Origin of the sequence: Streptomyces sp. NPDC059906 (assembly GCF_042730645.1) — a bacterium.
Lineage (GTDB): Bacteria > Actinomycetota > Actinomycetes > Streptomycetales > Streptomycetaceae > Streptomyces > Streptomyces rubrogriseus.
This window is the reverse complement of record NZ_JBHWKU010000004.1, coordinates 55,642-113,312: the sequence shown is the minus strand read 5'-3', so window position 1 is coordinate 113,312 and position 57,671 is coordinate 55,642. Positions and strand designations below refer to the sequence as shown.

Annotated in this window: 47 protein-coding genes and 1 riboswitch (2 of these 48 only partly in view); of the genes, 16 read left to right on the top strand and 31 right to left on the bottom strand. The window is 73.0% G+C overall.

The window, feature by feature from the left end:
* Positions 1–610: the 3' portion of an alkaline phosphatase D family protein gene (locus ACFV9J_RS08205; RefSeq protein WP_385351590.1), read on the top strand. 1,046 nt of this gene lie to the left of the window's left edge; the window shows 610 of its 1,656 coding nt (coding positions 1,047–1,656); its start codon lies beyond the left edge, outside the window; the stop codon is at positions 608–610.
* On the opposite strand, the gene ACFV9J_RS08200 is transcribed toward ACFV9J_RS08205, so the two are convergent.
* Positions 595–1,185, bottom strand: coding sequence for a dienelactone hydrolase family protein (locus ACFV9J_RS08200; RefSeq protein ID WP_361007501.1), 591 nt, complete (start codon positions 1,183–1,185; stop codon positions 595–597). The genes ACFV9J_RS08205 and ACFV9J_RS08200 overlap by 16 nt on opposite strands.
* Positions 1,186–1,290: 105 nt before the next feature.
* Here ACFV9J_RS08200 and ACFV9J_RS08195 point away from each other — a divergent pair, with 105 nt between their 5' ends.
* Positions 1,291–2,439 carry a mechanosensitive ion channel family protein gene (locus tag ACFV9J_RS08195; protein ID WP_385351587.1) on the top strand — a complete coding sequence of 383 codons (1,149 nt, stop codon included), beginning with the start codon at positions 1,291–1,293 and terminating at the stop codon, positions 2,437–2,439.
* 67 nt (positions 2,440–2,506) lie between these two features.
* Here the strand turns inward: ACFV9J_RS08195 and ACFV9J_RS08190 are convergent, their stop codons facing one another.
* The 5 genes from ACFV9J_RS08190 to ACFV9J_RS08170 form a co-directional block, all read right to left on the bottom strand.
* On the bottom strand, positions 2,507–4,093 hold the full coding sequence (locus ACFV9J_RS08190) for a Na+/H+ antiporter (protein WP_385351585.1): 1,587 nt from the start codon (positions 4,091–4,093) through the stop codon (positions 2,507–2,509).
* Positions 4,094–4,181: 88 nt separating this feature from the next.
* On the bottom strand, positions 4,182–4,667 hold the full coding sequence (locus tag ACFV9J_RS08185; RefSeq protein ID WP_385351583.1) for a GNAT family N-acetyltransferase: 486 nt from the start codon (positions 4,665–4,667) through the stop codon (positions 4,182–4,184).
* Positions 4,664–5,608, bottom strand: a complete 945-nt coding sequence (locus tag ACFV9J_RS08180; RefSeq protein ID WP_189748902.1) for an RluA family pseudouridine synthase — start codon at positions 5,606–5,608, stop codon at positions 4,664–4,666. Before ACFV9J_RS08180 ends, ACFV9J_RS08185 begins: the two co-directional genes overlap by 4 nt.
* A 108-nt stretch (positions 5,609–5,716) precedes the next feature.
* Positions 5,717–6,289: a signal peptidase II gene (gene lspA, locus ACFV9J_RS08175; RefSeq protein WP_385351581.1), complete on the bottom strand. Its 573-nt coding sequence runs from the start codon at positions 6,287–6,289 to the stop codon at positions 5,717–5,719.
* Between the two features lie 68 nt (positions 6,290–6,357).
* The gene (locus ACFV9J_RS08170) at positions 6,358–7,095 is read right to left on the bottom strand and encodes a TraR/DksA C4-type zinc finger protein (RefSeq protein ID WP_385351578.1); all 738 of its coding nucleotides are present in this window, start codon (positions 7,093–7,095) and stop codon (positions 6,358–6,360) included.
* A gap of 553 nt (positions 7,096–7,648) precedes the next feature.
* Between ACFV9J_RS08170 and ileS the strand changes: the two genes are divergently transcribed.
* Positions 7,649–10,792 carry an isoleucine--tRNA ligase gene (gene ileS / locus ACFV9J_RS08165; RefSeq protein WP_385351575.1) on the top strand — a complete coding sequence of 1,048 codons (3,144 nt, stop codon included), beginning with the start codon at positions 7,649–7,651 and terminating at the stop codon, positions 10,790–10,792.
* A gap of 236 nt (positions 10,793–11,028) precedes the next feature.
* On the opposite strand, the gene divIVA is transcribed toward ileS, so the two are convergent.
* The 16 genes from divIVA to rsmH form a co-directional block, all read right to left on the bottom strand.
* Positions 11,029–12,231 carry an apical growth/hyphal branching protein DivIVA gene (gene divIVA, locus ACFV9J_RS08160; RefSeq protein WP_385351572.1) on the bottom strand — a complete coding sequence of 401 codons (1,203 nt, stop codon included), beginning with the start codon at positions 12,229–12,231 and terminating at the stop codon, positions 11,029–11,031.
* Between the two features lie 55 nt (positions 12,232–12,286).
* The gene (locus ACFV9J_RS08155) at positions 12,287–12,571 is read right to left on the bottom strand and encodes a YggT family protein (RefSeq protein WP_007448661.1); all 285 of its coding nucleotides are present in this window, start codon (positions 12,569–12,571) and stop codon (positions 12,287–12,289) included.
* An 81-nt stretch (positions 12,572–12,652) separates the two neighbouring features.
* Positions 12,653–13,294, bottom strand: coding sequence for a cell division protein SepF (locus tag ACFV9J_RS08150; RefSeq protein WP_385351567.1), 642 nt, complete (start codon positions 13,292–13,294; stop codon positions 12,653–12,655).
* 128 nt (positions 13,295–13,422) lie between these two features.
* A complete protein-coding gene (locus ACFV9J_RS08145; protein ID WP_385351564.1) occupies positions 13,423–14,142 on the bottom strand; it encodes a YggS family pyridoxal phosphate-dependent enzyme in 720 nt (239 codons plus the stop codon).
* Positions 14,143–14,148: 6 nt separating this feature from the next.
* On the bottom strand, positions 14,149–14,877 hold the full coding sequence (pgeF, locus tag ACFV9J_RS08140) for a peptidoglycan editing factor PgeF (RefSeq protein WP_385351561.1): 729 nt from the start codon (positions 14,875–14,877) through the stop codon (positions 14,149–14,151).
* Positions 14,874–16,073, bottom strand: coding sequence for a cell division protein FtsZ (gene ftsZ, locus ACFV9J_RS08135; protein ID WP_109031829.1), 1,200 nt, complete (start codon positions 16,071–16,073; stop codon positions 14,874–14,876). The genes pgeF and ftsZ overlap by 4 nt, the downstream gene beginning before the upstream one ends.
* A gap of 288 nt (positions 16,074–16,361) precedes the next feature.
* On the bottom strand, positions 16,362–17,156 hold the full coding sequence (ftsQ, locus tag ACFV9J_RS08130) for a cell division protein FtsQ (RefSeq protein ID WP_385351559.1): 795 nt from the start codon (positions 17,154–17,156) through the stop codon (positions 16,362–16,364).
* A gap of 25 nt (positions 17,157–17,181) precedes the next feature.
* Positions 17,182–18,276 carry an undecaprenyldiphospho-muramoylpentapeptide beta-N-acetylglucosaminyltransferase gene (gene murG, locus ACFV9J_RS08125; protein ID WP_109031827.1) on the bottom strand — a complete coding sequence of 365 codons (1,095 nt, stop codon included), beginning with the start codon at positions 18,274–18,276 and terminating at the stop codon, positions 17,182–17,184.
* A 6-nt stretch (positions 18,277–18,282) separates the two neighbouring features.
* Positions 18,283–19,653, bottom strand: a complete 1,371-nt coding sequence (gene ftsW, locus ACFV9J_RS08120; protein WP_385351555.1) for a putative lipid II flippase FtsW — start codon at positions 19,651–19,653, stop codon at positions 18,283–18,285.
* Positions 19,654–19,730: 77 nt separating this feature from the next.
* Positions 19,731–21,146, bottom strand: coding sequence for a UDP-N-acetylmuramoyl-L-alanine--D-glutamate ligase (murD, locus tag ACFV9J_RS08115; RefSeq protein ID WP_385352214.1), 1,416 nt, complete (start codon positions 21,144–21,146; stop codon positions 19,731–19,733).
* An 8-nt stretch (positions 21,147–21,154) separates the two neighbouring features.
* The gene (gene mraY / locus ACFV9J_RS08110; RefSeq protein WP_385352212.1) at positions 21,155–22,246 is read right to left on the bottom strand and encodes a phospho-N-acetylmuramoyl-pentapeptide-transferase; all 1,092 of its coding nucleotides are present in this window, start codon (positions 22,244–22,246) and stop codon (positions 21,155–21,157) included.
* Positions 22,246–23,661 (bottom strand): UDP-N-acetylmuramoyl-tripeptide--D-alanyl-D-alanine ligase, encoded by a 1,416-nt coding sequence (gene murF / locus ACFV9J_RS08105; RefSeq protein ID WP_385351552.1) that lies wholly within the window; start codon positions 23,659–23,661, stop codon positions 22,246–22,248. The genes mraY and murF overlap by 1 nt, the downstream gene beginning before the upstream one ends.
* A gap of 73 nt (positions 23,662–23,734) precedes the next feature.
* Positions 23,735–25,255: a UDP-N-acetylmuramoyl-L-alanyl-D-glutamate--2,6-diaminopimelate ligase gene (locus ACFV9J_RS08100; RefSeq protein ID WP_385351549.1), complete on the bottom strand. Its 1,521-nt coding sequence runs from the start codon at positions 25,253–25,255 to the stop codon at positions 23,735–23,737.
* Between the two features lie 211 nt (positions 25,256–25,466).
* Positions 25,467–27,428, bottom strand: a complete 1,962-nt coding sequence (gene ftsI, locus ACFV9J_RS08095; protein WP_385351546.1) for a cell division protein FtsI — start codon at positions 27,426–27,428, stop codon at positions 25,467–25,469.
* Positions 27,425–27,988 (bottom strand): septum formation initiator family protein, encoded by a 564-nt coding sequence (locus ACFV9J_RS08090; RefSeq protein WP_385351543.1) that lies wholly within the window; start codon positions 27,986–27,988, stop codon positions 27,425–27,427. Before ACFV9J_RS08090 ends, ftsI begins: the two co-directional genes overlap by 4 nt.
* Positions 27,989–28,061: 73 nt before the next feature.
* Complete coding sequence (gene rsmH, locus ACFV9J_RS08085) at positions 28,062–29,018, bottom strand: 16S rRNA (cytosine(1402)-N(4))-methyltransferase RsmH (protein ID WP_385351540.1); 957 nt, start codon at positions 29,016–29,018, stop codon at positions 28,062–28,064.
* 427 nt (positions 29,019–29,445) lie between these two features.
* On the opposite strand from rsmH, the gene ACFV9J_RS08080 reads away from it, so the two are divergent.
* The 4 genes from ACFV9J_RS08080 (at position 29,446) to ACFV9J_RS08065 (ending at position 35,075) form a co-directional block, all read left to right on the top strand.
* On the top strand, positions 29,446–29,994 hold the full coding sequence (locus ACFV9J_RS08080) for a beta-class carbonic anhydrase (protein ID WP_385351537.1): 549 nt from the start codon (positions 29,446–29,448) through the stop codon (positions 29,992–29,994).
* A gap of 256 nt (positions 29,995–30,250) precedes the next feature.
* Complete coding sequence (locus ACFV9J_RS08075; protein WP_385351534.1) at positions 30,251–31,324, top strand: AAA family ATPase; 1,074 nt, start codon at positions 30,251–30,253, stop codon at positions 31,322–31,324.
* Positions 31,324–32,685 (top strand): DUF58 domain-containing protein, encoded by a 1,362-nt coding sequence (locus ACFV9J_RS08070; protein ID WP_385351531.1) that lies wholly within the window; start codon positions 31,324–31,326, stop codon positions 32,683–32,685. Before ACFV9J_RS08075 ends, ACFV9J_RS08070 begins: the two co-directional genes overlap by 1 nt.
* Positions 32,685–35,075 (top strand): DUF3488 and DUF4129 domain-containing transglutaminase family protein, encoded by a 2,391-nt coding sequence (locus ACFV9J_RS08065; RefSeq protein ID WP_385351528.1) that lies wholly within the window; start codon positions 32,685–32,687, stop codon positions 35,073–35,075. Before ACFV9J_RS08070 ends, ACFV9J_RS08065 begins: the two co-directional genes overlap by 1 nt.
* 151 nt (positions 35,076–35,226) lie before the next feature.
* On the opposite strand, the gene ACFV9J_RS08060 is transcribed toward ACFV9J_RS08065, so the two are convergent.
* The 3 genes from ACFV9J_RS08060 to ACFV9J_RS08050 all read right to left on the bottom strand — a co-directional run bounded on the left by ACFV9J_RS08060 (position 35,227) and on the right by ACFV9J_RS08050 (position 37,482).
* Complete coding sequence (locus tag ACFV9J_RS08060; RefSeq protein WP_385352210.1) at positions 35,227–35,634, bottom strand: spore wall synthesis complex protein; 408 nt, start codon at positions 35,632–35,634, stop codon at positions 35,227–35,229.
* Between the two features lie 278 nt (positions 35,635–35,912).
* Positions 35,913–36,740, bottom strand: coding sequence for a methyltransferase (locus ACFV9J_RS08055; protein ID WP_385351526.1), 828 nt, complete (start codon positions 36,738–36,740; stop codon positions 35,913–35,915).
* Positions 36,741–36,888: 148 nt separating this feature from the next.
* A complete protein-coding gene (locus tag ACFV9J_RS08050) occupies positions 36,889–37,482 on the bottom strand; it encodes an SAV_6107 family HEPN domain-containing protein (protein ID WP_385351523.1) in 594 nt (197 codons plus the stop codon).
* A gap of 183 nt (positions 37,483–37,665) precedes the next feature.
* On the opposite strand from ACFV9J_RS08050, the gene ACFV9J_RS08045 reads away from it, so the two are divergent.
* Together ACFV9J_RS08045 and ACFV9J_RS08040 are read left to right on the top strand one after the other, a co-directional pair.
* On the top strand, positions 37,666–38,295 hold the full coding sequence (locus ACFV9J_RS08045; RefSeq protein ID WP_385351520.1) for a TetR/AcrR family transcriptional regulator: 630 nt from the start codon (positions 37,666–37,668) through the stop codon (positions 38,293–38,295).
* 492 nt (positions 38,296–38,787) lie between these two features.
* Complete coding sequence (locus ACFV9J_RS08040) at positions 38,788–40,308, top strand: phytoene desaturase family protein (protein WP_385351518.1); 1,521 nt, start codon at positions 38,788–38,790, stop codon at positions 40,306–40,308.
* A 12-nt stretch (positions 40,309–40,320) separates the two neighbouring features.
* Here ACFV9J_RS08040 and ACFV9J_RS08035 read toward each other — a convergent pair whose 3' ends face one another.
* The 5 genes from ACFV9J_RS08035 to ACFV9J_RS08015 form a co-directional block, all read right to left on the bottom strand.
* On the bottom strand, positions 40,321–41,310 hold the full coding sequence (locus ACFV9J_RS08035; protein ID WP_385351515.1) for a hypothetical protein: 990 nt from the start codon (positions 41,308–41,310) through the stop codon (positions 40,321–40,323).
* 56 nt (positions 41,311–41,366) lie between these two features.
* The gene (gene metF, locus ACFV9J_RS08030) at positions 41,367–42,290 is read right to left on the bottom strand and encodes a methylenetetrahydrofolate reductase [NAD(P)H] (RefSeq protein ID WP_385351511.1); all 924 of its coding nucleotides are present in this window, start codon (positions 42,288–42,290) and stop codon (positions 41,367–41,369) included.
* 138 nt (positions 42,291–42,428) lie between these two features.
* The gene (gene thiE / locus ACFV9J_RS08025; RefSeq protein WP_385351508.1) at positions 42,429–43,100 is read right to left on the bottom strand and encodes a thiamine phosphate synthase; all 672 of its coding nucleotides are present in this window, start codon (positions 43,098–43,100) and stop codon (positions 42,429–42,431) included.
* Positions 43,101–43,256: 156 nt separating this feature from the next.
* The gene (locus tag ACFV9J_RS08020) at positions 43,257–43,622 is read right to left on the bottom strand and encodes an Rv2175c family DNA-binding protein (protein WP_087809829.1); all 366 of its coding nucleotides are present in this window, start codon (positions 43,620–43,622) and stop codon (positions 43,257–43,259) included.
* A gap of 41 nt (positions 43,623–43,663) precedes the next feature.
* Positions 43,664–44,866: an NAD(P)/FAD-dependent oxidoreductase gene (locus ACFV9J_RS08015; protein WP_385352208.1), complete on the bottom strand. Its 1,203-nt coding sequence runs from the start codon at positions 44,864–44,866 to the stop codon at positions 43,664–43,666.
* Positions 44,867–45,113: 247 nt separating this feature from the next.
* Positions 45,114–45,225: riboswitch (TPP riboswitch) on the top strand.
* Between ACFV9J_RS08015 and thiO the strand changes: the two genes are divergently transcribed.
* From thiO to fxsT, 7 genes are all read left to right on the top strand, one after another.
* On the top strand, positions 45,223–46,455 hold the full coding sequence (thiO, locus tag ACFV9J_RS08010; RefSeq protein WP_385351505.1) for a glycine oxidase ThiO: 1,233 nt from the start codon (positions 45,223–45,225) through the stop codon (positions 46,453–46,455). (Overlaps the previous riboswitch by 3 nt.)
* Positions 46,456–46,460: 5 nt before the next feature.
* Positions 46,461–46,661: a sulfur carrier protein ThiS gene (thiS, locus tag ACFV9J_RS08005; protein ID WP_385352206.1), complete on the top strand. Its 201-nt coding sequence runs from the start codon at positions 46,461–46,463 to the stop codon at positions 46,659–46,661.
* 2 nt (positions 46,662–46,663) lie between these two features.
* Complete coding sequence (locus tag ACFV9J_RS08000; RefSeq protein WP_385351503.1) at positions 46,664–47,461, top strand: thiazole synthase; 798 nt, start codon at positions 46,664–46,666, stop codon at positions 47,459–47,461.
* A gap of 196 nt (positions 47,462–47,657) precedes the next feature.
* The gene (pknB, locus tag ACFV9J_RS07995; protein ID WP_385351501.1) at positions 47,658–49,613 is read left to right on the top strand and encodes a Stk1 family PASTA domain-containing Ser/Thr kinase; all 1,956 of its coding nucleotides are present in this window, start codon (positions 47,658–47,660) and stop codon (positions 49,611–49,613) included.
* Between the two features lie 145 nt (positions 49,614–49,758).
* The gene (locus ACFV9J_RS07990) at positions 49,759–51,687 is read left to right on the top strand and encodes a hypothetical protein (RefSeq protein WP_385351497.1); all 1,929 of its coding nucleotides are present in this window, start codon (positions 49,759–49,761) and stop codon (positions 51,685–51,687) included.
* A complete protein-coding gene (locus tag ACFV9J_RS07985) occupies positions 51,684–52,700 on the top strand; it encodes an AAA family ATPase (RefSeq protein ID WP_385351494.1) in 1,017 nt (338 codons plus the stop codon). Before ACFV9J_RS07990 ends, ACFV9J_RS07985 begins: the two co-directional genes overlap by 4 nt.
* Positions 52,700–57,163: an FxSxx-COOH system tetratricopeptide repeat protein gene (gene fxsT, locus ACFV9J_RS07980; protein WP_385351491.1), complete on the top strand. Its 4,464-nt coding sequence runs from the start codon at positions 52,700–52,702 to the stop codon at positions 57,161–57,163. Before ACFV9J_RS07985 ends, fxsT begins: the two co-directional genes overlap by 1 nt.
* Here the strand turns inward: fxsT and ACFV9J_RS07975 are convergent.
* Positions 57,094–57,671 carry the 3' portion of an aKG-HExxH-type peptide beta-hydroxylase gene (locus tag ACFV9J_RS07975; protein WP_385351488.1) on the bottom strand. The gene runs 1,261 nt beyond the window's last position, so 578 of the gene's 1,839 nt are visible here — the last part of the coding sequence; the start codon falls outside the window, past its right edge — the gene reads right to left on this strand; the stop codon is at positions 57,094–57,096. The two genes, fxsT and ACFV9J_RS07975, sit on opposite strands and share 70 nt — an antisense overlap.

The window sequence follows — 57,671 nt, the reverse complement described above, 5'->3', positions numbered from 1 at the left end:
GGCGAATCTCGCCTCCTCCGACGCCGCCTGGCGGCTGGTCGGCAACCCGGTGATGATCTCTCCGTTCGCGGTCGGTTCGCTCCCCGCCTCGCTGCTCGGGCCGCTCGCCGAGCTGCTCGGGCTGCCGAAGGAGGGCATCGCCCTCAACACCGACCAGTGGGACGGCTACACCGACGACCGCCGCGAGCTGCTGGCCCACCTGCGCGCGCACGCGATCCGCGACACCGTGTTCCTGACCGGCGACATCCACATGGCCTGGGCCAACGACGTGCCGTACAACGCCGGGACCTATCCGCTGTCCGCCTCCGCGGCCACCGAGTTCGTCGTCACGTCGGTGACCTCCGACAACCTCGACGACATCGTGAAGGTCCCCGAGGGCACCGTCTCGGCGATCGCCGCACCGGTGATCCGGGCCGCGAACCGGCACGTGCGCTGGGTCGACACGGACCGGCACGGCTACGGCGTGCTGGACATCACCGCGGACCGGGCGCAGATGGACTACTACGTGGTCTCCGACCGCACCGACCCGCGGGCCGTCTCCGAGTGGACCCGCTCCTACCGCACCCGCAGGGGCACGCAGCGGGTCGAGCGCGTCTACTCCCCCGCCTGAGCCTCCTGGAGGGACTCCAGGAAGCCGAGCGCCACCCGCCAGGTGGCCTCGGCCGCCTGGGCGTCGTAGTCGTCCAGCTCCGGGTCGGTGTACAGGTGACCGGCGCCGGGATATCTGTGCACCTCGACGTCGGCGCCGATCCGGCCCATCTGCAGGTACCAGGCGCTGAGCCAGTCGTCCGTCTCGAAGGGGTCGGGTTCGGCCACGTGCAGCTGGACCGGCAGCTCGTCGACCGAGGCGTTCGGCGCGAGGTCCGAGGTGCCGTGCAGGAGCAGCAGCCCGCGCGCCCGGTGGTCGCCGAGGGCGAGGGTCTGGGCGATGGAGGCGCCGAGCGAGAACCCGGCGTAGACCAGCCCACGCTCCGAGTAGGGCGCGGCGGCCAGCACCGCCCGCTTCAGCAGCTCTTCCCTGCCGATCCCGTCCTGGTGGGCCATGCCCTCCTCGACCGTGTCGAAGGTACGGCCCTCGAAGAGGTCCGGGGTCCACACCTGGTGCCCGGCGTCGCGCAGCCGGTCGGCGGCCTGCCGCACCGCGGGCCTCGGGCCGAGGGTCGAGTGAAAGAGCACGATGTTCATGAGGCCATGGTGCCAGCCGGGTGTGCCGGGCCCGCGCCCGGCGACACCCCGGGCGGGAGATACCTCACAGGTTCACAGCACCGCGCGGCCGGTTACGTTCGAGGGATGGAGACGATACTCCGCCCGCTGATCGTGGTCGGCGGCTCGGTACTGCTGACCGTGGTCATCGGCTGGGCCACCGACCTGCTGCTGCGCAAGGCCGACGGACGCCACCCGGAGACACCGCTGTGGGGGCTGCTGCGGCGCGCCCGCCTGCCCTACCAGATCGTGCTCTGCGCCGGCCTGCTGAGAGGGTCCTACATCGAGGCCGGGGTGTTCCCCGAGCACCGGACCGGGGTCGGCCGGACGCTGACGCTGTTGCTGATCGGCTCGGCGGCCTGGCTGGTGGTCCGGATCGCCGCGGCGGTCGTCGAGACGTCCTACTCGCGTTACGCGCACGCCCACGCCGAGCGGGATCCGGCCCGGGTGCGCCGGGTGCGGACCCAGGTGTCGCTGATCATGCGGGTGGTCACGGCGGTCGTCGGCGTGGTCGCGGTGTCGTCGATGCTGCTGACCTTCCCGGCGATGCGGGCGGCGGGCGCCTCGCTGCTGGCCTCGGCCGGCATCATCGGCATCGTCGCCGGTGTGGCGGCCCAGTCCACGCTGGGCAACCTGTTCGCGGGGTTCCAGATCGCCTTCGGCGACATGGTACGCATGGGCGACACGGTCGTGGTGGACGGCGAGTGGGGCACCGTCGAGGAGATCACGCTGACGTATCTGAGCGTGCGTACCTGGGACGAGCGCCGGATCACGATGCCGGTGTCGTACTTCACGTCCAAGCCGTTCGAGAACTGGTCGCGCGGCACCCCGCAGATGACCGGGACCGTGTTCTGGCACCTCGACCACTCGGCGCCGACGGACCTGATGCGCGCGCGACTGCGCGACATCCTGCGCGAGTGCCCGGCCTGGGACGGACGCAACTACAACCTGACCGTCACGGACACCACCCCGACCACCATGGAGGTGCGGGCCCTGGCGACGGCGAAGGACGCGGACGACATCTGGACGGTACGGGTCACGGTCCGCGAGGGGATGCTCCGCTGGCTGGCCGACGAGCACCCGTACGCGCTGCCGCGGGTTAACACGGCGGACGCGGCCCTGCGCCCGCCCCACGAGGGCTTCCCGCACGCCCGGCGCTCCTCCGCCGAGGACTCCCGCCGCCCTTCCGGGACGGACTCCCGCCGCTTCCCGGGCCGGCCGGCCAAGAGCCTGTGACCGCGGGCCTGCGGACGCGGGCCCGCACCCGCGGGCCCGCGCCGGCGTGCGTCAGCGCAGGCGGGGGTCAGCGCAGGCTGCGGACGTCCAGGTGGCGCAGGACCCGGTCGACGATCTCCGGGTCGGCGCCGGGTTCGCTGCGGGCGGCCAGCACCTCGTGCCGGGCCGCGCTCAGCATCTCGCCCTGGATGCGCCGGACGCGTTTGAACCGCCGGGCCCGCTGCTCCTGCGCCTCCCGCCGCTCCTCGTCCCCGAGGTCCGGGCTGATGCGTACGCCGATGTCGAAGGCGCGCCGCAGCATCTGCTCGGACAGCTCCTCCGGCAGCTCCTCCACCGACTCGATCTCCTTGAGCCGCTGCTTGGCCGCCCGGGCCGCCCTGAGCGCCAGGTCGCGCTCGAACTCCTGCTCCCGCTCCGTGTCCGCCCGGACCCCGAGCCGGCCGACCAGCCAGGGCAGTGTCAGCCCCTGCAGCAGCAGCGTGCCCATGATCACCCCGAACGCGATGAAGACGATCTCGTCCCGGTGCGGGAAGGGCGCCCCGTCGTCCGTCCGCAGCGGGATCGCCAGGGCCAGCGCGACCGAGGCCACGCCGCGCATCCCGGCCCACCACATGACCACGGTCTCGCGCCAGCTCGTCGGGATGTCCTCGTCCTGGTCGCGTCTGGCGTGCAGCCGCTGGGTCAGCCAGGTGGCCGGCAGCAGGTACAGCAGCCGGACCAGAATGACGACGACGAGGATCGCCGCCGCCCAGCCGAGCAGTTCGGTCCACCGGCCGGAGGCGGTGCGCACGGCGTTGTGCAGCTCCAGTCCGATCAGGCCGAAGGCCACGCCGGTGACCAGGGTGTCGACCACGTCCCAGACGGTGTGGCCGCCGAGCCGGGTCATCACGTCGTCGGCGTCCGAGGCGTACTCGGCGAGGAACATGGCGGTGGTGAGCACGGCGAGCACGCCCGAGCCGTGCAGTTCGTCGGCGGCGACATAGCTCACGAACGGCACCAGCAGGGTCAGCCCGATCTGGAGCGTCGGGTCGCCCAGCACACTCATGAGCTTGTTGGAGCCCCAGCCCAGGGCGAGCCCGATCGCGACGGCGACGACGGCGGAGAGCACGAGGTCGAACCCGGCCCGCCACGGCGAGAAGGAGCCGCCGACCGCCGCGGCGATGGCCACGTGGTAAAGGACGATCGCCGTCACGTCGTTGAAGAGCCCCTCGCCCTCCAGGATGGACACCAGGCGGCGCGGCAGCCCCAGTTGCCCGGCGACGGCGGTCGCGGCGACCGGGTCGGGCGGCGCCACCAGGGCGCCCAGCGCGAAGGCGGCGGCGATCGGCAGCCCCGGCACGATCGCGGCGGCCACCGAGGCCACGCAGACCATGGTGACGAAGACCAGGGCGACGGCCAGCAGGAAGATGGGGCGCTTGTTGGCCGCGAACTGGCGCCAGGACGTGCGCCGCACGGCGGCGTACAGCAGCGGCGGCAGCAGACCGGGCAGGATCAGTTCGGGCGGGATGTCGACGTTGGGCACGAAGTCGAGCAGCGCCAGGACGATCCCGAGGAGCGTCATCAGCACCGGCGCCGGGAGCCCAAGCCGGGCACCGATCGGGACGCTCAGCAGGGCCCCGAGCAACAGCACGAACAACAGGGCCAGCTGATCCACGGTCACCGCTCCGGTGGGGTCTCGGCGTTACACGGCGGACCTCAAGCGTGCCATGCGACCGGTCTCACCAGCCCGTTCGCCGCCCCGGCTACAGGGCTCGCCGCATCGCGCGATGCGGAATACCGGCGTCCGGGAACTCGGGTCCGTAGGCCTGGTACCCCAGGCGTTCGTAAAAACCCAGGGCGTGGGTCTGCGCGTGCAGGTCCACGGCGGTGAGTCCTCGTGCGCGGGCCGCCTCCTCGACGGCCCGGACCAGCGCGGCCCCGACGCCCAGGCCGCGGGCCGCGGCGGTCACCGCGAGCCGGCCCAGGGAGCCGACGGCCGGGTCGCCGTCGCCGTTCTTCGCGGCGGCGGCCGTGCCGTGCAGCAGCCGGCCGGTGCCGAGCGGCACGCCGTCCGCCCGGATCGCGAGGACGTGCACGGCACCGGCGTCGTAGGCGTCGTACTCGATGTCCTCGGGGACCTGCTGCTCGGCGACGAAGACGTCCTTGCGCACCGCGAAGCAGGCCTCGCGGTCGGCGGGGTCCTCGGCGACGCGCACCTCGTAGGCCGGGGCCGGGCTCGGGGCGCTCATCCGTAGGTCTCCTCGCGGACCAGGTCGAGGGCCTGCTGGAGGTCCTCGGGGTAGTCGCTGGCGTACTCCACCCAGTCGCCGGTGCCGGGGTGCTCGAAGCCGAGCCGCACGGCGTGCAGCCACTGGCGGGTCAGCCGCAGTCGCTTGGCGAGGGTGGGGTCCGCGCCGTAGGTCAGGTCGCCGACGCAGGGGTGGCGGTGGGCTGCCATGTGGACGCGGATCTGGTGGGTGCGGCCGGTCTCCAGCTTCACGTCGAGCAGGGAGGCGGCGCGGAAGGCCTCGATGAGGTCGTAGTGCGTGACGGAGGGCTTGCCCTCGGCGGTGACGGCCCACTTGTAGTCGTGCTGCGGGTGGCGGCCGATGGGGGCGTCGATGGTGCCGCTGGTCGGGTCGGGGTGGCCCTGTACGAGCGTGTGGTAGCGCTTGTCGACCGTGCGCTCCTTGAACTGGCGCTTGAGCGAGGTGTAGGCGCGCTCCGACTTGGCCACCGCCATCAGGCCGGAGGTGCCGACGTCGAGGCGGTGCACGATGCCCTGGCGCTCGGCGGCGCCGGACGTCGAGATGCGGTACCCGGCGGCGGCCAGCCCGCCGATGACGGTCGGCCCGCTCCAGCCCGGGGACGGGTGCGCGGCGACGCCGACGGGCTTGACGATGACCACCACGTCCTCGTCGTCGTGCACGATCTCCATGCCCTCGACGGGCTCGGCGACCACCTGCACGGGCGCGGGCGCCTGCGGCATCTCGACCTCGAGCCAGGCGCCGCCGTGGACGCGCTCGGACTTGCCGACCACCGATCCGTCGACCTGCACCTTGCCCGCCGCGGCGAGCTCCGCGGCCTTGGTACGGGAGAAGCCGAACATGCGGGAGATGGCGGCGTCGACGCGCTCGCCCTCCAGGCCGTCCGGCACGGGCAGGGTACGGATCTCGGGAATCGTGCTCACCCGTCGAGTATGCCGGACGGACCGGACACTCCCGAACGCGCGCCCGGTCCCTGTGGACAACCGGTCCTTGTGGACAACCGGTCCCTGTGGACGGCCGGACCGGCGGGGTCAGTCCTTGTGGACGGTCCCGTCCGGGTCCAGGCCACGGAAGGAGAGGATCACGATCAGGATGCCGCCGCACACGATCGCGGAGTCGGCGAGGTTGAAGACGGCGAAGTGCTTGGGCGCGATGAAGTCCACGACCGCGCCCTCGAAGACCCCGGGAGCACGGAAGATCCGGTCGGTGAGGTTGCCGAGGGCACCGCCGAGCAGCAGGCCGAGCGCGATCGCCCAGGGCAGGCTGCGCAGCTTGCGCGCGAGGCGGGCGATCACGACGATCACGGCGGCGGCGATCACCGTGAAGATGATCGTGAACGCCTCGCCGAAGCCGAAGGCCGCGCCCGCGTTGCGGATCGCGGCGAACCGCAGCCAGTCGCCGATGATCTCGATCGGCTCGTGGTGCTCCAGCTTGGCGACCACCAGCATCTTGCTGCCCAGGTCGAGCAGGTACGCGAACAGGGCGACCGCGAACAGCACGGCGACCCGCCGCTTGCCCCGAGGGCGCTCAGGAGCCTGCTCCTGCTCCTCCCCCGCCTCGTCCGGGGTGTCCGGAGTACCGATGATGCGCTCCGCCTCTGCCACGTGAGTCCCTCAGCCTAGGTCCTTGACTGAGCACGAGGGTACGGCACACTTCCCGTCCCGGCTGCGGCTCAGTACCGGCGCTCCTGCTTCTGCTTGCACTCGACGCACAGGGTGGCCCGCGGGAAGGCCTGCATCCGCGCCTTGCCGATCGGGTTGCCGCAGTTCTCGCACAGGCCGTAGGTGCCCGCGTCCAGGCGGTCCAGGGCTCGCTCGGTCTGGGTGAGCACCTCGCGCGCGGTGGCGGCCAGCGCCAGTTCGTGCTCGCGCGTGATGTTCTTGCTGCCGGTGTCGGCCTCGTCGTCGCCCGCGCCGTCGCCGGAGTCCCGCATCATGCCCTGCAGCGACCGCTCGGAGGAGTCGATCTCGGTGCGCAGCCGGTCCGCCTCGGACTGCAGCCCGCCGCGCGCCTCCTCGACCTCCTGCGGGGTCCAGGGTTCCTCGCCGGGGCGTACCGCGAGGTCGCCGGGGTCCGCGGCGGCGGTGCCGCGGGCCTTGGGAACAGCGGTCTTGGCCGCCGTGGCCGTGCCAGGAGTCTTCTTCGCAACCACCGTCGTGGCTCCCGTCTGCTCCGCGGCCTCGGCCGCGCCCACTTTCTTGGCCGTGCTCTTCTTCGCCGTGCTCTTCTTCGCCGTGCTCTTCTTCGCCGTGCTCTTCTTCGCCGTGCTCTTCTTGGCCGCGGTCTTCTTTGCCGGGCTCTTCTTCGCCGCGGTCTTCTCTGCCGCCTTCTTCTTCGCCGGGTCCTGCTCGGCGGCGCTCTCCTCGGCGGCGCTCTGTTTCGCGGCCGTCGTCTTCTTCTTCGCCACCATGGCCGCGGCCCCTTCACATATTGTGATCTTGCGCGCGAATCGTGCTGGGACGATAAATCGACTCCGGTCCCGCGGCAACGGGGCACGCCGCCCGATTCGCCCGCCCACCGTGCGCCGCGCGGCGAGCATGCATGCGTTGTGCCCAGCTCCCCGCCCGGTAATCCGCCGGAACACCCCCGGGCCGCCCGTGCGGGGACCGCCCCCCGGACGGCGGCATTCGGGTCACGCCGAAACCGGGCGGCCGTTGTCCGCGCGGCGCCGTACACTGGGCGCAGCGAAAGGCATGGATGGGGACGAGTAGCGGCGTCAGCAGCCCAGAGCGACCCGGGGACGGTGTGAGCCCGGGGGCGAGCGCGACGTGAAGATCACCCCGGAGCCGCCGGAAGAAAGCCGTGGCAGGACAGTCGCGGCGACTAGAACCGGCTCGCGACCCCAATGAGGGGGCTCGCCGGAGCACACGACGCACCGGCCGGGCCAAGGAGGGTGGTACCGCGGGAGCACGGCTCTCGTCCCTCCGACGGAAGGCAGCACGTCCGCCGGAGGAAGCTCGCTGATGACAACGCCTCAGTACCGCCAGGTACCCGCCCAGGTCGACCTGCCCGCGCTCGAGCACGCGGTGCTCGACTTCTGGCGCGAGCAGAAGATCTTCGCCAAGAGCCTGGAGCAGTCCGAGGGCCGCCCCGAGTGGGTGTTCTACGAGGGCCCGCCCACCGCCAACGGCATGCCGGGCGCCCACCACATCGAGGCGCGCGTCTTCAAGGACGTCTTCCCCCGCTTCCGCACGATGCGCGGCTACCACGTGGGCCGCAAGGCCGGCTGGGACTGCCACGGCCTGCCGGTGGAGCTGGCGGTGGAGAAGGAGCTGGGCTTCTCCGGCAAGCAGGACATCGAGGCGTACGGCATCGCCGAGTTCAACGCGAAGTGCCGCGAGTCGGTGACCCGCCACACCGACGCCTTCGAAGAGCTCACGACCCGCATGGGCTACTGGGCCGACCTCCAGGACCCGTACCGCACGATGGACCCGGAGTACATCGAGTCCGTCTGGTGGTCGCTGAAGGAGATCTTCGACAAGGGCCTGCTGGTCCAGGACCACCGCGTCGCCCCCTGGTGCCCCCGCTGCGGCACCGGCCTGTCCGACCACGAGCTGGCCCAGGGCTACGAGACGGTCGTCGACCCGTCCGTCTACGTCCGCTTCCCGCTGACCTCAGGGCCGCTGGCCGGCGAGGCAGCGCTGGTCGTCTGGACGACGACCCCGTGGACGCTGGTCTCCAACACCGCGGTCGCGGCGCACCCCGACGTCACCTACGTCGTCGCCACGGACGGCGAGGAGAAGCTGGTCGTCGCCGAGCCGCTGGTGGAGAAGGCCCTCGGCGAGGGCTGGGAGACCACCGGCCAGTCCTTCACCGGCGCCGAGATGGAGCGCTGGACGTACCGGCGTCCCTTCGAGCTGGTGGAGTTCCCGGAGCCCGCCCACTACGTGGTGAACGCCGACTACGTCACCACCGAGGACGGCACCGGCCTCGTCCACCAGTCCCCCGCCTTCGGTGAGGACGACCTCAAGGTCTGCCGCTCCTACGGCCTGCCCGTGGTCAACCCGGTCCGCCCGGACGGCACCTTCGATGAGGACGTCCCGCTCGTCGGCGGTGTCTTCTTCAAGAAGGCCGACGAGAAGCTCACCGAGGACCTGGACGCCCGGGGCCTACTCTTCAAGCACATCCCGTACGAGCACAGCTACCCGCACTGCTGGCGCTGCCACACCGCGCTGCTCTACTACGCGCAGCCGTCCTGGTACATCCGCACCACCGCCATCAAGGACCGCCTCCTCCAGGAGAACGAGAAGACCAACTGGTACCCGGACGCGGTCAAGCACGGCCGGTACGGCGACTGGCTGAACAACAACATCGACTGGGCCCTGTCCCGCAACCGCTACTGGGGCACCCCGCTGCCGATCTGGCGCTGCGAGGAGGACCACCTCACGGTCGTCGGATCCCGCGCGGAGCTGACCGAGCTGACCGGCACCGACCAGTCGGCCCTGGACCCGCACCGTCCGTTCATCGACGACGTGACCTTCACCTGCGCCCACGAGGGCTGCTCCCTCGAAGCGGTGCGCGTGCCCGAGGTCATCGACGCCTGGTACGACTCGGGTTCGATGCCGTTCGCGCAGTGGGGCTACCCGTACAAGAACAAGGAGCTGTTCGAGAGCCGCTACCCGGCGCAGTTCATCTCCGAGGCCATCGACCAGACCCGCGGCTGGTTCTACACGCTGATGGCGATCGGCACCCTGGTCTTCGACAAGTCGTCCTACGAGAACGTGGTCTGCCTCGGCCACATCCTCGCCGAGGACGGCCGCAAGATGTCCAAGCACCTGGGCAACATCCTGCAGCCGATCCCCCTGATGGACCAGCACGGCGCCGACGCGGTCCGCTGGTTCATGGCGGCCGGCGGCTCCCCGTGGGCGGCCCGCCGGGTCGGTCACGGCACCATCCAGGAGGTCGTCCGCAAGACGCTCCTCACCTACTGGAACACGGTCGCCTTCCAGGCCCTGTACGCCCGCACCACGGGCTGGGCCCCGAGCGAGGCCGACCCGGCCCCGGCCGACCGCCCGGTCCTGGACCGCTGGCTGCTCTCCGAGCTGCACGCGCTGACCGACCAGGTGACGCAGGCGCTGGACTCCTACGACACCCAGCGGGCCGGCAAGCTGCTGTCCGCGTTCGTCGACGACCTGTCCAACTGGTACGTGCGCCGCTCCCGCCGCCGCTTCTGGCAGGGCGACAAGGCCGCGCTGCGCACCCTGCACGAGGTCGTCGAGACGGTCACCAAGCTGATGGCCCCGCTGACCCCGTTCATCACCGAGCGGGTCTGGCAGGACCTGGTCGTGCCGGTCACCCCGGGTGCCCCCGAGTCGGTCCACCTGTCCTCCTGGCCGGAGGCCGACCTGACGGCGATCGACCCGGAGCTGTCGAAGCAGATGGTCCTGGTCCGCCGCCTGGTCGAGCTGGGCCGGGCCACGCGCGCGGAGTCCGGCGTCAAGACCCGGCAGCCGCTCAGCCGGGCACTGATCGCGGTGGCGGGCTTCGGCACGCTCTCCCCACAGCTGCACACGCAGATCACGGAGGAGCTGAACGTCGAGTCCCTCGCCTCGCTGAGCGAGGTCGGCGGCTCCCTGGTCGACACGACCGCGAAGGCCAACTTCCGGGCGCTGGGCAAGCGGTTCGGCAAGCGGGTCCAGGACGTGGCGAAGGCCGTCGCGGCCGCGGACGCCGCCGCGCTGTCCCTCGCGCTGCGCGAGGGCACGGCCTCGGTGGAGGTCGACGGCGAGACGGTCACCCTCGCTCCGGACGAGGTGATCATCACGGAGACGCCGCGCGAGGGCTGGTCGGTCGCCTCCGACTCGGGCGCGACGGTGGCGCTCGACCTGGAGATCACGGAGGAGCTGCGCCGCGCGGGCCTCGCCCGGGACGCGATCCGCCTGATCCAGGAGGCCCGCAAGAACAGCGGCCTCGACGTCGCCGACCGGATCGCCCTGCGCTGGACGGCCACGGACCCGGCGACGATCGCCGCCCTGACCGACCACTCCGGCCTGATCGCCGACGAGGTCCTGGCGACGGACTTCGCGCAGGGCGAGGCGGACGACACGTACGGCACCCCGTTCACGGACGAGGGGCTGTCCCTGACGTTCCGCCTGCGCAAGCAGTAGCTGCCTGAAAGCACCGGGCCCGGCCTCCCTCACGCGAGGATTGCCGGGCCCAGTGCTGTCCGCCGGTGTGGGCCGAGGGTGGGGTTCGCTCACCGGCGCTTGCCCGGTGCCGCTGCGCCCACCCGTGCCGCCCCTGCGGCACGACTGCCCGCAGCTGGGGACACACAAGGGCGGGCCCCGGGTCAGAAACCCGGGGCCCGCCCTGAACGTTGCCGAAGGCTACGCCGTACTACGGATCAGTTGTCGTCCTCGTCGATCAGGAACCCGCGCATCGGCGAAGGCGCCTGCCCCATCGGCGACGGCCCCTGCGGCCGCACCGGTGCCATCGGCTGGGTCATCGCAGGCGACATCTGCTGCTGGCCGCCGTAGGACGGACCGGACTGGCCGGGACCGCCGCCCATCGACTGGTTGCCGCCGTAGGACGGGGCACTGGCGCCGGCCGGTGCCATCGAGGGCGCCGGGGACGGCGGCAGCGAGGCGGTCGCGGGCGTGCGCGGCGGGGCGAGCGAGTCGTCCGCCTGGGTCTCCAACTGGCGCAGCTGCGACTCCAGGTACGACTTCAGTCGCGTCCGGTACTCGCGCTCGAAGCCGCGCAGGTCCTCGACCTTGCGCTCCAGCGTGGCGCGGGCGGACTCCAGGGAGCCCATCGCGACGCGGTGCTTCTCCTGCGCGTCCCGCTCCAGGGCGTCCGCCTTGGCACGGGCGTCCCGCTCCAGACCCTCGGCACGCGAACGCGCCTCGCCGACGATCTTGTTGGCCTCGGAACGCGCCTCGGCGATCGCCTGGTCGGCGGTCTGCTGGGCCAGCGAGAGAACCCGGGCGGCGCTGTCGCCACCGGGGCCGCCCTGACCGGGCATGCCGGGGCCACCAGGACCACCGGGGCCGCCGGGACCCTGCGGACCGCCCATGGGGCCGCCCATCGGACCGGGACCCATCTGGCCCTGCATCGGACCCGGGCCCTGGCCCATCGGCCCCGGACCCTGACCCATCGGGCCGGGACCCTGCGGGCCACCCTGTCCGCCGGGGCCGGCGGGCAGCTGTGGGGCACCGCTCGGCAGCTGGGGCGGACCACCCATGGGGCCACCCATCTGCTGCTGCGGCGGGCCCGATATGCCGGCGGGCACCGGAGCGCCGGGACCTCGCATGCCCTGCTGCGGCATACCGCCCTGCGGCGGGCCCTGCTGGTGCTGCGGCGGACCCTGCTGGTGCTGCTGATCCTGCGGAGGTTCCGGAGGCTTGCGCATGTTCTGCTGGTTCTGCGCGGCCGCGCGCGTGGCCGCGGCCAGCTTGGCGCGCAGGTCCTCGTTCTCGCGGAGCAGTCGGGTCAGTTCGGCTTCGACCTCGTCGAGGAAGGCATCGACCTCGTCCTCGTCATAGCCTTCTCGGAGGCGGACGGTCGTGAACTGCTTGTTCCGCACGTCCTCGGGGGTCAACGGCATCTCTTCACCTCAACGTTGTCGTCGGCATTCGGCAAGCCCGTATCTCTCTCATCGCTCACAGCCGGCTCACGATCGAGATCAGGATGTAGACGATGATCATCAGTACGAAGAAGGACAGGTCGAGCGCCACGCCCCCGAGACGCAGCGGCGGGATGAACCGCCGCAGAAGCTTCAACGGTGGATCGGTGACAGTGTAGGTGGCCTCCAGAACGACCACCATCGCCTTGCCGGGTTGCCACGAGCGGGCGAACTGGAACACGTAGTCCATGACCAACCGGAAGATGAGCACGATGAGGAAGCACATCAGCGCGATGTAGACGACATCCAGGACCACGCTCATGACCTGTGCTTCCCTCTCCCCTGAACCATCTCTCGGACCCTGTCCCGGGCCCGTGTTCTTGCTCTGTACCGGTGGTGCGTCTCAGCTCTGGTTGAAGAACCCGCCCTCTGCGATACGGGCCTTGTCCTCCGCCGTGACATCGACGTTAGCAGGAGACAGCAGGAACACCTTCTGCGTCACCCGCTCGATACTGCCGTGAAGACCAAACACCAAACCGGCCGCAAAGTCGACAAGTCGCTTCGCATCTGTGTCATCCATCTCAGTGAGATTCATGATCACCGGCGTGCCCTCACGGAAGTGTTCCCCGATGGTACGGGCCTCGTTGTAGGTCCGGGGGTGAAGCGTGGTGATCCGGTAGGGCTCTCGTTCGGACACGACCTTGGGCATGATGACCGGTGCGCTCTTTTCCAGGCTTGCGCGTTCTTGTGTGATGGACGCCACGGGCGCGATGCGCGCCGGACGGCTCGATTCCGCCGCGAGCGAAGCGGAACGGGGCATCGGCTCGCGCTGCGCGGGCGGTTGTACGACTCGTACCTCTTCGTCCCTTTGGGGCTGATGCGCACCATGCGACTGGTGCGCCGGTTCGTGGCGCCGGTGATCCCGCTCGGGTTCCGGGTCCAGTTCGGGTTCGAAGTCGTCGTCGGGGTCGAACCCCCGGCCGTCGTACCCATCGTCCTCCACGAGGCCGAGGTAGACCGCCATCTTGCGCATCGCGCCGGCCATGCTCTGAGTCCTCCGCTCTGTGGTGGATCTGCTGACGACTCCAAGTGCCTGCGATCCACGAGGTCGTTGCGTCCGCCTTTCGGCGGTAATGACCATATTTTCTGCTGTGGTCCGACTTCTTGGCGACGTTACCCGAGCCTGGGTCGGACTCCGAGTACCGCAGTGCCGACGCGTACATGTGTCGCTCCGGCGGCCACGGCCTGTTCGAGGTCCGCACTCATCCCCGCGGAGACCATGTTCGCAGCCGGATGGGTCCGGCGCACGCGGGTCGACAAATCCATGAGGTGCTCGAACGCCGCCTGTTGGCGTCCGGCGTACTCGCCGGTGAGCGGGGCCACGGTCATCAGTCCGTCGAGGCGCAGCCCCTCCGATCCGGCGACCAGGTCGGCCAACTCTTCGATTCCGGCGGGCGCGACACCGCCGCGCTCCCCGCGCCCGCCGTCCCCCGCGTCGAGCGCCACCTGGAGGAGACAGCCCACTTCGCGTCCGGCCCGTACGGCCTCCTTCGACAGAGCCGCGACCAGCCGGGCCCGGTCGACGGACTGCACGACATCCGCGTAACCGACCACGGACCGCACCTTGTTGGTCTGCAACTGTCCGACGAAATGCCATGAAAGCGGCAGATCTGAGCAGGCGGCGGCCTTGGGCGCCGCGTCCTGGTCGCGGTTCTCCGCGACGTGGCGCACCCCGAGTTCCGAGAGAATGCGCACATCGTCCGCCGGGTAGGTCTTGGTGACCACTATGAGGGTCACGTCCTGGCGCGGGCGGCCCGCGGCCGCGCAGGCGTCGGTGATGCGCTGTTCCACTTTCGCCAGGTTCGCGGCGAGTTCGTGCTTACGGTCCGTCATGCCCCATCAGTCCAGCCACACATAGCCCGCGAGCCGCCCGGTGGTGCGGTCGCGTCGGTACGAGAAGTGGTCCGCCGACTCCCGGGTGCACACCGGCGACTGCGCCCGGTCGTGCACCCCGAGGCGCTCGAGCTGCGCGTGCACTCCGGCGCTCACGTCGAGGGCCGGAGTGCCCCAACCGGTCTCGGCGTACGCGGCCGGCTCGACGGCGGCCACCTCGGCGCGCATCTCCTCGGGCACCTCGTAGCACCGGCCGCACACGGCGGGCCCGGTGCGGGCGACGATCCTGGCGGGGTCCGCGCCGAGTTCGGCCATGGCCCGTACGGCGGCGGGGACGACCCCGGCGACCAGTCCGGGCCGGCCCGCGTGGGCCGCGGCGGCGACCCCGGAGACCGGGTCGGCGAGCAGGACCGGCACGCAGTCGGCGGTGAGGACGGCGAGGGGGAGACCGCGCTCGGCGGTGACGACGGCGTCAACCTGCGGGACCGGGCTCTCCCCCCAGGGCGCGTCGACCACGGCGACGTCGGCGCCGTGCACCTGGTTCATCCAGACCACCCGGGCCGGGTCGACGCCCAGCGACTTGGCCGCCAGCTCCCGGTTGGCCGTGACGGCGCCGGGGTCGTCGCCGACCGCGCCGCCGAGATTGAGCTGCTCGTACGGAACGGCGCTCACTCCGCCCCACCGGTCGGTGAAGCCGAAGTGCGCGCCGTTCACGGTGTCGCGCTGTCCTATCACTTCAGGAAGTCCGGCACGTCCAGTTCCTCGGCCGCGCTGTCCGAGTAGGTCCGCGACGGCGGAACCGGCGGCGGGGAGACCGGCAGGTCGGCGACCGGCTCCGGCGCGGGCGCCTGCTCCGGCTCCTCCTTGGGCTTGACGCTGCCGAGCGAGCCGAAGGACGGGCGGCTCTCGGACGGCCGGGCCGGGGTGGGCTCCTCGCGCTTGGCCGAGGAGGACCCGAGGACGTTGTCCCGCTTGGACGGCGGCTGGCCCCCGTCGAAGCCGGCCGCGATCACGGTGACCCGCACCTCGTCGCCGAGCGCGTCGTCGATGACCGCGCCGAAGATGATGTTGGCCTCGGGGTGGGCGGCCTCGCTGACCAGCTGGGCGGCCTCGTTGATCTCGAACAGGCCGAGGTCGGAGCCGCCGGAGATGGACAGCAGCACACCGCGGGCGCCGTCGATGGACGCCTCGAGCAGCGGCGAGGAGATCGCCATCTCGGCGGCGGCCACCGCGCGGTCGTCGCCGCGGGCCGAGCCGATACCCATGAGGGCCGAACCCGCCTCGGACATGACCGACTTCACGTCGGCGAAGTCCAGGTTGATCAGGCCGGGGGTGGTGATGAGGTCGGTGATGCCCTGCACACCGGACAGCAGCACCTGGTCGGCGGACTTGAACGCGTCGAGCACGCTGACCTGGCGGTCCGAGATGGACAGCAGCCGGTCGTTGGGGATGACGATGAGGGTGTCGACCTCTTCGCGGAGTTCCGCGATGCCGTCCTCGGCCTGGTTGGCCCGGCGCCGTCCCTCGAAGGTGAACGGGCGGGTGACCACGCCGATGGTGAGGGCGCCCAGCGAGCGGGCGATGTTGGCCACGACGGGCGCGCCGCCGGTGCCGGTGCCGCCGCCTTCACCGGCTGTCACGAAGACCATGTCGGCCCCCTTGAGGACCTCCTCGATCTCCTCGCGGTGGTCCTCGGCGGCCTTGCGGCCGACGGCCGGGTTGGCTCCGGCGCCGAGTCCGCGGGTGAGTTCGCGGCCGACGTCGAGCTTGACGTCGGCGTCGCTCATCAACAGCGCCTGTGCGTCGGTGTTGATGGCGATGAACTCGACGCCCTTGAGACCGACCTCGATCATCCGGTTGATGGCATTGACACCACCGCCGCCGACACCGATGACTTTGATGACTGCGAGGTAGTTCTGCGGTGCTGCCACGTCGAAGGCCTCTCGCCTCGAGTTACGTGTCGCCCGACCGCCGAAGCACTGATGCCCCCGCGACCCGACGACTGATGCCGATTGGGACGGTCCGTAGCGCCGACCCGAACCCTAACGCTGAAGTTTAGGGTTACCAGTGTGTCTGTTCCTTGGACTCTTCCGAACAGGACACTAAGTCGACAAGTGGCGCACGTTCAACGAACACGCCGAACCTCCCGTTTTTCTTTTCACCCTATGTGATCAGCCGTAGCGCTGCCCAACCAGGGTGCTGGCCTGCGCGTATACCCGTCAACTCCCGGATGACGCCGGGGCGGTGGCAACACTCACGTCGAAGTGCCGCGCGTCGGGCGTCGCTTTCATGAGCGCGGTGAGTGCGCGGGCCTTCTGCACACCCTGCTCACCGCTCCCCCACGACACGGTCCGCTCACCGTTCAACTCCAGCGAGATGTCGTCGTAGGAACGGACCTTGACGACCCGTGTGTCCCGGGCGACCTTGTCCGGGAGCCGGCCGGCCACCCGTACCGCCTCGCGCACCAGGCGGTCGTCGTCGAAGCGGCGCAGGCTCGCCGCGGCGGAGCCGGAACGGGCCGGTTCCAATTCCAGCGTGGGCACACCTTTCGGGGCCTTGGAAACCGTGGCGAAACGGACGCCTTCATCGTCCACTTCCACGAAGTTTCGGCCCTTTTGCACAATCAGAACCGGGGTACGCTCCGTCACTTTCAGTCCGATTCCGTGCGGCCAGGAACGCTCTACGACGACCTCGTCGATGCGGGGCAGTTTCCGGCGCAGCCGGGCCTCGACCGCCTCCATGTCGACCGAGACCAGCGGGTCCCCGACCGGCACGTCGGCGGCCTCGTGCACCTGCTCGGGCGTCAGGACACTCGTTCCGGAGACCGACACCCGTTCCAGACGTGTCCAGTTCGAGCCGTAGAGCACCCAGACGGTGCCGCCCGCGACGAGCACGAGGGCGACAGCGAGGATGATGATCGTACGAACACGGGGCGGGCGGAACCGGCGTGCCCGGGGCGGGCCGGACGACTCCTGCTGGCGTGCACCGCGCTCGGCGGTGGTCGGTCCGGCCACGCTCCCTGCCTTCCGTCAGACGTGTCTAGCGGCGCGCACGGGCGGCGATCGCCTCGTACACCATGCCGACGAGGAGGTCGTCGGCGTCCCGGCGGCCGAACTCGGCGGCGGCGCGGGACATCTCGTACAGCCGGTGCGGGTTGGCGAGCACGGGCAGGACGTTCTGCTGGAGCCACTCCGGCGTGAGTTCCGCGTCGTCGACCAGCAGTCCGCCGCCGGCCTTGACCACCGGCTGGGCGTTGAGCCGCTGTTCGCCGTTGCCGATGGGCAGCGGGACGTAGGCGGCCGGGAGCCCGACGGCGGAGAGTTCGGCGACGGTCATCGCGCCCGCGCGGCAGAGCATCATGTCGGCGGCGGCGTACGCGAGGTCCATCCGGTCCAGATAACTTACCGGGATGTACGGGGGCATTCCCGGCATCTGGTGGACCTGCGGCAGTTCGTTCTTGGGTCCGACCGCGTGCAGGATCTGGATCCCGGCCTGCTGCAGCCACGGCGCGACCTGCTGGATGACCTCGTTGAGGCGGCGGGCGCCCTGTGAGCCGCCGGTGACCAGCAGCGTCGGCAGGTTGGGGTCGAGACCGAACATCGCGCGGGCCTCGGGACGGGCGGCGGCCCGGTCGAGGGTGGCGATGGAGCGGCGCAGCGGGATGCCGATGTAGCGGGAGTTGCGCAGCTTGCTGTCGGGAGTGGAGACGGCGACCTGTGCGGCGTAGCGCGAGCCGATCTTGTTGGCCAGGCCGGGGCGGGCGTTGGCCTCGTGCACGACGATCGGCACGCCGAGCCGCTTGGCCGCGAGGTAGGCGGGCAGCGCCACGTAGCCGCCGAAGCCGGCCACCGCGTCCGCCTTGGTGCGCTCCAGGATCTGCTCGGTCGCCTTGATCGTCCCGCGCAGCCGGCCCGGGACGGTGATCAGCTCGGGGGTGGGCTTGCGCGGCAGCGGTACGGCCGGGATCAGCGCCAGCTCGTAACCCCGCTCGGGCACCAGGCGGGTCTCCAGGCCGCGTTCCGTGCCCAGGGCCGTGATCCCCACGGTCGGATCCTGCCTGCGCAGGGCGTCCGCGAGGGCGAGCGCGGGCTCGATGTGGCCCGCGGTTCCTCCGCCGGCGAGTACGACATGCACCGAAATTCACCGCTCTCCGGACGAGCGCGCCTTCGAGGCGCGCCGTCGCATCGTGTTCCAACTCCCAGGGCTCCGCTTGGCCGCGGGTCCCCTGGCTCCCCGCTTTCTACCAAAGCGAGGTTGCCGCAACGCAAGCGCCGCCCGCGCACCGGGTTCGTCACGCGCGAAGGCGATCAGCAGACCGATGGCGAACATGGTCGGCAGCAGGGCGGAGCCCCCGTAGGAGAACAGCGGGAGCGGGACACCGGCGATCGGCAGCAGCCCGAGGACCGCACCGATGTTGATCACGGCCTGGGCCGTGATCCAGGTGGTCACGCCTCCCGCGGCATACCTGACGAAGGGGTCCTCCGTGCGTCCGGCCACGCGGATACCCGCATAGCCTAGAGCCGCGAACAGGGCGAGCACCGACAGCGTCCCCGCCAGGCCCAGTTCCTCACCGGTGACGGCGAAGATGAAGTCGGTGTGCGCTTCGGGGAGTTGGCCCCATTTCTCCACACTGGCGCCGAGCCCGGAACCGAACAGCCCGCCGGAGGCCAGGGCGTAGATGCCGTGCACGGCCTGCCAGCAGGAGTCGCCGGGGCCCGGGTCGGTGGCACCGAGGCAGTTGAGCCGGGCCATGCGGTTCGCGCTGGTCTTGATGAGGATGAAGCCGAGCAGCAGGGCGACCGAGAGCACGCCCGCGAACAGCCGGGTGGGTGCGCCGGCCAGCCAGAGCAGGCCGAACAGGATCGCCGTGAGGATGATCGCGGTCCCCATGTCGCCGCCGATCATGATCAGCCCGAGCAGCATGAACGCGGCCGGCACCAGCGGCACCAGCATGTGCTTCCACTGGGTCAGCAGCTTCTTGTCGTGCTTGCGGGCGAGCAGGTCCGCGCCCCACAGCACCAGGGCCAGCTTGCCGAACTCGCTGGGCTGGATCTGGAAGGAGCCGCCCAGCGCGATCCAGTTCTGGTTGCCGTTGACCGCGACTCCTATCCCGGGCACCTGGACCAGGATCATCAGGAAGACGGCACCGGCGAGGATCGGATAGGCCAGCGCCCGGTGCAGCTTGACCGGCATCTTCATCGCGGCGACCAGGAGACCGGCGCCGATGAGCGCGGCGAGGGCCTGCTTGCGGAAGAAGTACGAGCCGGGCAGCGACAGCTGGAGCGCGGTGATCTGCGACGCCGAGTAGACCATCACCAGGCCGAGCACGGTGATCAGCGCGCTGCCGCCGCAGATCAGGTAGTACGCGGTCAGCGGCCGGTCCCAGGCGCGGCGCAGCCGGTGGTAGAGGCGGAGCACGCCGTTGTCGTGCGCCGGCCCGGGTGGGGCCGGCCGCTTGACGGTCCGCTGCACGGGCGGACGCCCGGTACGGCTCTGGGGACTACCGGGCATCGCGGCCTCCGCTGTACGTCGGCATGGACCGTCCCACGCGTCCTCCCGAGTTCACCCGGCGGCAGGAGGCGGCCGGGTCAGGCGCCGAGTTCGCGAACGGCCTGCGCGAACGCGTCACCGCGCTGGTTGTAGTTGGTGAACATGTCCATGGAGGCACAGGCCGGGGCCAGCAGCACCGTGTCACCGGGCCGGGCGAGCCGCCGCGCCTCCTGGACGGCCTGGAGCATCGCACCAGTGTCGGTCCGGTCGAGGTCGACCACGGGTACTTCGGGCGCGTGTCGCGCCAGGGCTTCGCGGATCAGGGCGCGGTCGGCGCCGATGAGGACGGCGCCGCGCAGCCGCTTCGCCGCGCCCACGACCAGCTCGTCGAAGGTCGCGCCCTTCGCCAGCCCGCCGGCGATCCACACGATCGACTCGTAGGCCGCCAAGGAGGCCTCGGTGGCGTGGGTGTTGGTGGCCTTGGAGTCGTCCACGTAGGCCACCCCGTCCACGTCGGCGACGTGCGCGATGCGGTGGGCGTCCGGCGTGAAGGCGCGCAACCCGTCGCGTACGGCGGCCGCGGAGACGCCGAAGGCGCGGGCGAGGCCCGCGGCGGCGAGGGCGTTGGCGATGTTGTGCGGGGCCGGCGGGTTGACGTCGCAGACCTCGGCCAGCTCCTGGGCGTTCTTCTGCCGGTCCTCGACGAAGGCGCGGTCGACCAGCAGGCCCTCCACGACGCCGAGTTGGGAGGGCCCCGGCGTGCCGAGGGTGAAGCCGACCGCCCGGCAGCCCTCCTCGACGTCGGCGCCGCGGACCAGGTCCTCGGTCGCCTTGTCGGCCACGTTGTAGACGCAGGCGACCCGATTGCCCTCGTAGACGCGGCCCTTGTCGGCGGCGTAGGCCTCCATGGAGCCGTGCCAGTCGAGGTGGTCCGGGGCGAGGTTGAGCACGACGGCGGAGTGGGCACGCAGCGAGGGCGCCCAGTGGAGCTGGTAGCTGGACAGCTCCACGGCGAGGACGTCGTACTCCTCCTCGCCCGTGACCGCGTCCAGCAGGGAGACGCCGATGTTGCCGACGGCGGCGGTGCGCAGACCGGCCGCCTTCAGGATCGACGCGAGCATCTGGACGGTGGTGGTCTTGCCGTTGGTGCCGGTGACGGCGAGCCAGGGCGCGGGCTTGCGGCCGTCCAGGCCGCGCAGCCGCCAGGCCAGTTCCACATCGCCCCAGACCGGGACACCGGCCTGTCCGGCCGCCGCGAACAGCGGCTTGGTGGGCTTCCAGCCCGGTGCGGTGACGATCAGCTCGGTGCCCTCGGGAAGCGTGTCCCCGTCCCCCAGGCGCACGGTGACGCCGAGCGACTCCAGCTCCGCCGCCTGCGTCCGGGCCCGCTCGTCGGCGCCGTCGTTGACGACGGTGACGTGCGCGCCGAGCCCGTGCAGCACCTTGGCCGCCGGGACGCCGGAGACGCCGAGCCCGGCGACGGTGACGTGCTTGCCGCTGAATTCCGAAGGCACCGAGGAGGTCACTTGTCCGTTGCCCATCCCGCGTAGAAGAGGCCGAGTCCGACGATCACACAGATGCCCTGGATGATCCAGAAGCGGACCACGACAAGGACTTCGGACCAGCCTTTGAGTTCGAAGTGGTGCTGGAGTGGCGCCATCCTGAAGACCCGCTTGCCGGTGAGGCGGAAGGAGCCGACCTGGATGACCACCGACATGGTGATCAGCACGAACAGGCCGCCGAGGATGGCCATCAGCAGTTCGGTGCGCGAGCAGATCGCCAGACCCGCGAGCACACCGCCGAGCGCGAGCGAACCGGTGTCGCCCATGAAGATCTTGGCCGGCGAGGTGTTCCACCACAGGAAGCCGAGGCAGGAACCCATCAGCGCGGAGGCGACCACCGCGAGGTCGAGCGGGTCTCTCACCTCGTAGCAGGCGCCCGGGTTGGTCAGGGTCAGCGCGTTGGCGCAGGACTCCTGGAACTGCCAGACGCCGATGAAGGTGTAGGCGCCGAAGACCAGGACGGAGGCGCCGGTGGCCAGGCCGTCCAGGCCGTCGGTGAGGTTCACGCCGTTCGACATCGCGAGGATCATGAACAGCGCCCAGACGACGAACAGCACCGGGCCGATGGTCCAGCCGAAGTCGGTGATGAACGACAGCTTCGTGGACGCCGGGGTGTTGCCCCGGTTGTCCGCGAACTGCAGCGCGAGCACGGCGAAGGCGATGCCGACGGTCAGCTGGCCGATCATCTTCGCCCTGGCCCGCAGGCCCAGCGAACGCCGTTTGACGATCTTGATGTAGTCGTCGAGGAAGCCGACCAGGCCCATGCCCACCATCAGGCCGATCACCAGCAGACCGGAGAAGGTCGGCCCCGCGTCGATGTCGGGGTCCAGGTAGCTGGTGATGCCCTTGGCGAGGAAGTACGCGGCGACCGTGGCGAAGATGAAGGCGATGCCGCCCATGGTCGGCGTACCGCGCTTGCTGGCGTGCTCGCGCGGTCCGTCGTCGCGGATGTACTGGCCGTAGCCCTTGCGGGCCAGGAGCTTGATCAGCAGCGGGGTGCCGACCAGCGTGAGGAAGAGGCCAATGACTCCTGCGAACAGGATCTGCTTCATCATCGGGCGGCAACCTCACCCTCGGCGCCGGTCTCCAGCAGCGCCGTGGCGACGCTCTCCAGACCCACCGAACGGGACGCCTTCACGAGCACGACGTCCCCTGGGCGCAACTCGCTGCGCAACAGGTCGACCGCCGCCTGTGCGTCGGACACGTGCACCGACTCCTCACCCCACGAACCCTCGTTATATGCGCCCAGTTGCAGCCATCGGGCTTCCCTGCCCCCGACCGCGACGAGCTTGCTGACGTTGAGCCGGACGGCGAGCCGTCCGACCGCGTCGTGCTCGGCGAGCGCCTCGTCCCCGAGCTCGGCCATCTTGCCGAGCACCGCCCACGTACGGCGCCCCTTTCCCATGGCGACGAGCGCACGCAGCGCGGCCTTCATGGACTCGGGGTTCGCGTTGTAGGCGTCGTTGACGACCGTCACGCCGTCCGGGCGCTCGGTGACCTCCATCCGCCAGCGGGAGAGGGAGCCCGCCTCGGAGAGCGCGGTGGCGATCTCGTCTGCGGACATGCCCAACTCGTGGGCGACGGCGGCCGCGGCGAGCGCGTTCGACACGTGGTGCTCACCGTACAGGCGCATGGTCACATCGCTTGCACCGGAGGGTGTGTGAAGGCTGAAGGAAGGCTGTCCGGTGTCCGTGAGTCGCACGTTCTCGGCGGACACGTCCGCTTCGCCGGACTCTCCGAAAAGGATCACCTTCGCCTTCGTTCGGGAGGCCATGGCCCGTACGAGCGGGTCGTCCGCGTTGAGGATCGCGGCGCCGCCCTCCGCGGCCGGCGGCAGGGCCTCGACGAGTTCGCCCTTGGCCTGGGCGATCTGCTCCCGGCCGCCGAACTCGCCGATGTGCGCGGAGCCGACGTTGAGGACCGCGCCGATCCTCGGCGGGGTCAGCTCGCACAGGTACCGGATGTGGCCGATGCCGCGGGCGCCCATCTCCAGGACGAGGAACTTCGTCTCGTCGGTGGCGGTGAGCGCGGTGAGCGGCAGCCCGACCTCGTTGTTCATGGAGCCGGGCGTGAAGACCGTGGGCGCCTTGCGGCGCAGTACCTGGGCGATCAGGTCCTTGGTGCTGGTCTTGCCGGCCGACCCGGTGAGGGCCACGAGGGTGGTGCCGAGGCGTCGCACGACGTGCCGGGCGAGGGCGCCGAGGGCGGCCTGGACGTCGTCGACGACGATCGCGGGCACGCCGACGGGCCGGGAGCCGAGGACGGCCACCGCTCCCGCTTCGACGACCTGCGCGGCGAAGTCGTGGCCGTCCACCCGTTCGCCGACGAAGGCGACGAAGAGGCTGCCGGGTCCGGCTTCCCGGGAGTCCCGGACGACCGGCCCGGTGACCTCGGCGGACGCGTCCGGTATGTCGTGCATCCGCCCGCCGACGACTTCTGCGATCTCGGCGAGTGAGAGGGTGATCACAAGTTCGTCCCCTGGATCAGGATCAGGATCGGCTGGATCATTCGGGATCTCGTCCCTTGGATCGTTCGGGATTTCATCCCCGGGTCTTCTTGATGGCTTCGCGCAGCACCTGGCGGTCGTCGAAGGGACGGACGACGCCGGCGATGTCCTGGCCCTGCTCGTGGCCCTTGCCCGCCACCAGCACCGTGTCGCCGGGCTCGGCCCGGGCGACGGCGGCGGCGATCGCGGCGGCCCGGTCCTCGAAGACCTGCACCTCGCCGCGCTCGTGCGCGGGCACGGACGCCGCGCCCTGGAGCATGGTGGCGAGGATCGCGAGGGGGTCCTCGGAGCGGGGGTTGTCGGAGGTCAGTACGGCGGTGTCGGCGAACCGGGCCACGGCGGCGCCCATCGGCTCCCGCTTGGTGGTGTCCCGGTCGCCGCCGCAGCCGAGCACGGCGTGCAGCTTGCCCTCCGTCACCTTGCGCAGGGCCCGCAGGACCGACTCGACGGCGTCGGTCTTGTGGGCGTAGTCGACCACCGCGAAGTAGGGCTGGCCCTCGTCCACGCGCTCGAGGCGGCCCGGTACGCCCGGTACGGCGGCGACGCCGTCGGCGGCGCGCTGCGGGTCGAGTCCGGCGGCGGCCAGGGCGACGATCGCGGCGAGGGTGTTCGCCACGTTGAAGGGTCCGGCCAGCGGCGACTTGGCGGCGATCCGCTCGCCCTTCGGCCCGAGCACGGTGAACGTCGAGTCCAGCGGGCCGACCTCGACCTCGTCGGCGCGCCAGTCGGCGTCCGGGTGGCCCTCGGCGGAGTAGGTGACGACCGGGACGGTGGCCTCGTTCGCGAGGCGGCGCCCGTACTCGTCGTCGACGTTGACCACGCCGAGTTTGCTGCGCTTCGGCGTGAAGAGCTGCGCCTTGGCCTGGAAGTAGTCCTCCATGCCGGAGTGGAACTCCATGTGCTCCGGGCTGAGGTTGGTGAAGACGGCGATGTCGAAGACGCAGGCGTCGACGCGGCCGAGCACCAGGGCGTGGCTGGAGACCTCCATGGCGACCGCCTCGGTGCCGCGCTCGCGCATCACCGCGAACAGGGCCTGGAGGTCGGTGGCCTCGGGCGTGGTGCGCTCGGACTTGATGCGCTCGTCGCCGATGCGCATCTCGACCGTGCCGATCAGCCCGGTGGACTTCGCCGTGCGCAGGCCGCCCTCGACGAGGTAGGCGGTGGTGGTCTTGCCGGAGGTGCCGGTGATGCCGATCTGGAGCAGGTCGCGGCCGGGGTGGCCGTAGATCGTGGCCGCCAGCTCGCCCATCCGCGCGCGCGGGTCGTCGACGACGAGCGCCGGCAGACCGGTGGCGGCGACGCGCTCCGCGCCGGCCGGGTCGGTCAGCACGGCCGCGGCGCCGAGGCCCGCGGCCTGGGTGACGAAGTCGGCGCCGTGGGCGCGGGCTCCGGGGAGGGCGGCGTACAGGTCGCCGGGGCGGACGGCGCGCGAGTCGTGGGTGATGCCCGTGACCTCGGCGGAGCCGTCCGGCGCGGAGGTACCCAGCTGATCGGCGAGTTCCGCGAGGGGTGTGGCGGAGATCCGCACCGGCCGGGGCGGTCCCGGGTATGTCACGGGGTGGCCCTTCTGGGTGGTTTGGGACTGATCAGGGTGTGGCACGGCGGTGAGCGTACCGGCAGTACCCGCCTGCGGGCGAAGCGAGGTGCGGGGGCTGTTCTGGTTCCCGGGGTCGGGGGTGATCGTCGTCACGGGTGGTTCCTGGTGGCTCGGTACTGAATCGGCGCTGGCTCGGTACGGGCTCGGTGTCGGTGGGGGGCGGTGCGGCTCAGGGCTTGAAGGTGACCGGGAGGTTCGCGGGGTCGGCCCCGGTCGGCGGGACCTGGAGGGTCTTCAGGGCGAACTCCATGACCTGCTTGTAGATGGGGCCGCAGATCTGGCCGCCGAAGTAGCTGCCCTCGGTGGCGTTCTGGATGGCGCAGTAGACGGTGACGCGGGGCTTGTCGGCGGGGGCGAACCCGGCGAAGGACGAGGTGTAGCCGTGGTACTTGCCGGTGGCCGGATCCACCCGGTTGGCCGTGCCCGTCTTGCCCGCCACCCGGTAGCCGGGGATGCGGGCCTTGGTGCCGGTGCCCTCCTCGTCGTCGACGACGGACTCCAGCATCTGCGCGAGGGTCTTCGCGGTCTTCTCGCTGGTCACGCGGGTCTTCTTGGGTTCCGGGGCCGGAGTGAAGCGACCGTCGGCGCCCTTGGTGCCGCGGACCAGCGTGGGTTCGATGCGGACGCCGCCGTTGGCGACGGTCGAGTAGATGGAGGCCGCCTGGAGCGCGTTCACGGAGACGCCCTGGCCGAAAGGGATCGTGTACTGCTGCGAGGTCGACCACTGGTCGGGCGGCGCGAGGATGCCCTTGGTCTCGCCGGGGAAGCCGAGCCCGCTGTAGCCGCCGAGGCCGAACTTGCGCAGGTAGGAGTAGAGCACCTTGTTGGCCTCGGCCTGGGTCTTGCCCAGTTCGCCGGTGGCCATGATGGTGCCGATGTTGCTGGACTTGGCGAGCACGCCGTTGAGCGTGAGGTACCAGGTCGGGTGGTCGATGTCGTCCTTGAAGAGCCGGTCGCCGCGCTTGAGCCGGTTGGGGACGGTGATGTGGGTGCCCGGCGTGGCGACGTTCTCCTCCAGCACGGCCGCCATGGACAGCACCTTGGCGGTGGAGCCCGGCTCGAAGGCGTCCTGGAGCGCGGCGTTGCCCAGCGCGTCCGGGTCCGCGTGGGCGAGGTCGCCCGGGTCGAAGCTCGGCGAGTTGGCCATGGCGAGGATCTCGCCGGTCTGCGTGTCCTGGACGATGACGTAGCCGCCGTCCGCCTTGGACTTCTCCACCTGCTCGCTGATGGCGTGCTGCGCGGCCCACTGGATGTCGCGGTCGATGGTCAGCTCGACGTCGCTGCCCGGCACGGCGGGCGTCTCGGTGGAACCGGCGGTGGGCACCTGGCGCCCGCCGGACTGCGCGTAGCGGATCTTGCCGTCCTCGCCGGCCAGCGTCTTGTCCAGCTTCCGCTCCAGGCCGCCGCCGCCCTTGCCGTCGGCGCCGACCCAGCCGAGGATGCCGGCGGCGAGGTCGCCGCCCGGGTACACCCGCTTGCTGCTGGGGTCGGCGAAGACGCCCGCGAGGACGTTGACCGCGGACCTGTCGGTCTCCGCCTTCGTGGTGAGCGCGGTCTTCAGGTCCTTGATCTGGTTCCAGACCTGGGGGGTCTGCCGGCGCGCGAGGCGGACGTAGCGCAGCTCCTTGTTCTTCGGGCGGAGCACCTTGGCCAGCTGCTCCTGGTCCTGGCCGAGGATCGGCGCGAGGAGCGCCGCCGCCTGCTCGGGTCCGTCGCCGACCTTCAGCTGCTCGCGGGTGAACATCGTGGGGTCGGCGGTGATGTCGTAGGAGTCCACGGTGCTCGCGAGGGTGACGCCGTTGCGGTCGGTGATCCCGCCGCGTTCGGCGGGCAGGGTGTGCACGACGTAGCGGTTCTGCTCGGCCTTCGCCGAGTAGGTGCCGGCGTCGACGGCCTGCACCTGGAGGAGCCGTACGACGAACGCGGCCAGCACCAGGGTCAGCGCGAGGCCGATCATGCGCAGCCGGGGGCGCGGGCTGCCCAGCCGGAAGGCGCGGGGCGCCGGGCGGGGCGGTCCCGGCCTGCGGGTGGGCCGGGCGCCGGGCCCCGGGCGGCGCCCGCCGCCGGGGCGGACGGGCCTCGCGGGTCCGGGCACCCGGCGGCGCGGTTCCCTGTCGGACACTTCCGTCACCTGCCGGGAGTCGGGGTCGGGGTGGGCGGCGCCGCGGTGGTGGGGGTGGCGGCTGCGCCGGACGGGGCCGCGGTGGTGGGCGTGGGGGCCGGGCCGGCGGGGGCGGTGTAGGGGGACGGTGTGACCGTGGACTCGCCGGCGGACGTCGAGGCCAGCGCCTCGGGGGCGAGGACGAGCGGGGCGGCCGCGGCGGGGGCGGGGCTGGGCACGCCCTTGACGGTGCCGTCGGGGTCGAGGAAGGCGGGGTCGCCGCCGGGCACCATGCCCAGTTCGCGGGCGCGGCGCTGGAGGGCCCGGGGGGCGGAGTAGGCGTCGATGTCCCGCTGAAGCGCCTGTTCCTCGTCGGTGAGTTCCTTGGTCCGCTGCTTGAGGTCGTCCAGCTGGAAGGAGCCCTCGCTCAGGGCGGAGTTCAGCACGAGGAGCCCGATGAGGCCGCCGCCGAGGAGGACGACGACCAGGAGGACGAACGGCGCCCGGGCCGCCTGGCCCCGGGGGCCGCCGATGGGCAGGAGCCGGGCCAGTCGGGCCGCCCTGCCCTTCAGTTCGGGTTTCCTGCTCACACGCCCTCCCCTAGGGGGTGTCGTCCGCACCGGTGCCCGGCCTGCCTCGCTCGCTCCGCCCGAGGGACCCCCTTCACCCGAGGGACTCCCTGATGCGCTCGGCGCCGCGCAGCCGTGCCGGTGCCGCGCGACGGTTCTCGGCGATCTCCTCCTCGGTGGGGAGTTCGGCACCGCGGGTGAGCAGCTTGAGCCGCGGTGCGTACTGCTCGGGGACGACGGGCAGGCCGGGCGGCGCGGTGTTGGCGGCTCCGGCCGCGAACACCTGTTTGACCAGCCGGTCCTCCAGCGAGTGGTACGACAGCACGGCGATCCGCCCGCCGACCGCGACCGACTCGACGGCGGCCGGGATCGCCCGCTCCAGGACGGACAGCTCGCCGTTGACCTCGATGCGCAGGGCCTGGAAGGTGCGCTTGGCCGGGTTGCCGCCGGTGCGCTTGGCGGCCTGCGGCAGCGCCGCGCGGATCAGCTCCACCAGGCGGGCGCTGTTGGTGAACGGCTCCTTCTCGCGCTCCCGCACGACGGCGGACACGATCCGCTTGGCCTGCTTCTCCTCGCCGTACGCCCGCAGGATGCGGACGAGTTCACCGGGCGGGTAGGTGTTGAGGACCTCGGCGGCGCTCATGCCGGTGCTCTGGTCCATCCGCATGTCGAGCGGGGCGTCCTGGGCGTAGGCGAAACCGCGGCCGGCCTCGTCGAGCTGCATGGAGGAGACGCCGAGGTCGAACAGCACGCCCTGGACGCGGGGGACGCCGAGCCGGTCGAGCACGTCGGGCAGCTCGTCGTAGACGGCGTGCACGAGGGTGGCGCGTGCGCCGTACGGGGCGAGCCGCTCGCCGGACAGGCGCAGGGCCTCCTTGTCGCGGTCCAGGGCGACGAGCCGGGCCTCGGGGAAGCGTTCGAGGAGCGCCTCACTGTGCCCGCCGAGCCCCAGCGTGCAGTCGACGACCACGGCTCCCGGCTCCGTCAGGGCGGGTGCCAGCAGGTCCAGACACCGCTGGAGCATCACCGGGACGTGTCGACTCTGGCTCAAGTGCGGGGGCCTCTCAGGTCCGGCGCGGCGTCACGCACTGCCGGGTCCCCTCCCGCTCGCATCTGAAGGGGAGGCCTGCCGGCGCCAAAAGCGTCGGCCGGCCGGGAGCGGGAGGAGGCCGAGCCGTACGTACGCGCCGCGCACGTGGGGAGATCTGGCGGGACGTCGCCCAGGTCTCCGGGGAATTCAGTCCAGCAGGGAGGCCTCGCCTCCCGCTTCGCGCCACTTTAGTCCACGGTGTCGCCCGGTCAATCAACCGGCCTGCGCGTCGCGGACACCGGTGTCAGCAAACCGGCATCGCACGGCTTTTCACTCGTACGGCCGCAATCCGGCCACCCTGTGGGTTGGCTCACAACAAGCCTCGATGACGTTCTTTGTCCCGCTTCACAGCGGGCCACGGGCCGGGGCGGCCAGTAACGTCATGGATATGACGACTTCTGCATCGGTACCCGCCGCCTCCGAATCCGCCACCGTGGCCGACCACACCGTCACCGACCGGCTCGTCGAGGCGAACGAACGCTACTCAGCGGCGTTCGCCGACCCCGGCATGGACGCCCGCCCCGTACAGCGCGTCGCCGTCGTGGCCTGCATGGACGCCCGTCTGGACCTGCACGCCGCGCTCGGCCTGAAGCTCGGCGACTGCCACACGATCCGCAACGCGGGCGGTGTCGTCACCGACGACGTGATCCGGTCCCTGACGATCAGCCAGCGGGCGCTCGGCACCCGCAGCGTGGCCCTCATCCACCACACGGGCTGCGGCATGGAGACCATCACCGAGGAGTTCCGGCACGATCTGGAGCTGGAGGTGGGCCAGCGTCCCGCGTGGGCGGTGGAGGCGTTCCGGGACGCCGACCAGGACGTGCGGCAGTCGATCGAGCGGGTGCGCACCTCGCCGTTCCTGCTGCACACCGAGGACGTGCGCGGTTTCGTCTTCGACGTGAAGACCGGTCTGCTGCGCGAGGTCGACCCCGCCTGATCCGGCGGCCCGCCCCGACGATCGCGCCGCGCAAGCTCCGCAAAGGCCGTAAGGGCCGACATATCGCGGCCAGTTGTCCACAGGCGAGTGACACGAATCGGTAACGGCGGCAAGAATGCGGGAAGTGGTGTCGCGCGGAACTTTTTCCGCGCGGTGTCCGTGATTCGGGTTGGGCCGGTCCGCGGTGCGGGGCCGGCCGGCAAGTTGGGGTACCCCCACTTCCCAGGGAGTGCGGGGAAAGGCCGAGGAGGGCCGGGTGACGACCTATGACGATCAGGCGAGCCGTGGAGGCACCGCCGCGCGAGCGTACGGGAGCGTGGGGGAAGATCTGACCGCCGTGGTCGAGCGGGTCCGCGGTTCGGTGGAGGACGTGATCGAGGGCAAGCCCGAGGTCGTCCGGCTCTCGCTGACCGTGCTGCTGGCCGAGGGACACCTGCTGATCGAGGATGTGCCGGGCGTCGGCAAGACCATGCTGGCCAAGGCGCTGGCGCGGTCCATCGACTGTTCCGTGCGCCGGATCCAGTTCACGCCGGACCTGCTGCCCTCGGACATCACCGGGGTGTCGATCTGGGACCAGCAGCGGCGGGACTTCGAGTTCAAGCCGGGCGCGATCTTCGCCCAGGTGGTGATCGGCGACGAGATCAACCGCGCGTCGCCGAAGACGCAGTCGGCACTGCTCGAGTCGATGGAGGAGCGCCAGGTCACCATCGACGGCCAGACCTACGAGCTGCCCAGTCCCTTCATGGTGGTGGCGACGCAGAACCCGGTCGAGATGGAGGGCACCTACCCGCTTCCGGAGGCCCAGCGGGACCGCTTCATGGCCCGGGTCTCCATCGGCTATCCGAGCCCGGAGGCCGAGTTGCAGATGCTCGACGTGCACGGCGGGGCCAGCCCGCTGGACGACCTCCAGCCGGTGGCGCACGCGCACGACATCCTGAAGCTGATCGAGGCGGTCCGCGGCGTCCACGTGGCGGATCCGGTCCGGCGGTACGCGGTGGACCTGGTCGCCGCCACCCGCACCCACCCGGACCTCAGACTCGGCGCCTCGCCGCGGGCCACGCTGCACCTGCTGCGCGCGGCGAAGGCGTCCGCCGCCCTGGGCGGACGGGACTACGCGCTGCCGGACGACGTGCAGGCCCTCGCGGTCGCCGTCCTGGCCCACCGGCTGCTGCCGACCGCGCAGGCCCAGCTGGGCCGCCGCACCGCCGAGCAGGTCGTCCAGGAGATCCTGCAGCGCACCGCGGTGCCCGCGGAGCCCCAGCAGCAGACCGGCTTCGGCGTGGGCCGCGGCACGTCGGCGTACGGTCAGCAGCCGCCGCGGAGGCTGTGATGGACGCCGGGGGGACGGACCGGTCCGAGGCCGACGGGGGCGAGGACGGCGGCATCCGGACCGCCCTTTCCGGTCTGACCACCCGCGGGCGCTCCTTCCTGGCCGCCGGTATCGCGGCCGCGGTCTGCGCGTACGTGCTGGGACAGAGCGACCTGCTGCGCGTCGGGCTGCTCCTGGGTGCCCTGCCCCTGGTCTGCGCGGCCGTGCTGTACCGCACGCGCTACCGGGTCGCGGGCAGTCGCCGGCTCTCCCCCGGGCGGGTGCCCGCGGGCAGCGAGGCCAGGGTGCACCTGCGCGTCGACAACGTCTCCCGGCTGCCCACCGGTCTGCTGATGCTCCAGGACCGGGTGCCCTACGTACTCGGTCCGCGTCCCCGCTTCGTGCTCGACCGGGTGGAGCCGGGCGGTCGCCGCGAGGTGTCCTACCGGGTCCGCTCCGACCTGCGCGGCCGCTTCCCGCTGGGCCCGTTGCAGCTGCGCCTGACCGACCCGTTCGGCCTGTGCGAGCTGACCCGCTCCTTCTCGACGTACGACACCCTGACGGTGATCCCGCGGGTGGAGGCCCTGCCGCCGGTGCGGCTGAGCGGTGAGGCGAAGGGGTACGGCGAGGGGCGGCAGCGCTCGCTCGCCCTGGCCGGTGACGACGACGTGATCCCCCGCGGGTACCGCTACGGCGACGACCTGCGCCGCGTGCACTGGCGCTCCACCGCGCGCTACGGCGAGCTGATGGTGCGCCGCGAGGAGCAGCCGCAGCGGGCCCGCTGCACGGTGCTGCTCGACACCCGGGTCGTGGCCTTCGAGGGCGCGGGCCCCGACTCGGCCTTCGAGTGGGCGGTGTCGGGCGCGGCGTCCGTGCTGGTGCACATGCTGGAGCGGGGCTTCTCCGTCCGGCTGCTCACCGGCAACGGCGACGCGGTGCCGGGCGAAGGCGCCGACGGCTTCGCGGGCGCGAGCCAGGGGACGGCCGACGCGGCCGGTCTGATGATGGACACCCTCGCCGTGATCGACCACTGCGACGACACGAGTCTGTCGCGGGCGTACGACATGCTGCGCGGCGGGAACGAGGGGCTGCTGGTGGCGTTCTTCGGCGACCTGGACGAGGAGCAGGCCACGGTGGTGGCGAAGATGCGGCAGCGGGGCGGCGGCGCCGTCGCCTTCGTCCTGGACAGCGAGACGTGGGCCCGGGAGCCGGCCGACGTGCCCGGCCCGTCGGCCGGGAGCGGCGAGCGGCTGCGGATGCTCCGTGAGGCGGGCTGGACCGCCGTGGCGGTCCCCCGGGGCGCCGCCGTGGAGGAAGTGTGGCGCCTGGCCGACCACGAACGCTCCACCCTCGCGGCGCCGGCCGGCACGGAGGGGGCGTGATGAGCGGGCGCGCGCGGTTGGCGGTGTGTGCTTGGGCGGCCACGTTGATGGCGGCCTGTGCGTTGTTGCCGTTGGTCGAACCGGCCACGTGGATCCTCCAGGCGGCGGTCCTGCTGGCGGTGCAGTCGGGGGTGGGCGCGGTGGCCCGGCGGGTGCCGCTGGCCCGGCCGCTGACCATCGCGGCGCAGGCCCTGGTCACGCTGGTACTGCTGACCCTGGTCTTCGCCCGGCAGCAGGCGCTCGCCGGGCTGGTCCCCGGCCCGCAGGCCTTCCAGCGCTTCGCCGACCTGCTCCAGCAGGGCGGCGACGACATCGCCCGGTACGCGATCCCGGCGCCGCTGGAGTCCGACGGCATCCGGCTGATGCTGGTCGGCGGCGTCCTGGTGATCGGGCTGCTGGTGGACACCCTCGCGGTGACCTTCCGCAGTGCCGCCCCGGCCGGCCTGCCCCTGCTCGCCCTCTACTCGGTGGCCGCGGGGCTGTCCGAGGGCGGCGCCGACTGGCTCTGGTTCCTGGTCGCGGCGGTCGGCTATCTGACGCTGCTCCTGGCCGAGGGACGCGACCGGCTCTCGCAGTGGGGCCGGGTCTTCGGCGGCTCCTCGCGCCCACCGGGGCCGGAGCAGGGGCGCGCCCTGGCCCCGGTCCGCACCGGACGGCGCATCGGCGCCTTCGCGCTGGGCATCGCACTGGTGGTGCCGCTCGCCCTGCCCGCGATGGACGGCGGGCTGCTGGACGGCGCCGGCGGCGGCGTGGGCTCCGGCACCGGTGGCGGCGGCACGATCTCCGCGGTGAACCCGCTGGTCTCGCTGCGGGACAGCCTGAACGTCAACGAGGACCGCCAGGTCCTCTCCGTCCAGACGGACTCCGAGGACCTGTCCGACCTGTACCTGCGCATCGTGTCCCTGGACGACTTCGACGGCACCACCTGGAAGCCGTCCAAGCGACGCATCACCGCCGTGCCGGACGGCACGTTCCCCACCCCGGCCGGCCTGGGCCCCGACATCAGGCGCACGGAGACCCGGACCCTGATCTCGGCCGCGGACTGGTACGCGCAGGACTGGCTGCCGATGCCCTATCCGCCCAGCGGCGTGCGCGTCGCGGGCAACTGGCGCTTCGAGCCCGTCGGCATGACCCTGGTCGGCGACCACGGCCAGAACACCCGCGGGCTGAAGTACGAGGTACGCAGTCTGAACGTGCAGCCGACGGCGGAGCAGCTCGCCGCGGCGCCGCCGCCGTCGGCGGCCCTCACGCGCGAGTACACGCAGCTGCCGGACTCGCTGCCCGACGTGGTCTCCCGGACCGCCCGCGAGGTCACCGCCGGCGCCGCGAACCCCTACGAGCAGGCGGTCGAGCTCCAGGAGTACTTCGCGGTCAACGGCGGCTTCGAGTACGACACCCAGGTCAAGGTCGGCAGCGGCTCGGAGGCGATCGCCCGGTTCCTGAAGGACAAGGAGGGCTTCTGCGTCCACTTCTCCTTCGCCATGGCGGCGATGGCCCGTTCCCTGGGCATTCCGGCCAGGGTCGCGGTCGGCTTCGCGCCGGGCTCCCCGCAGGCGGACGGCTCGGTGTCGGTGGGGCTGCGGGACGCGCACGCGTGGCCCGAGGTGTACTTCGAGGGCGTGGGCTGGACCCGCTTCGAGCCGACGCCGACGCGTGGCTCGACCCCGTCGTACACCATCACGGACCGGCCGGGCAGCTCGGTGCCGGACCCGGCCGTCCCGTCGCGGAGCGCGGAGGCGGAGCCGTCCGCGGCGCCCTCGTCGAGCGACACCTGCGCCCCGCAGGACAAGAAGCTGGACGCCTGCTCCAACGAGTCCGCGGTGGCCGTGCCCGTCACCGGCGACGACGGACCGAAGTGGTACGCGCTGCCGGCCTGGGCCCTGGCCGGGCTCGTGGTGCTGCTGCTCCCGTTGGCACCGATGCTGTGGCGGCTGCGCGCCAGGGCGGTACGGCTCGGGGCGCACGGCCGGGGTGCGGCGGACGTCGGCCCGCACACCCTCGCGGTGTGGCAGGAGCTGACCGACGCCGCGTGGGACCTCGGCATCCTGCCTCAGGAGTCGCAGACCCCGCGCAAGGCGGCGGCCCGCGTCGTCCGGCTGGGCCGGCTCGAGCCGACGGCCGCACAGGCGGTGCACCGGGTCGCGGACGCCGTGGAGCAGGTGCTCTACGCGCCCCACCCGCGCCCGACGGCGGGGCTGGCGGAGGATGTGCGGCTGGCGACCGCCGGGCTGCGGGCCACGGCAGGCCGCGGAACGCGGCTGCGCGCACGGTTCGCCCCGCGTTCGGCCATCCGGGTGACCTGGACGGTGTCGGCCCGGTGGACGGCCCTGAAACGGCGGGCCGCGGCCGCCCGGCCCCAGTGGCGCAGGACGTCGGACCAGCAGGGCTGAGCCGAACGGGCGCCGACCCCACGCGGGTCGGCGCCCCGGCCGGTGTCTCGGGGCGCCGACGGGCGCTCATGGGTACGCGTGAGGGGGTGACCACCCGGACGGTGGTCACCCCCTCACGCGCATGTGCTGGTGAGCGGCTGCTCGGACGGCGCTACTGGCCGCCCTGCTGCTCGTCCCTGCGGCGCTGCCAGCGCTCGTCGATGCGGTCCATCATCGAGCGTTTCTGTCGTCCTTGGCGGCGCGCGGCCTGCGGTCCGGCACCGGCCGCCTGCTGCTGCTCGCCCGGTTTGGGGGCCTTGCGCCAGCCGGTCACGGCGAGCACCGCGCACCCCAGCATGACCAGGAAGCCCACCACGCTGAGCCACACCTGCTGGGCGACCATACCGGCCATGAGAAGCGCAATACCTACGAGGAAGCCCGCGACCGCCTGGTAGACCCGTCGCCGGGTGTACGTACGCAGCCCGTTTCCCTCGAGCGCTGTCGCGAACTTGGGATCTTCGGCGTACAGCGCTCGCTCCATCTGCTCGAGCATGCGTTGCTCGTTCTCCGAGAGCGGCACGGTGGTCCTCCTCATCGTGCAGTCGCCGGGGCGACCCGGGGGGGTCCCTTCAGGATAGGCAGGGAACCGCCCCCGTGAAACCCGCCCCTCTGCGCCAATTGGCCAACCGGTCTCCGTCATGGCCGTACCGGCTCGCTGAAGTTCCCATTCCCCAGCGGCCGACCCGTCATGCCGGGCCGTCTCCCTCGATCATACGGCGACTGCCCCCCGTTCGGGGGGCCTGTGGCGTACTCCATCTGCAGTCGCGTCCCTGATCAGCGCCTTACCCCACCCGGCGCTCAGGCCCCGTCGGTCCCTCGCGTCTCGCCGAGCACATGGAGCTGGGTGGCCACGGAGTGGAACGCGGCGAGTTCGGCCGCCGCGGCCTCCAGTTTCAGCAGGGCGTCCATGGCACCGGGCTCGGTGTCCACCAGCACGCCGGGAACGAGATCGGCGAAGACCCGTACGCCGTGCACGGCACCGATCCGGAGCCCGGCGGCCTCGACCAGCCCGGTGAGCTGCTCGGCGGTGAACCGGCGCGGCACCGGGTCACCCGTGCCCCAGCGGCCGTCCGGGTCGTCCAGGGCCTGCCTGGCCTCCGTGAAGTGGCCGGCGAGGGCGCGCGCGAGCACGGCCCCGCCCAGGCCCGCGGCGAGCAGGCTGAGGACGCCGTCCTCGCGCAGCGCCGCCACCGCGTTGCGGACGCCCTCCGCGGGGTCGTCGACGTACTCCAGGACGCCGTGGCACAGCACCGCGTCGTAGCCGCCGCGCTCGACCACGTCGAAGAGGCCGCGGGCGTCGCCCTGGACACCTCGCACGCGGTCGGCGACACCGGCCTCGGCGGCCCGGCGCTCCAGGGCGAACAGGGCGTTGGGGCTCGGGTCCACGACGGTGACGCGGTGGCCGAGCCCGGCGACGGGCACCGCGAAGTTGCCGCTGCCGCCGCCGGTGTCGAGGACGTCGAGCGTCGGCCGGCCCGTGGCCTTCACCCGGCGGTCCAGCGCGTCCTGGAGGACGTCCCAGACCACGGCGGTGCGCAGGGCGGCCCGGGAACGAGAGGGCTCGGAGCGCGAGACGGCCGTGTGCGGCCGGGGGTGGGAGGCGGGCGGGCGCATCGGGTCCGACACGGCAGTTGACTCCTCGGCGCGGCACCGCCTCGGACACGGGCGGAGCGAACGGGCTGCCGCCCCCGCCCGGTGCGGGGAGGGGGAGGCTTCAGGCGACTCCCACCCTATTGCCTGCGCCGCGCGCACCGGGCACCCGTTCGTCTCCCGCTCAGCCGGTGTCCGGCAGGTCCCGGCCCGGGTGACCGGCGTCAAAACGGCGGGGCCGCTCGGAGCCCTGGCCCGGTGGGTCCGTGTCGGGGCGGGGCTGGGGCAGGACGGGCTGGAGGACCAGTATCCGCTCCACCAGGCGCAGGAACATCGCCACGTCGCGTATCAGGTCGTCGGCGTCCCGACTGCCCGCCGCGCCCCGGATGCCCGCCTCGGCGCGGGCCCGGCGCCGCGCGCCGGAGGCGAACAGCGCGCTCCAGTCGGACAGCTCGGGCGCGATCTCGGGCAGAACCTCCCAGGCGCTGCGGATGCGGGCCCTGGCCCGTGGGCCGGTCTCCGGGCGGCCGCGCGCGGCCAGCACCGCGGCGGCGGTGCGCAGGGCGGCGAGGTGGGCCGTCGCGTAGCGCTCGTTCGGCGTTTCGAGGGTGGTGGCCTCCTCCAGCCCGGCCCGGGCCTGGGCGAGCAGGCCGAGGGCGGCGGGCGGGGCGGTCGTGCGGCGGAGCACGGGGTGCACGTCGCTCGCCGGTCCGGTCAGTGAGGGTGCAGGGCCGGCTGCGCGGCGCCGCCGGGCGGCGGCTGCGGACGAGTGGGCCATGACGATCCTCCTGTCGTCTCCGTGACGGCACGTCCTGGCAGGAGGTGCCGTATGTGCCCATCGTGAGGTATGGCACTGACAATCCGTTCTGACCTGGACTTTCGATTCGATCGGCCGTTCGGTTCGGGTCGTGCGCGGGCCTGCGGTGACGCCGCCGTGCGGGGTGCTGTGAGAATCGGGACCATGGAAAGCAGCAGCACCGCCTCGCAGAGCGGCAGCCGTCGCGAGGCCACCCGGCAGAAGCTCTACGAGGCGGCGGTCACCCTCATCGCCGAGCAGGGCTTCTCCGCCACCACCGTGGACGAGATCGCCGAGCGGGCCGGGGTCGCGAAGGGCACGGTCTACTACAACTTCGCCAGCAAGTCCGTCCTCTTCGAGGAGCTGCTGCGGCACGGTGTCGGCCTCCTGACCGCCTCGCTGCGGCAGGCCGCGGAACGGACCGCGCGGGAGGGCCGCGGCCGGGTCGACGCCCTGGACGCGATGATCCGCGCGGGGCTCGTCTTCATCGACCGCTACCCGGCCTTCACCCAGCTGTACGTCGCCGAGCTGTGGCGCACCAACCGGGCCTGGCAGTCCACGCTGCTGGTGGTCCGGCAGGAGGCCGTGGCGGTGGTGGAGGACGTCCTGCGCGAAGGCATGGCGAGCGGTGAGTTCAGCGAGGACATCGACGTGCCGCTGACCGCCGCCGCGCTGGTCGGCATGGTCCTGGTGGCGGCGCTGGACTGGAAGGCGTTCCAGCCGGAGCGCTCGCTCGACGACGTGCACGCCGCGCTGTCCCGGCTGCTCCAGGGACGCGTGAGCGGCCGGAGCTGAGGGGCCGGAGCCGAGGGGCCGGAGCCGAGCTGCCGGGGAGGAGCTGCCGGAGCCGACCGGCGGACGGGGGCGCACGAAGAACGCCGGTCCGTGGTGGCCGCGTCCCCCGCGGGCCGCCGTCGGACCGGCGCCTTCTCCTGCTCCCCCGTACGTCCCCTCGTCGGGACTCCCGTCACCGGTCGTCCCTCCGGGCTCCCCCGTGTCTCGCTCCCGCCGGCCACAGCCGGCGGAAGGAGCGGATCGCGGGCCCGGCTCCGTTCCGGCGCCCCGTGCCGCCGGTACCGGAGCCGTGCCCCTCTCCGTGTCTCCACTCTCTCGTTCACGCAGGTCGCGGCCCATCCGCGCGCGTACTCATCTGCCGCACTAGGTACAGCTACTCAGTCCTGCGCACCCGGCCCCACGGCGCGGCGCGGCCGACCGGTCACCCGGACGTCCGTTCCGGTGCTCAGCCCTCGCACGGGGGTGTCGGCGGCGGCGGATAAAGTCCACGGCATGGCACGGATTGCGGTGATCGGCGCCGGGATGGGCGCGATGGCGGCGGCCGCCCGGCTGGCCGTCGCGGGCCACCGGGTGGTGGTGTACGAGCGGGCCGGGACCTACGGCGGAGCACTGGGCCGGGTCGAGCGGGACGGCTTCCGCTTCGACACCGGTCCCGGCCTGCTCCCGCTGCCCGCGGTCTGGCGCGATCTGTTCGTGAAGACCGGCAAGGAGCCGCTGGAGTCCCGCGTCGAGCTGGTCCAGGTCGACCCGTCGTCCCGGCACGTGTTCGCGGACGGCACGGAGGTCTCGCTGCCGAACGCCTCGCGGGCGGGTGTCGTCGCCGCCCTGGACGCGGCGCTCGGTGCGGGCGCCGGGCGGCGCTGGGGCGACTTCCTGGTGCGGGCCCGGGAGACCTGGGACCGCACGCGCCGTCCCCTCCTGGAGGAGCCCCTGTGGCCCGACTGGCGGGTGCTGGCCGAGCGCGAGCCCTATCCGGCGGTCCCGCACAAGCGGCTGCTGCGCACCCGCCGGGCCGGCACGCTCGCCGAGATCGGCGCGTGGGAGCTGCGCGACGCCCGGCTCGCCGCCCTGCTGGAGAGCCACGCGCTCGCCCACGGTCTGGATCCCCGCACCGCCCCGGCGAACGCCGCGGTCCTGCCGTACATGGAGTACGCGTTCGGGGTCTGGTACGTGCGCGGCGGCGGTCTGCGGGAGCTGGCGCGGGCGGTGTACGAGCGGTGTCTGGCCCGCCGGGTCGAGTTCCGCTTCGGGGCCGAGGTCACCGGGATCGTCGAGAAGGACGGCCGGGTGGCCGGCGTGGAGCTGGCCGAAGGGGCCGTGGCGGAGGCCGAGTTCGTCGTCTGCGGCGTGGCGCCGGACGTGCTGGACCGCCTGTGCGGCGGAGCGCCGGTGCGCGGCGGGGACGAGGTGCCGCCGCAGCGCGGTGGGTCGAGCCGGCTGACGGTGCTGCTGGCCCTGCGCGGCAGCCGTCCGGCGGGCACGGCGCACCGCACGGTGGTGCACGCGGCGGACCGCGAGGCGGAGTTGGACCGCCTGTTCGGCGCCGCTCCCGGGATGGCCGCGCGGCCGACCGTCACCGTGCTGCGGCCCGACGACCCGGCGCTGGTCCCGGACGCGGACCACGAGGCGGTGACGCTCAGCGCGGCGGTGCCCGCCCCGGGCGGTGGGTCCGACTGGGCCACGACCGAGGCGTTCGGCCACTGGGCCGAGCAGCTGATGGAGGCCGCCGAGCGGGCCGTGCCCGGCCTGCGCGACCGCCTCCTGTGGCACGAGGTGCGCACCCCGGCCGAGGTCGCGGCGGACACCGGTGCGGCGGACGGGGCGATTCCGGTGCCGTCACTGGCGGGCGCCGACGGACGGCTGCTGCATCCGGCGAACGGCACGCGCACGGACGGCCTGTTCACCGTCGGCGGCTGGTCCCACCCCGGCGGGGGGCTGCCGCACGCGGGCATGTCGGGCGCGCTGGTCGCCGGACTCGTGGTGGAGGGGCCGGAGTTCCGCGGCTCCCAGTGAGCGGCCGGTTCCTCAGAAGCGGTACTGCTCGTCGTAGCCCTGGCCCTGACCCTGCGCCCGGCCGTCGCCCTGGTAGGGGTAGGGCTGCTGCTCGGGCGGGAGTTCGCCGCCGTAGGGGTCGTCGGTGCTGCGCTGCTGCGGCACCCACACTCCGCCGGCCGGGGTCTCGCCGCCGTAGCCGCCGGGGGCGTACTGGTCCTGCCCGTAGCCCTGGCCCTGCTGGCCGTACTGCTGCTGCCCGCCGGTCGTGTCGTAGCCGCCCGTGTCGTACGCTCCGCCGCCGTAGGTGTGGGTGCCGATGTACGGGTCGGAGTAGGCGGCGTACTGCTGCTGGGCGCCGGTGTCGTAGCCGTACTCCTGCTGCTGGCCGTAGCCGGAGTAGTCGTAGGCGTACGCCTGGTCGGCGCCCGGCGCGGTGGCCGCCTGCTGCTGGCCGGTGCCGTAACCGGCGTCGGTGTAGACGCCGTAGGAGTTGGTGTCGTCCGGCATGGGCTGCGGCGCGTAGACGGCGGTGGTCTCCGCGGCCGCGGGGTCGGCGGGGCGGGCCGGGGTGAAGACGTCGTCGCGGTCGTGGTCGTCGTGGCCGTACGAGCCGGTGTCGTCCTGGCCCGGGGCGTGGCCCTGGGCGCGCTCGTCGTAGCCGTCGTGGTGGTCCTGGCCGCCCTCGGCGGGTTCGAGCCCGGAGACCTCCAACGTCGGTTCCTGGCGGCCCCGTTCGGGGCGCCCGCGCTTGCCGACGAGGCTCGCCGGGGCGTTGACCGCCCAGCCGGCCTCGAAGCCGCGGCGGAACGACAGGGTGACGTAGGTCTGGCCGACCGCGAAGGCGGCGGCACCGACGCCGATGACGAGCACGTTCGACATCAGCACACCGGCCACGACGCCGACGAAGCCGGCGAAGGCCAGCAGTCGCCAGCGCAGCCGCGCCTTGTACTGCAGCAGCACCTCGCCGAGCAGCCACAGCGCGACGCCGCCGAACGCGATGTAGAGGACCGTCCAGCCCATGTACGCCCCTCTCCCAGTGGCCGTTACGCAGTGTGTCGCAAATACGTGCGGCCGGTCTAGGCCCGCGGTGGGTGGTGCAGGCCCAGGTTCTCGTAGATTTCCAGCGTCGCCGTGGAGTTGTTGAGCGTGATGAAGTGCAGTCCGGGCACTCCCTCGGCCAGCAGCCGCGCGCAGAACTCCGTGGCGAACTCGATGCCGATCGAGCGTACAGCCGCCGGATCGTCCTTGGCTGTGAGGATCCGCTCTTTCAGCTCCGCCGGGAACGAGGCGTTGCTGAGCTTCGGCAACCTCTCCAGCATCTTCACACTGGTCACCGGCATGACCTCCGGGATGACCGGGGTCGCGCAGCCGGCCGCGGCGACCCGGTCGCGCAGCCGGAGGTAGGAGTCGGGCTGGAAGAACATCTGGGTGACGGCGTAGTCGGCGCCGGCCCGGCACTTGTCGACGAAGTGCCTGACGTCCGTGTCCCAGTCGGCGGAGCGCGGGTGCATCTCGGGGAAGGCCGCGACGCCGACGCAGAAGTCGCCCGACTCCTTGATGAGCCTGACCAGTTCGGCCGCGTACGTCAGGCCCTCGGGGTGCGCGATCCAGTCGGCGTTCGGGTCGCCGGGCGGGTCGCCGCGCACGGCCAGCATGTTGCGGATCCCGGCGTCGGCGTACTGGCCGATGATGTTGCGCAGCTCGGCGACGGAGTGGTCGACGGCGGTGAGGTGGGCCACCGGGGTCAGCGTGGTGTCGGCGACGATCTGCTGGGTCTCGCGGACCGTGCCCGCGCGCGTGGAGCCGCCGGCGCCGTAGGTCACGGAGACGAAGTCCGGGGCCACGGCCTCGACCCGCCGCAGCGCGCTCCAGAGGTTCTTCTCGCCCTTGGGCGTCTTCGGCGCCGAGAACTCGAACGAGTACGTCGTCTTGCCGGTGGCGAGGATGTCACGCACCGTGCGGGCGCGGTCCGTCCTCGTGCTTGCGGTTCCGAGGGCCATATGGGCAGGTTAGCCAGGGTGCGGCGGCCACCCAACCGGATGCGGGACTTTTGTCCACATTGTCGAGTTGTTGTCCACCCTTTGGACACCTGCCCGCCGGAGACGCCGGCCCGCGACGACGTCGGTGACGCTGTGCGGCTACCCCTGGGCCGGTGCCTGCCGCAGCCGCTCGGCGAACTCGGCCGCCGCCGCGCCCGGGTCCTCGGCGGCGGTGATCGCGCGGACGACGACCACGCGCCGGGCGCCCGCCTCCAGCACCTCGTCCAGGTTGCCCAGGTCGATGCCGCCGATCGCGAACCAGGGGCGGTCGGTGCCCGGCGCCGCCGTGCGGCGGACCAGGTCGAGGCCGGGTGCGTGGCGGCCGGGCTTGGTGGGGGTCGGCCAGCACGGGCCGGTGCAGAAGTAGTCCACGCCCTCCTGGGACGCGGCGGCGGCGGCCTCGGACTCGGCGTGCGTGGAGCGGCCGATCAGCACGTCGTCGCCGACGATGGCGCGGGCGGCGGGCACCGGCAGGTCGCCCTGGCCGAGGTGCAGCACGTCGGCGCGGGCCGCGTGCGCGACGTCCGCGCGGTCGTTGACCGCGAGGAGCTTTCCGTGGCGGGCGCAGGCGTCGGCGAAGACCGCCAGGTGCTCCAGCTCCTCCGCCGCCTCCATTCCCTTGTCCCGCAGCTGCACGATGTCGACGCCGCCGGCGAGCACGGCGTCCAGGAACTCGGGCAGGTCGCCCTGGCTCCGGCGGGCGTCCGTGCACAGGTAGAGCCGGGCGTCGGCGAGCCGGGCGCGGGCGGCGGTCGGGGCGGTGTCGGGCATGCGGGTGTCCCCCCGGTTCTTCGGTTGCGTGGGCCCGCGACGGGCCCCGCGATGGTGGCACGGGCCCACGACGGGCCCCGCCATGGTGGCGTACGGGCACGGCGCCCGGCGTGCGCGGCCCGCACGCCGGGCGGTGTGGCGGATCGGCGATGCCGGTCAGACGGCGAGCGCCTGGGCGCGGCGCTTCACCTCCGTACCGCGATTCTCACTCAGCGCCTGGGCGGGGGTGCCGGGCAGGCTCGGGTCGGGCGTGAAGAGCCACTCCAGCATCTCCTCGGCCGTGAAGCCGTCGTCCCGCAGCAGCGTCAGGGTCCCGACCAGGCCCTTGACGACCTTGTCCTCGTCGATGAAGGCCGCGGGGATGTGCAGCGCGCGGTTCTCACCGCGGCGCACGGCGATGAGCTGGCCCTCCTTGATCAGCTGGCGTACCCGGGTCACCTCGACGCCGAGCATCTCGGCGATGTCGGGAACGGTGAGCCAGGCGGGCACGAGAGCATCGGTCTTTGCGTCAATCTCGGTCACGCCTCCAGCCTGCCACCTGGCACTGACACTCGGAAACCTGGCTACGCCGTGGCCGCCGTCGCCGCCTTCAACGGCTTCGCCGGGTCGGCCAGCAGGTCCGGGTCCATCGGCGTACCCGCCTGGATCAGGCGCCTGCCCTGTGCCAGGTCGCGGGGGCGGCCCACCGCGAGCAGGGCGATCAGCCGGCCCTCGCGCAGCCAGCAGACCGTCCACGCCGGGCTCGCGGGGTCGCCGCGCCACAGGGTGGTGTCGGCGGCGGTGTGGTGACCGGCGTACTGGACGAAGCGGCCGAACTGCTCGGACCAGAAGTAGGGCACCGGGTCGTAGGCCGCCGGGGTCTCGCCGCCCGGGGTGCCGACGATGTCGGCGGCGACCGTGCGCGGGCCCTGGAGGGCGTTGTCCCAGTGGTGCACCAGCAGCCGCTCGCCGTAGCGCGCGGAGGGGAAGGAGGCGCAGTCGCCGACCGCGTGGACGTCCGGCGCGCAGGTGCGCAGGCGGTCGTCGGCCAGGACCTCGCCGTGCGCGCCGAGGGCGATGCCGGACCCGGCGAGCCAGCCGGTGGCCGGGCGGGCGCCGATGCCGACGACGACCGCGTCGGCGGGCAGCCGGGTGCCGTCGTCGAGGACGACCCGGCCGGGCTCGCCCGGGCCGCCCGCCTCGACGCGCTCCACGCGCGCGCGGGTGCGCAGTTCGGCGCCCGCGTCGGCGTACCAGGCGGTCATCGGCGCGGCGACCTCGGCGGGCAGCGCGTCGGCCAGCGGCCGGTCGGCGGCCTCCACCACGGTCACCGCGCAGCCCGCCTCGCGCGCGGCGGTGGCGAACTCGGCGCCGATCCAGCCCGCGCCGACGACCACGACGTCGTGCTGGCGGGCGAGCACCGGGCGCAGCCGTTCCGCGTCGTCCAGGGTGCGCAGCAGGTGCACGCCGGGCACGCCCTCCGCGCCGGGGAGCCGGACCGGTTCGGCGCCGGTCGCCAGGACGAGGACGTCGTAGGGCACCGGCCCCTCGGAGGTGTCCAGGACGTGCTCCGCGGGGTGGACGCCCAGGGCCTCGCAGCCCAGCCGCAGGGTGATGCCGAGGGCCTCGAAGTCGACGTCGAAGGCGGAGCCCTCGGCGGTGCCGAGCAGGACGGCCTTGGACAGCGGGGGCCGGTCGTACGGCTGGTGCAGCTCCGCGCCGATCAGGGTCACCGGGCCGGTGAAACCCTGTTCCCGCAGGGCGACCGCGGTCTGCACGCCCGCCATCCCGGCGCCCACCACGACCACACGGCGCTCCGCGTCCGCCGCCGGCCGCCGTCCCCGTCGGTCCCGTTCGCGTTGGTCCCGTTCGCGTTGGTCCCGTTCGCGTTCCCGCGTCTGCTCGCTCACCCGATCACCATAGACACCCGGCGTTTCGCCGGTCGGTGCCCGTACGCCGTGGGCCGCCCGGCGGCGCCCCGGCCGCGGGGGCTCCCTTACGAGTGCGCCGCCCGGCGGGCTAGGGTGGCCGACGCAAGGCACTCGCGGGAGCCCGGACGCACCGGGCTGAGAGGGAGGCTGGCGGCCTCCGACCGTACGAACCTGATCCGGGTCATGCCGGCGAAGGGAGGGGCTGGACGCCCATGTCGTCTCCAACACACACGCCTGCGCACACACCTCGTACGTCCCGTACGCCCGACGTGCTCGTCGTCGGCGGCGGGATCATCGGGCTCGTCACCGCCTGGCGGGCCGCGCGGCGCGGGCTGGTCACCGCCCTCGTGGACCCCGAGCCGGGCGGCGGGGCGGCCCAGGTGGCGGCCGGGATGCTGGCCGCCGTCACGGAGCTGCACTACGGCGAGGAGACGCTGCTCGCGCTGAACCTCGCCTCGGCCCGCCGCTACCCGGAGTTCGCGGCCGAGCTGACCGAGCTGACCGGCCACGACCTCGGCCACCGGCGCTGCGGCACACTCGCCGTCGCGCTGGACGCCGACGACCGCGCCCACCTGCGCGAACTGCACGCGCTCCAGCAGCGCTCCGGCCTGGAGTCCGAGTGGCTGTCGGGGCGCGAGTGCCGACGCCTGGAGCCGATGCTCGCGCCGGGCGTGCGCGGGGGGCTCCGGGTGGACGGCGACCACCAGATCGACCCCCGCCGCCTCGCCCACGCGCTGGTGGCCGCCTGCGAAGACGCGGGCGTGGTCTTCCACCGCGTGTGGGCCGAGCGGCTCACCGTCGGGCGCGGGGACCGGGCCACGGGCGTCGTCGGCGCCGACGGCACCGCCCTGGAGGCCGGGCAGGTGGTGCTGGCCGGGGGCAGCCTGAGCGGGCGGCTCGGGGGCGTGCCGGAGGCCGTGCTGCCGCCGGTGCGGCCGGTAAAGGGGCAGGTGCTGCGGCTGGCCATGCCGCGGACGCCGGGGCCGCTGCTGAACCGGACCGTGCGCGCCGTGGTGCGCGGCAACCACGTCTACCTGGTGCCCCGGGAGAGCGGCGAGCTGGTCGTCGGCGCCACCAGCGAGGAGCTGGGCTGGGACACGACGGTCACCGCGGGCGGCGTCTACGAACTGCTGCGCGACGCGCACGAGCTGGTGCCCGGCATCACGGAGCTGCCGCTGACGGAGACCCGCGCGGGTCTGCGTCCCGGCTCCCCGGACAACGCCCCGCTGCTCGGCCCGACCGCGCTGGACGGCCTGCTGCTGGCCACCGGTCACCACCGCAACGGCGTCCTGCTCACCCCCGTCACCGGCGACGTCATGGCACACGCCCTGACCACCGGGGAGCTGCCGGAGGAGGCCCGCCCCTTCACGCCCCGGCGCTTCGACGCCGCCCCCGCACTGCCGGGAATCCCGGCCCGCTCGGAACTCTCGGAGCAGCCCGTATGAGTCACGTGACCGTCTCCGTCAACGGCGAGCCGCGCGAGGTGGCTCCCGGCACCGCCCTGGACGCGCTGGTGCGCGCGCTCACCGCGGCCCCGTCCGGAGTGGCCGCCGCCCTGAACGAGACCGTCGTCCCGCGGGCGCGGTGGTCCGCCACCGCGCTGGCCGACGGCGACCGTGTCGAGATCCTCACCGCCGTCCAAGGAGGCTGACCATGGCCGACGATCCCTTCGTCCTCGGCGGTACGACGTACGCGTCCCGCCTGATCATGGGTACGGGCGGGGCGCCCAGCCTGGACGTGCTGGAGCGCACGCTGGTGGCCTCCGGGACGGAGCTGACGACCGTCGCGATGCGGCGGGTCAACGCCTCGGTGCACGGCTCGGTGCTGTCCGTGCTGGAGCGGCTCGGCATCCGGGTGCTGCCGAACACGGCCGGCTGCTTCACCGCCGGGGAGGCGGTGCTCACCGCCCGCCTCGCGCGCGAGGCGCTCGGCACGGACCTGGTCAAGCTGGAGGTCATCGCCGACGAGCGCACCCTGCTGCCGGACCCGGTCGAGCTGCTGGACGCGGCGGAGACGCTGGTGGACGACGGGTTCACCGTGCTGCCGTACACCAACGACGACCCGGTGCTCGCGCGGAAGCTGGAGGACGTCGGGTGCGCGGCGATCATGCCGCTGGGCTCGCCGATCGGGTCCGGCCTCGGGATCCGCAACCCGCACAACTTCCAGCTGATCGTGGAGCACGCGCGCGTGCCGGTGATCCTGGACGCCGGGGCCGGTACGGCGTCGGACGTGGCGCTGGCGATGGAGCTGGGGTGCGCGGGTGTGATGCTGGCCTCGGCGGTGACGCGGGCGCAGGAGCCGGTGCTGATGGCTTCCGCCATGCGGGCGGGGGTGGAGGCGGGGCGGTTGGCCCGGCGGGCGGGGCGGATTCCGCGGCGGCACTTCGCCGAGGCGTCGTCTCCTGCGGAGGGCCTGGCGGTGCTGGATCCGGAGCGGCCCGCCTTTCAGTGAGCCTGCGCTGTACTGAGGTTTTGTCTCCCACCCGCGCACCACCCGTTTCCAGTCGGCCAAGAAGTGGCCCGACCCGTCGTGGTGCCTCGCCGTCGGCGGCGTACGGTGCGTGGGAAGCGTCACAGGTGCGCTTCAGTACCGGTCCTATTCCGTTCGGCGGCGCGGGGTGTCCGTGGTGGCTCGTACACTCACCTGCGTGGACACGACCCTTCAGGACCCTCTCGTCGGGCAGGTGCTCGACGGCCGGTACCGCGTCGAGGCGCGGATCGCGGTCGGTGGGATGGCCACGGTCTACCGGGCCGTGGACACCCGCCTGGACCGCGTGCTCGCGCTGAAGGTGATGCACCCGGCGCTCGCGACGGACGCCACCTTCGTCGAGCGGTTCATCCGCGAGGCCAAGTCGGTGGCCCGGCTCGACCACCCCAATGTCGTCCAGGTCTTCGACCAGGGGGCCGAGGGGGCGTACGTCTACCTGGCGATGGAGTACATCGCGGGCTGCACCCTGCGGGACGTGCTGCGCGAGCGCGGGGCGCTCAGGCCGCGGGCGGCGCTGGACATCCTGGAGCCGGTCCTCGCCGCGCTCGGCGCCGCGCACCGGGCGGGGTTCGTGCACCGGGACATGAAGCCGGAGAACGTGCTGATAGGTGACGACGGCCGGGTCAAGGTCGCCGACTTCGGCCTGGTCCGGGCCGTGGACACCGTGACCAGCACCACCGGCGCCGTCCTCGGCACCGTCTCCTACCTGGCGCCCGAGCAGATCGAGCACGGCACCGCCGACCCCAGGGTCGACGTGTACGCGTGCGGTGTCGTGCTGTACGAGATGCTGACCGGCGCCAAGCCGCACGACGGGGACTCCCCCGCGGCGGTGCTCTACAAGCACCTCCACGAGGACGTGCCGCCGCCGTCGGCCGCCGTGCCGGAGATGGCGTACGAGCTGGACGAGCTGGTGGCCGCGGCCACCGCGCGCAACCCGGAGATCCGGCCGCACGACGCCGTGGCGCTGCTCGCGCGGGCCCGCGAGGCGCGTGAGGCGCTGAGCGCGGCCCAGCTGGACGCGGTGCCGCCGCAGGCGCTCGCCGCGGAGCACGACAACGCCGAGGACCGCACGAGCGTGGTCCCGCGCGCGCTGACGATGCCCCGGCCGCTGCCCGTCAACGAGGACGACGAGTCCGCCGGCGCGGACGGCCGCTTCGCCTCCGACGGGGTCAACCGCACCAGCCGGCTCGCGGCTCCCCCGCCGGCCCCCTTCCCGTCCCGGCGGCTGCGGCTGCGCCGCGGGCCGCTGACGATCGTCGTGGCCGTCCTGCTGGTGCTCGGGATCGGCACGGGCGTCTGGTACATCAACTCCGGCCAGTTCACCAAGGTGCCGCCGCTGCTGTCCAAGACCGAGGCGCAGGCCCGGGACCGGCTGGACGACGCCGGTCTCGACGTCGGCAAGGTGCGGCACGCCTACAGCGACACCGTGGAGCGCGGCAAGGTCATCAGCACCGACCCCGGGGTGGGCGACCGCATCCGGAAGAACGACTCCGTGTCCCTGACGGTCTCCGACGGCCCCGACACCGTGAAGCTGCCGGACGTCACGGGCTACAAGCTGGACAAGGCCCGCACCCTGCTGGAGGACGAGGGGCTGGAGCCGGGCATGGTGACCCGGGCGTTCAGCGGCGAGGTGGCCAGGGGCTTCGTGATCTCCACCAAGCCCGGGTCGGGCACCACGGTGCGCGCGGGCTCCGCGGTCGCCCTGGTCGTCAGCAAGGGCAGCCCCATCGACGTCCCGGACGTCACCGGCGACGGCCTGGACGAGGCGCGGGCCGAGCTGGAGGGCGCCGGCCTGAAGGTGAAGGTCGCCGACGAGCGGGTGAACTCGGAGTACGACAGCGGCCAGGTGGCCCGGCAGACGCCGGAGCCGGGCGGCCGGGCCGCCGAGGGGGACACGGTGACCCTCACGGTGTCCAAGGGGCCCCGGATGATCGAGGTCCCGGACGTGGTCGGGGACAGCGTGGACGACGCCAAGGAGAAGCTCGAGGACGCGGGCTTCGAGGTGGACGAGGACCGCGGTCTGCTCGGGCTGTTCGGCGACACCGTGAAGAAGCAGTCCGTGGACGGCGGGGACACGGCTCCCGAGGGGTCGACGGTCACCATCACGATCCGCTGACCCGGCGGCCCAGCGGGGCCGAACCCATGGTCAACCGGCCGTCCGCAAAGGGCTGTTGCCCCCTCTGCTTCCCCCGCCGCGGACCGCTACTATGGCGGCTCCGCAGACGGTCGGGGCCTGCGGTGGCGGACGGGGGGAGGGCGTCTTGACGGCGGAACCGGTCGTACGGACGGCCGTCACCGACGACTGGCAGGTGAGCATCCTCGGTCCGGCCGGCAACCCGGTCGGCGGCGGGGTCATCGTCCCGCCCCGCTACGTGCTGACCTGCGCCCACGTCGTGACGTCGGCCATGGGCGGACGCTTGGAGGACGACCCGCACGCCACCGTCACGGTGACCCTCAGCAGCGGACTGAAGCTGACCGGCTCCCCCGGCGGCGGGCACCGCTACACCGGTGGGAGCCACCACGAGGACGTCTCGGTGCTCACCCTGCACGGCGACCTGGGACAGGCGGGCGGCCGGTTCCCCACCTCGCACGCCCATCTCTCCACCGGCGGCTACGCCGCCAAGCGGCCCATGCAGGTGTACGGCTATCCGCAGGGCCAGCCGCACGGGGTGTGGGCGGACTGCCTGATGGCCGGGCGGGGCGGCCCACAGTCGGCGCTGATCCAGCTGAACGACGCGCCGGACACCGGCCGCAGGGTGGCCCGCGGCTACAGCGGCTGCGGGGTCCGGGACGCCGTGACCTCCCGGGTCGCCGGGCTCGCCGTACTGCGCGACAGGTCGCCCGAGGCGGGCGTGACCTGGATGATCCCGCTGGAGCGGCTGGCCCGCGACTGGCCTCCGTTACGGGCGGCGCTGGCGCTGTCCGGCGACCGTGTCTCGCCGCTGCCCGCGCCGGGGCCGCCGGACCCGGACGACGGCCCGTTCGACGACGAGGCCATGGACGACCTCTACCGGCTGCTGCTCGACGGCCGGCTGGCGATGCCCGGTCTGGTGGCGCTGCGCGACGACGCGCTCGGGCCGGTGCGCCGCCCCTGGCAGGGCTCCCCCGAGGACATCCTCGGCATCGTGCACGACCTGCGGCACATCGCCCAGGCGGGCCGGCCGGTGCCGCCGCTGCTGACCTTCGTCGCCGCGCTGTCCCGGCGGGTCCCCGGCCCCCGCGGGCAGGAGCTGGCCCGCTGGGTGCGCGGGCGGGCGGGGCACTGCACGCCGGCGGTCGATCCCGGTCCGCTGCTCGAGCGCCGGGTGCGCCCCGGCGGAGCGGGCACCCGGTGGACGTACGCCACCTTCCGGGTCACTCCCGCGTCGCCGGGCCGGCACTACCTGCTCGACGTCTTCCGGCAGCACGAGGGCGCCCCGCGGGAGGCCGTACAGCAGTACACCGAGGCCATGCGGCTGGGGCGGATCGAGCGGCTCGTGGTGGACGAGATCATCCGGATGCGCCGGGAGAAGGCCCTCGACTCCCCCGATCTGTTCGTGGAGTTCGTCCTGCCCCGCGAGCTGCTGGGACGGCCGGTCGACGGCCTGCCGATCACGACCCCGAGCGGCGCGGAGGTGCGTCTGGGGGTCGTACACCCCGTCGCCGTGCGCAGCCTCGAGCGCCAGAACGCGTCGGAATGGGTCGACTGGGGGCATAACTGGTCCCGGAAGTGGGACAGGATGAAGGCATTGTCCGCACTCTCCGGAGAGGGCGTGGTCGCCGTGGTCCCCGCCCGGAACCAGGACGGTTCGTCCTACGAGGCCCTGTTCTCCGCCCTGTACGCGGACGACGGCCCGCTGGCCCTGGTCCTCGGGTTCCCGCCGCGGGTGCCGCGCAGGCGGGCCCCCGACGCCGAGTTCGACGCGTCGCTGGACGCGGGGGTGCCGGCCCTGGTCTGGGCGCACGACGAGCAGGACGGGCCGTCCGTCGCCGCCGACCTGCCGGACCGGTTGCGGGCCGCCGGGGCGCGCACGCTGCCCGGGGAGGTGCTGCGGGCCCGCCGCGGGGAGTGGTCGTCCCGGCCCGGTGCGGCCCGGCCGCGGGTCGGGGGCGGTCTGCGCCTGGGCTTCCTGTGGGACCCGTTCGACCGGCTGCCCCCGCACACGCCCCTGACCCCACCAGCTCCCGCTTCCGGAGGTGCCTCGTCGTGACCGAGTCCGCAGCCCCGCAGCCGCCGGCGTGGTGGATCTATCGCGGTGACGGTGTCCCGCACAACGGCATCGAACGGCTGCCCGATCCGCCGAGCTGGCGCCCGCTGCAACAGGGCATGCCGCCGCAGGACGAGCCCGTGCCACCGCAGCCCGCCGACACCCGGCGCGGGCGGGTCTTCCAGGTGGACCACGGCCTGGTCGACGCGGTCAACGCGGCCCTGCTGCTGCGCCGCCCGCTGCTGCTGACCGGGCGCCCCGGCACCGGCAAGTCCACCCTCGCGCACGCGGTCGCCTACGAGCTGGGCCTCGGCCCCGTCCTGCACTGGCCGGTGACCTCGCGCACCACGCTGCGAGACGGCCTGTACGCCTACGACGCCATCGGCCGGCTGCACGAGGCCAATCTGCGCCGAGCCGGGCTGGAGACCGGGGACGGCACCGGCGACATCGGCCGCTTCCTGCGGCTGGGTCCGCTGGGCACGGCGCTGCTGCCCCGCCGCCGGCCGCGGGTCCTGCTCGTCGACGAACTCGACAAGAGCGACATCGATCTGCCCAACGACCTGCTCACCGTGTTCGAGGAGGGCCGCTTCACCGTCGAGGAGCTGCTGCGGCTGCCGCCGGAGCAGCGCACCGTCCCGGTGCGGACGGCGGACGGGCAGAGCGCACCGGTGACGGACGGCGAGGTGGAGTGCTGGGCCTTCCCGTTCGTGGTCATCACCTCCAACGAGGAACGGGAGTTCCCCGCCGCCTTCGCCAGGCGCTGCCTGCGCTACGACATCGGGCAGCCGGGTCCCGACCGGCTGGCGGCGATCGTCGCCGCGCACCTGGGCGCCGACGCGCTGGAGGAGGCGGCGCCCCTGGTGGAGGCGTTCCTCGCGGAGCAGAGCAACGGGAGCGTCGCCGTGGACCAGTTGCTGAGCGCCATCCAGCTGGCGCGGGCCGGCGCCGACGAGGACCCGGAGCAGTGGCAGGACCTGCTGCGCACCCTGTGGCGGCACCTGGAGACGGGGCCCTGATGCCGTACGAACCTCCGGAGCGCCCCGCTCCGGACGCCCGGGAGATCGCCGAGGTCCTGTGGCTCGCGGCGCGGCTGGCGCACGCGCCCCAGGACCCGGAGCCCGCCCGGCCGACGCTGGGCACTCCCCGGCTGTCCGGGATCGCGGGCCAGCTGGAACCGGGCTCGCCGCGCCGCCGGCCGGGTGTCCGGGACCCGGCGGACCCGCCCGGCCCGGCGCCGGGCGACACCTGGTCCGAAGGCTCCGCGCCGGGCGCCGCGGAGCCCCGCCTGCACGTGCGGAGCGGCGGCGCGCCGGACGGCCGTACGGGCTCCCCCGTACCGGCGCTTCCGGTGCGCTCCCCGGGTGTGCGGCCGCTGGCCCGGACGGCGGAGCTGGCCAAGGCCCTGCGGCCGTTGCGGCGGCGGGCCGCGTCCAGCGTCCGGCACCGGCTGGACGAGGAGGCGACGGCCGACCGGGCGGCCGAGACCGACGTCTGGGAGCCGGTGCTGGTCCCGGCGGAGGAACCCTGGCTGGACTTGGTCCTCGTGGTGGACACCGGCGAGTCGATGGTGCTGTGGGACGGCGCGGTGGCCGAACTGCGCGCGGTGCTGCGCCGGGTGGGCGCCTTCCGCTCCATCGCCGTGCGCTGGCTGGAGCACCTGCCGGGCGGCTCCGTGACGGTGCGCACCACGCCGCCGCCGTGGCCGGACGGCGGCGCCCCGCGCTCCGCGCCGGGTGCGGACCGGCGGCTGCACCACTCCCCGCGCGGCGCGGTGCTGGTCCTCAGCGACGCGATCGGCCCCGGGTGGGGCTCGGGCGCGGTGCACCGGCTGCTGGCCCGCTGGGCGCGCGGCGGCCCGACGGCGCTGGTGCAGCCGCTCGACCGGCGGCTGTGGCACCGCACGGCGCTGCGGCCGCTCCCGGTCGCGCTCAAGGCCTCCCGGCCCGGCATCCCCAACGCGGACCTGCGCGCGGACGCCGGCCGGCCGGGACTGCTGGTGCCCGTGGTCGAACTCGCCCCGGCGGCCCTGCAGATGTGGGCGCGGCTGGTCGCGCGCCCGGAGTCCTCGCCGTTCCAGGGGTATGCGGTACGGGCCGACGCCGTCCCGCGCCCGGAGCCGGGGCAGGGGCAGGGCAAGGGGCCGGGGCATGGGCAGGGTCCGGGGCCGGGCGGTCCGGGGCCCGCGGTGCGCGACGAGCGGCTGTCGCCCCTCGACAAGGTGCTGGCGTTCCGCGCGGAGGCCTCGCCCCAGGCGTTCGAACTGGCCGGGTATCTCGCCGCCGCGCCGCTGTTCCTGCCGGTGATGCGCCTGGTGCAGCAGGTCATGGCGCCGCGCACGACCCCCTCGCATCTGGCGGAGGTCTTCCTGTCCGGCCTGCTGCACCCGGTGCCGGCGCAGCCCCGTCCGGCCGAACAGACCGAGTTCGACTTTCCCGAGACCGTGCGGTCGCTGCTGCTGGGTTCGCTGCACCGGCAGGAGAGCCGCCGGGTCCTGACGGCCGTGTCGGGCTATCTGGCGGAGCACTCCTCGGCGCCGTACCGCTTCGACGCCACGCTGACCGATCCCTCGCGCGGGCTGCCCTCCCGGATCAGCGTCGAGAGCCTGCCCTTCGCCAAGGTCGACGCGGCGGTCGCCGACGCCCTGGGCGGCGGCTTCGCGGCCCGCGCGCGCGAGCTGCGGGACCTCATCTCCCGGCAGCACCGGCCCGGGGGAGATGGTGACGCAAAGTCGCCATACGATGACGGTGTGACTGACACCACATCCGCCAGCGGAGCCATCGAAACGGGCGCCGGCCGCCCCCGTCCGGCCGGACCCGGCACCCGGACCGGGGGGACGTCCGGGCCGACGGGGGAACAGTCACGGCACACAGCGGGAAGGGATCCATCCGTGGCCGAGTCCGCCTCTCACCCGGTCGGCGTCAACGGCCCCCCGAAGACCGCGCCGGTGCCGACGGGCGCACTTCCGACGCTCACCCGTCCGATGCGGTTCGAGGAGACGGTGCCGCAGGTGTGGGGCCGGCGCATCCCGCCGCGCAACCACAACTTCACCGGGCGCAGCGAGCTGATCACCCAGTTGCACGACCGGCTGGCCGACCGTCGCGCGGCCATCGTGCCGCAGGCCTTCTTCGGCCTCGGCGGCGTGGGCAAGACCCAGCTGGCCGTGGAGTACATCTACCGCTACCAGTCCCAGTACCAGCTGATCTGGTGGATCAACGCCGAGGACCCGGCCCTGGTCCGCTCCGCCATCGCCGCGCTCGCACCGCACCTGGGCCTGGAGGCCGGGCCCAGCGGTGACGAGGCGCTTCCGCTCGTCCTCGACGCGCTGCGCCGGGGCTCTCCCTACCGCAGGTATCTCTTGGTCTTCGACAACGCCGACCGGCCCGAGGATCTGGAGGAGTACTTCCCCTCCGGCGAGGGACACATCCTGATCACCTCCCGCAACCAGAGCTGGGCCGGTCACGCGCACCCCGTCTCGGTGGACGTCTTCTCCCGCGAGGAGTCGGTGCGCTTCCTGCAGCGCCGGGTGCCCGGCATGCCCGCGCAGGACGCCTCCCGCCTCGCGGAGGCGCTGGGCGACCTGCCGCTCGCGGTGGAGCAGGCCGGTGCCTGGCACGCGGAGACGGCGATGTCGGTCGACGAGTACCTGGAGCTGCTGCGCGAGCACGCGGACCGGCTGCTGGACACCTCCGTGCCCTCGGGGTACCCGCACTCCGTGGTGGCGACCTGGAACCTGGCGATGGAGCGCCTGGAGCGGCGCAGTCCGGCGGCCGTGCAACTGCTGCGGCTGTGCTCCTGCATGGCGCCGGAGCCGATCAGCTGGGCCATGCTGCGCAGCGCCGCGTTCGCCCCGCTGCCCTCGCCGCTCGCCGAGGCGCTGCGCGATCCCGTCGAACTGGGCCTGGCCACCCGGGAGATCGGCCGGCTCGCCCTCGCCCGGATCGACCACCGCAGCAACAGCCTCCAGATGCACCGGCTGGTGCAGGCGGTGCTCTTCAACCAGATGTCGGAGCAGGAGCAGGAGGACACCTACCACCTGACCCATGTGCTGCTGGCCGCCGCCGACCCGCAGGAGCCGGAGGACAACGACAACTGGCGCCGCTACTCCGAGCTGCGGCCGCACATCCGGCCCACCCGGGCCGTCGAGTGCGACCACCGGGAGGTGCGGGACCTGGTCATCAACGAGATCCGCTACCTGTACCTGCACGGCGACTACACCGGCGGCACGGAACTGGCCGAATTCGCCCGCAAGGAGTGGCAGCAGCGGCTGGGCGACGACCACCCGCAGACGATGCGGACGACCCGCTCCTACGCCACGCTGATCCGCAACTTCGGCCGTTTCGACGAGGCCCGGGAGCTGAACGCCCAGCTGCTGGTGCGGGCCCGGCGGGTGTTCGGCGAGGACCACGAGGAGACGCTGGCCATCGCCAACAGCAACGCGGCGGACCTGCGGGTGCTGGGCGACTTCGAGCAGGCCACGGGGCGGGACGCCGACACCCTGGAGCGGCTGACGCGGAGCTTCGGCCGGGACTACCCGCTGGCGCTGATGTCGGCCGCCAACCACGCGCTGGACCTGCGGCTGCTCGGCCGTTTCCAGGAGGCGCTGGAGCTGGACGCGGACACCTACCAGCGGCGGGTGCGCATCTTCGGCCCCGACGACCCGGTCACCCTGGTGGTGGCGGCCAACTACGCCCGCGACCAGCGGGAGCTGGGCGACTACCGGGGCTCCACCGAGTCGCTGCGGGCGCTGTACCCGAAGCTGCGGGACCGGCAGGGCCGCGAGCACCCGTCCACCCTGGACGTGGCGAAGAACCTCGCGGTCTCGCTGCGTGCGATGGGCGCCTACGAGGAGGCGTACGACCGGTCCTCGCGGACGGTGGAGCGCTACCGGGCCCGGTACGGCGAGGGCGACCTCAACACGCTGGCGGCGGTGGGCAACTACGCCATCGACCTGCTGCTGCGGGGCGAGCTGGAGGACGCGGAGCGGCTGGCCGCGCAGACCGTGGCCGGCTACGAGCAGCTGTTCGGCGCGGACCACCCGTACCTGCCGATGACCGAGACCAACCACGCCCTGGTCCTCAGCGCGCTGGGCGAGCACGAGCGGGCGCTGTCCGTGAACCTCACGGCGTACGAGAAGCTGGCGGCCCGTTTCGGTCCCGAGCACAACTGCACGCTGCGCTGCGGCGTCAACCTCGCCAACGACCTGCACTCGGCGGGCCGCCACGAGGAGGCGGCCCAGGCCGACGGCCGGCACCTGGAGGCGCTGCGGGCCACCGTCGGGCCGGATCACCCGGTGACCCTGGTCTGCGGCGGCAACCTGGCGCACGACCTGCGCGCGCTGGGCCGGGGCGAGGAGGCCGAGGCGCTCCTCGACGACGTCCTGGCCCGTTTCGCCCGGACCCTGGGACGGGACTACCCGGTCGCCGAGGTCTTCGCCAGGGGCGAGCGCGCGTTCTGCGACATCGAGACCCCGGTCTTCTGACCGGCCTCGGCCGCACCGTCCGTCAGCCAGGCCGCCAGGGACAGCGGGTCGGGTGTGCGGGGCGGGTCCGTGCCGGGCGGTGGCGCCGTCCGTTGTGCGGTGAGCCGCAGGAGGAGGGCGTGGACGAGTTCGGTGCGGGTGCGCAGGACGTCCGCGCCGGGCCGCCCCTCCTCGGCGGCCGCGGCGGCGAGTTCCGCCCACCCCTGCGTACGGTGCGGCGCGGCGAGCACCACGTCCGCGGCCTCCCGGGCCGGACGGGCCCGTTCGGCGCCCCGCTGCCGTGCCGCCCACCGTCCGAACTCCGGCCCGGGCCCGGCCACCGCGCCGGTGGCCGCCCGTACGTCCGCCGCGGGCAGCGCTCCGGCCGGGCGGCCGGACCGCCACAGCGCGGCCAGCCGGCCGGTCCCGGCGTCGTCGGCGGCAGCCCAGCGCAGCCGCCAGACGGCCTCGTCGCCCGCCTGTACCCGGGCGACGGCCCGCGCGAGCCGCTCACCACCGCCCGCGCCCC

Coding starts and splice junctions, on each gene's coding strand:
- ACFV9J_RS08065 (WP_385351528.1), top strand. CDS start 32,685: ATGAGCGGGCGCGCGCGGTTGGCGGTGTGTGCTTGGGCGGCCACGTTG.
- ACFV9J_RS08000 (WP_385351503.1), top strand. CDS start 46,664: ATGGCCGACGATCCCTTCGTCCTCGGCGGTACGACGTACGCGTCCCGC.
- ACFV9J_RS08035 (WP_385351515.1), bottom strand. CDS start 41,310: ATGGGCTGGACGGTCCTCTACATCGCGTTCGGCGGCGTCGCGCTGTGG.
- ACFV9J_RS08050 (WP_385351523.1), bottom strand. CDS start 37,482: ATGGCCCACTCGTCCGCAGCCGCCGCCCGGCGGCGCCGCGCAGCCGGC.
- ACFV9J_RS08080 (WP_385351537.1), top strand. CDS start 29,446: ATGACGACTTCTGCATCGGTACCCGCCGCCTCCGAATCCGCCACCGTG.
- ftsW (WP_385351555.1), bottom strand. CDS start 19,653: ATGCCCGGTAGTCCCCAGAGCCGTACCGGGCGTCCGCCCGTGCAGCGG.
- ACFV9J_RS08045 (WP_385351520.1), top strand. CDS start 37,666: ATGGAAAGCAGCAGCACCGCCTCGCAGAGCGGCAGCCGTCGCGAGGCC.
- ACFV9J_RS08170 (WP_385351578.1), bottom strand. CDS start 7,095: ATGGTGGCGAAGAAGAAGACGACGGCCGCGAAACAGAGCGCCGCCGAG.
- ACFV9J_RS08070 (WP_385351531.1), top strand. CDS start 31,324: ATGGACGCCGGGGGGACGGACCGGTCCGAGGCCGACGGGGGCGAGGAC.
- thiE (WP_385351508.1), bottom strand. CDS start 43,100: ATGCCCGACACCGCCCCGACCGCCGCCCGCGCCCGGCTCGCCGACGCC.
- thiO (WP_385351505.1), top strand. CDS start 45,223: ATGTCGTCTCCAACACACACGCCTGCGCACACACCTCGTACGTCCCGT.
- ACFV9J_RS08185 (WP_385351583.1), bottom strand. CDS start 4,667: ATGAGCGCCCCGAGCCCGGCCCCGGCCTACGAGGTGCGCGTCGCCGAG.
- metF (WP_385351511.1), bottom strand. CDS start 42,290: ATGGCCCTCGGAACCGCAAGCACGAGGACGGACCGCGCCCGCACGGTG.
- ACFV9J_RS08015 (WP_385352208.1), bottom strand. CDS start 44,866: ATGGCGGGCGTGCAGACCGCGGTCGCCCTGCGGGAACAGGGTTTCACC.
- ACFV9J_RS08195 (WP_385351587.1), top strand. CDS start 1,291: ATGGAGACGATACTCCGCCCGCTGATCGTGGTCGGCGGCTCGGTACTG.
- mraY (WP_385352212.1), bottom strand. CDS start 22,246: ATGAAGCAGATCCTGTTCGCAGGAGTCATTGGCCTCTTCCTCACGCTG.
- ACFV9J_RS08040 (WP_385351518.1), top strand. CDS start 38,788: ATGGCACGGATTGCGGTGATCGGCGCCGGGATGGGCGCGATGGCGGCG.
- ACFV9J_RS08200 (WP_361007501.1), bottom strand. CDS start 1,185: ATGAACATCGTGCTCTTTCACTCGACCCTCGGCCCGAGGCCCGCGGTG.
- fxsT (WP_385351491.1), top strand. CDS start 52,700: ATGCCGTACGAACCTCCGGAGCGCCCCGCTCCGGACGCCCGGGAGATC.
- ileS (WP_385351575.1), top strand. CDS start 7,649: ATGACAACGCCTCAGTACCGCCAGGTACCCGCCCAGGTCGACCTGCCC.
- ACFV9J_RS08155 (WP_007448661.1), bottom strand. CDS start 12,571: ATGAGCGTGGTCCTGGATGTCGTCTACATCGCGCTGATGTGCTTCCTC.
- ACFV9J_RS08145 (WP_385351564.1), bottom strand. CDS start 14,142: ATGACGGACCGTAAGCACGAACTCGCCGCGAACCTGGCGAAAGTGGAA.
- divIVA (WP_385351572.1), bottom strand. CDS start 12,231: ATGCCGTTGACCCCCGAGGACGTGCGGAACAAGCAGTTCACGACCGTC.
- ACFV9J_RS08150 (WP_385351567.1), bottom strand. CDS start 13,294: ATGGCCGGCGCGATGCGCAAGATGGCGGTCTACCTCGGCCTCGTGGAG.